Origin of the sequence: Pseudoalteromonas luteoviolacea (assembly GCF_001696455.1) — a bacterium.
GTDB lineage: Bacteria > Pseudomonadota > Gammaproteobacteria > Enterobacterales > Alteromonadaceae > Pseudoalteromonas > Pseudoalteromonas luteoviolacea_C.
Map to the genome: position 1 here is coordinate 288,358 of NZ_MAUJ01000002.1, position 57,671 is coordinate 346,028.

Sequence of the window (57,671 nt, forward strand, 5' to 3'; positions counted from 1 at the left end):
TTTTTCTTGCCATTCAAAAGGCACGCTGTCTTTTAGTGGTGAGTCTCCATACGTTAAGAGCGTGCCAATCATGCCATCCAAGTACTTCTCGTAAAATGCAAATGCTTCAGCGCACCGTCCATCAAAGTTAACATGAAAAGATACTGTCATTTCTCACTTCCTTGCATAATAAAAGCTCAGTTCCAACATCGCCCTTAAGCAAATCTAGTACTACTCAATCAAGATGCTTCTCTTTTGAAGCATCCTCCCCCTAAAAATTAGTGTGGTCTATACACCTGAACTATGCTTCACAGCTTAGCTTTTATTAACTCATCAACGATATCTATCCATTTATGTATCAAACTGTCGACCTTACGCTTCTGAGCTGGTGAGAGAGTTTCTCTCAAATTGATAAGTAGTTTAATTTGTTTTTGCACCCACTGCGACCGAATACGCTGCAAGTGAATCGGCGCATCGTCCATTGAGTTAAAGACAATGCGAGCCAATGATTGGCGTTCAGCTGGTGTCAGTGGCGTGTTCAAATTCAAGAGCGATTCAAGCCGCTTAAGCCTGCTCTGCGTATGTAAGCTCCACACCTCTCGATTGTACTCTGTATCATCAAAATATTCGGCGATTATGCCGCGCTGTTTTGACGAAAGATGGCCTAGAGTATCTTCAAAGCGCTCAATCGCGCGTTCTCGTCTATCGCTATTTTTTGCTCGGCTTTCGGCCCGTTCCTTGAGCGTATTGATTAATTGTTGTTTTTGTTGAACATCGAGCGCGAGTAATACTTCCATTGTTGGCTCATGTATACGCTGTGTAATCTCAGACCAGTGTGATTGAATTTCGTCAGAAAGCTTTGTGAGCTGCGACTCATTAAGCACTTGCCATTTGCTTTTTAACACTGCTAACCACTTTAAATATTCTGGCATGTACTCTTTTTGATGGGTTAACTGAAAAGCATTGAATGACATTAAAAAGTACTGCTCTTGCTCATCTGTTAGCTCAACAATATCTTCTAATCGGTTCAAAGCTATCAGATCTGCATTTTTATACATGGTTTCGTATAAGCACCCGCTCAAAGTGAGCAATGCGATAAAAACAATCAGGTATTTTCTCATCAAAATCTCAAATACAATTAATTATCATTTTCAGTTGACATCAAGAATAAAGTTATTGATAATCATTCTCAATGAAGCATAAAGGACTGGTTATACGCACTTCGCTTTTTGTTTCATGATAGTGGAATAGCTACTCGACCCAGTTATTTCACGTACTCATTTACTTGCTACATTACATTGCTCATATCGGTGACGGTTGATATGAAACGAAAAAGCCCTAATAGGGCTTTTTTTATTTCCCTTCAAAAGCTTATAATCTAAACTGGTAAATTGCACTAGGTGCATTAAACTAAATTTATCCCCCCTGTGCTATAAGGAGAAACGCCATGTGGCAAAAAATAACTCGAACCTTTGTGTTAACGGGGCTTATTACCTGCTCAGCCCCTTCCTTTGCGACCTTAGAAGAAGGCATTGCAGCTGCCAATATGGGTAAGTTCGATGTCGCACTGAAGGAATTTAGATACCTTGTTGATATGGGTTATGCGCCCGGTATGTACGAACTCGCCAAAATGTATGACGGCGGCTATGGTGTACCAAAAGATCCCAGAAAAGCAGCCGAATTGCTAAGACGCGCAGTAAAACTGGGCAGCTCTGATGCTATGTTTGCGTTGGCGGTTATGTATGAAGAAGGCAGAGGCGTTAAACTAGACAAACAAAAAGCGGTCGATTTGTTTTCTCAGGCTGCCAAGAAAAACTTACCTGCCGCCCAATATAATTTAGGTGTTATGCATGCCAATGGTGATGGTGTAACCCAGGATTACCTCCAAGCGCGGTTTTGGTATGAAAGAGCAGCGGCAAACAATTACACTTTAGCAATGTATAATTTGGCCTTGCTTTATTACCAAGGTTTGGGTGTTCAAAAAAATATCGAGCGCTCTTATATTTGGAATACGTTAGCAGAATTTAATGGATATCAGCCTGCAACAGAAAGTAGACAACTAGACGAGCAAAGCATGTCTAGATCTCAAATTGAAAGAGGTCAAAAAATAGCGAACGATATTTATCATAAGATCCAATCAGGTACATATATAGCTGGAAGTGGATTTATGGAGTAGCCACGCAATCACTTAAGGTATAGCCATGTCAGTATTTTCCCAATGATGTGGCTATATCTATCAAACAACCTACTACGCCATGCTTTGTCGCTAGAGTGAAAAACGCCTTTACTGTGGCTAAACGTCTTAAAACCCTCAACGGAATGATACTGACCGATCCCTGAACTACCCACACCACCAAATGGCAAATCTGCAACTGCGACGTGTAGCAGCATGTCATTGATGCTCAAAGACCCACACCCCAATCGATATTTAACATCATTTTGCGCACACTTATCGCTTGTATATAAATAACATGCTAATGGTACTTCTGTGCTTCTAATAATGCTTTGGGCGTGCTCGAGATCCCGCACTTTATAAACACTCAATACAGGACCAAAGACTTCTTCTTGCATTACTTGCAAGCCTCTGGGAGGTTCAAAAACGAGGTGTACGCCAAAATCATCTGCAACAACAGTTTCCATAGGCTTAGAGTGCCACACAGACACCCCTTTGGATTTAGCCTGTTCTAACATTGCAAGCAGCCTGATCTTATGACGCTCATTTAACAGTCCAGTGCGCTCGTTATTATTAGGTACACTTTCGAACTTTTCTTTGAGTTTACTGACAAAAGTGTCATAGATTTCCTGATGCACTAAAATATAATCCGGTGCAACACATATTTGCCCACCGTTCATACGCTTTGCGAAAGCTAAATCTAAAATTGCTTTCTCGATATTGGCATCACTCAAAACAATGACGGGAGACTTTCCGCCTAATTCTAACGTGACAGGGACCAAATTACTGGCGCCTGCTTGATACACTTTTTTACCTATTTGGGTCGAGCCAGTAAAAAACAAATGATCAAAAGGCAGTTCACTGAATTCACCCGCCGTGTTCCCGTCACCTTCTATGACTATGCATTCATTTGATAAGGAAGACAAAATAGACTTGATGACCTTATTTACATTGGGCGTATGCTCGCTGAGCTTTAACATAACTTTATTGCCTGCCCCTATTGCCGTCGCCAAAGGGACAAGTGCAAGTTGTATGGGATAATTCCAAGGCGCGATAATGCCAACAACACCTTTTGGAACATATTCTACATATGCTCGCGAAGGCACAAACTCTAAACCTGGATTACGCTTATCTGGCTTCATCCATTGTTTAAGGTTGCGACAAATATATTCAATATGATTCACAGTTGGAATCATATCTGCCATAACAGTATCTAACTCTGCTCTTTGACTAAAGTCCTTCCGAGCTGCGCCTACGAGCTCAGACTTATAATTAACAATTGCGGATTTCAACACTTTTAGCTTTTCAATTCGCAATGCACTTGACGTGTATGGCTCTGCTAGAAAAGAAGTTTTCAAACTAAATAACTGTTGCTCTAGTTCTGAGTCTCGTTCAGATTTCACAGGCGCTTCCTCTATTTTCTAGTTGTCCAGCTGAGTTGATGGTTGCCTTAATTCACTATTGTGCCTTTAAATACGCCAGCAAAAGTGCATCGGTTAATATCAGCACTTTATCGGCATGCTATGAAAGATAGTACCAAAGAAATTTATGAGCCACTAGTTTGTAAATAGTCTGTAAAAAGTAGGGGTGGTGAGAAATATATCGCTATGAAAGGCAGAAACTTGGAGCTACCCTTTTGCAGCTCCAATAACTGAAAAGATCAGAAAACAAATACCCATTTGGCGACAGTTAATGTCAACAGGCTGATCATGGTAATCGCGATTAAGTTCAATACAAACCCTGCCTTTACCATATCCCTGATCCGAATTTCACCTGAGCCAAAAACTATCGCGTTTGGTGGCGTGGCAACAGGCATCATAAACGCACAACTTGCAGCCATGGCGGCAGGAATGATCCAAATGAGAGGAGTGCCTGTTACTTGCTCTGCTACAGGACCAAGCAGAGGTAAGAACCCAGCTGCGGTTGCAGTATTACTAGTTAACTCTGTTAAAAAAGTAATTAAAGCGGCTACAGCAATAACACCAAGAACAATGGGGATAGCACTCGCACCAGCCAGTAGATTTGCGATATATGCCGCGAGCCCAGAGCCTTTTATTTGGCTTGCGAGAGTTAGCCCACCACCGAATAGCAATAATATCCCCCACGGGACATCTTTGGCAGCAGCCCAATCCATGACCTTTTGTCCTTCTTTATTAGCTGGCAGAACAAACAACAATATAGAGGCTGCAATCGCAATCCCTGTATCTGTTATGTCTAACCCCGTCCATGTTTGCAAATAGGGCCTTAAGAGCCAACCAAATACAGCGAACAAAAATACAAACAACACATTCTTTTGCGCCAATGACATTTTCCCAAGCTCAGAAAGTTGTGACGAAAACACATCGGTTAATGCCGCGCTGTCGTCCTGTGGAGTCAATTTAAATGCAAACTTTGTCAACCACACCCAACACAACAAGATCATGCCAAAAGTAAAGGGCACAGCAACAATCATCCATTGTGCGAATCCAATTTTAATCTGATAGTTGTCCCATAGATATGCAACCATCAAGGCATTGGGCGCAGTACCAATTATAGTCCCAACGCCACCTAAACTCGCACTGTAAGCAATTGCTAATAGTAACGCCTTGGCATAATTATCACAGCCATTGCCATTACTTTGTAGTACATGGATCACCGAAAGTGCGATCGGTAATAACATCAAGGTCGTAGCGGTGTTATTTATCCACATTGATAAAAATCCACTTACTAGCATCATCGCAAGGATTTGATACTTAGGATTGGTACCGCTCTTAAGCATAGTTTTTAGTGCGATCCGCTTGTGCAATTGCGACTTTTCCATTGCGATTGAAATGAGAAACCCACCCAGAAACAGAAAGATCAATGGATGAGAATAAGCAGAAGATGTACTTTTAATATCGTTGATACCTGCAAGCGGCACCGCCAATAGAGGAACTAAAGACGTTACCGGAATTGGGACTGCTTCACTTACCCACCAAACGGCAAGCCACATTGCCAAACCTGCGGTTCTCCAACCTTGCTCTGATAAACCTTCAGGGCTATTCGTAAAACATGTCAGTAAGAAAAGAAAGGGGCCCAAAAACAGCCATAATTTATTTAAATGCGCACTGCCTTTATTCATTGTTTCTGTCATTTTTGTGTTTTTTATAATTATGCGTTGTAAATAAGGAGGCAGTATGAATGACATCAAGCGTGACCACAAGGCAGACCAGACTCTAAACCGCGAAAGTCATCGCTATTTAAACAGTGTCTTTGTTCACATTTAGCTGTAAATAGCTGGTTGAATTTCTCTTTTACATCAAAGTGCTAAAGAAACTCACCAGCTATTATGCGTATCGTGCTACTTTGCACTGTAAGTCAAAGACACACCAGAAGACGTTGAATAGCCTCTGATATCCAAGTACCAAGTACCAGCCTCAGGCGCAGAGAAAGTACAGCTTTCACTATTTCCATACAAATAAGGTCTGCACCGATAACTCGATGTCGAAGACGCCGAGCCAAAATTGACATATAGATCGGCATCTCCAGTGCCACCAGAGATAGAAACCTTTAGTTCTTGATAACCTGCGCTAAGTGCCAAACTATAACGTTTCCATTGACCTGACCCAACGTTAATTCCACTAATGACTTCATGAATGGGTGTAGGATCAGTTGGTGGAGGCGGAGGCGTACTTCCCGCAGTTTTGGCAAGCTCGGCGACATATGCAGCTGCTAACTTAGCGAAATTAATAGAGTGACTGGCATCAAATCCGGTGTCATTAGAGGTATGAATACTGCGATTCGCTTCCCTCATCCTTGATTCAAATGGAAAAGAGGCTGCAAAACCCTGCTGATACCATGAAGCATGATCAGAGCATCCATAGCCACAACGATCAAACCCATAATTCAGATTTGGTAAATACGCATCGAGCAATTGACTCATAAATGTATTTTGAGCACTGTTGGTGTAGTCTGTGATAAATACAATGTCATAGCTTCCTCCTTTATTGCCTGACATATCGAACTGCGCCATACCAACTACATTTTTCCCCTGTGCTTTGTAATCAGCAGCAATGGCTTTAGAGCCTCGCAAGCCGACCTCTTCAGCAGCATACCCCATTATTTGTATGGTTCTCTTTGGCTTAAATCCTGAGTCAGATATTGCCTTTAATACTTCACTCAGTACCGCGATTCCTGAAGCATTATCATCTGCACCTGGTGCCCGACCATTGCTTGAATTGGCACTATTGATTGAATCCAGGTGACCGCCAATAATCACGATTTCATCCGCTTTTTCACTCCCCGGTATCGTAGCAATCACTGAAGGCTGAGCCCAATCGTGACCATACTGCTCTACCGTTATATCCGCTCTATTCTTTGCGATATCTGCCCAGTGTTGTTTGACCCAGTTGGACGCATCAACACCTGATTGTTGCGTATAATAGCGATTGTAAAATGCCATCAAAGAATTAACTGTACTATCAAGCCCTGTTGTCGACACGCGTGAAATAAGATCTTGAACAGTTTGTCCATTATCAATGCTATAAGTTTGGCTCGGCTGTACTAGGTGTGCTTGAGCAAGTTGCGACAAATATTGCTGCGCCTCAAGCTCGCTTTCATGAGCAACAAAACCACCGCATCGATGGTAATGGTCATGCATAAAATGACTGAGTTGGAAATGCTCTTTTTCATCAACCAACAGAACATCTACGTCTGGAGAATTTGATATCGCACTATGGTAGGCTGTGCCTTTTACTGCATTTTCGAGTTGATAGTGATGACTTGCTTGAGACTCTATTGTAATCCATTTGGGTGCGGTGTGTGTGTTTGCTATAGCAGGCAAGGCAATGCACGCTGCCATGGTTAATAAGGCTTTGGTACACATAATTGTTCCTTTATACAAATGTATAATTGAGGCGGTAGAACACCGCCTCTAAGAGAAAAGTGATTAGTTGGCTTTGATATTTAAGGTTACCCCAGTGGCGCTGCTATAGCCTCGAAGGTCAATGTGCCAAGTACCACTTTGAGGGTTAGTGAACGAACATGACTCACTGTTGCCGTTTTTGTAAGGTCTACATTGGTAAGTCGATGTTGAAGAAGCTGATCCAAAGTTGACATACAGATCCGCGTCGCCCGAACCACCTGAAATCGTCACCTCTAAGCTAGAATAACCTGCACCAAGCTGCTGTGTATATCTCGCCCACTGTCCTGAACTTACCGAAATATTACTCTCTGTTCTATCAATAGGTTGATTGCCATTGCCGCCTGAAGAATAAGTACCCGTTAAAGACACACCTGATATTTGGTTCCATGCTTCAACCATCACGTAATAAGTACCTGCTTGGATATTGGTAATCGAGCAAGTTTCGTTGCTTGATGAAGTCGTGCTTTTGCAGTCGTATGTTTGCAACGAAGGACGACTACCAAACTTAACATAAAGATCGGCATCGCCTGATCCACCTGAAGTTTCAAACTTTAAGCTGGAAGCATCCGCTGGCACATTTAGCACAAAGAATTGCTGCGCTTTAGAAGCACCACTTATTCCAGTGCGAGCAACACCATTGGTCAACTCTTCATCTGTTGGAGGTGTACCACAATTACTACCTGAACTCAGTTGTGAGTTGACTCCAACTTGTGCCAATGCTGCTTTTACGTCATCTGGGTTATAACCCAAATCACATGCGGCATCCATTACACCGTTACCGGCAAGATCCCAGTCAGTACTAGCAGTCCAGTACATCTGATTCGCTTTAGCCATAACAATAAAGGCTTTTTTAGTATCCCACCCTGTTGTTGTCGCAAGGTTATAGAACGCTTTATTGAACACACCTGACGAGTGGTGAACATCCATACTTGAGGTGTAATTAGACTGATGGTCAATTGAACGGCCGTCTTTAGTCGGGTCATTCATATATCTAAGCGCACCACTTCCTTTAAAGATGTCTTGACCTACTAGCCAGTCATTAGTGCCTTTCATATAAAACTCAGCAGCTTCACCAGCCATATCAGAAAAAGCTTCGTTTAAACCACCCGATTTATATCTGTATACCAGGCCTGAGTTTTGTTCGGTGAACCCATGACTCACTTCGTGAGCAGAAACGTCAAGGCTCACAAGCGGGTAAAATCGATCTTTACCATCGCCAAACGTCATTGAGCGGCCATCCCAAAATGCATTTTCATAATTGTTGCTGTAATGCACCCGCATTTGTAATTGGAAGCTCAGTGGCGCAGTGCCTAACCAATCGTTGTACATATTAAATACAACGTTGCCAAAGTAATGCGCATCATTTAACGGAGAGTAGGCGCCGTTAATCGTTTTTACAGTATTTTCTGGGCACGTAAAACTATGGGCAGAAGACCCACTTGAGCCATGGTTAAGGTTAATCGTCTTTACGTTCGCATTGTTCATTGTACAAGTATTACCGGACTGACTAACATCTAAATGACCATAGTCTGTACCATAGTCATAACGCCCGGTTTTTGTGTTTCCACCTGGACCTGTCGCATTTGCATGCTGAATATTATTATAATTTACAAGGACTTCACCTGAGTTCGCATCCACTATCATATAAGGCCGAGCGGGCTCATGACCATACGTTACATACGTCATCTCATAGACCAAACGAGCAGTTCCTGACTCATCTAGCCAAACACCCAGTCGACTTTCTTCGTTGTGTTTTTGAATATGCTCACTTGTCGACAGCATTTGAGATTGCACTGCTTTTACAGCGTTTTCTAACTTTAAGCTCGGTGTAACAGACGCTAAATCGGACTCAATGCCGTACACAGCAGCGCCGTGGGCATGTTTGAGCGCACCTTGGTCGTTGAAAGTGAGACTTACCGTGTCCCCAATGACCGGTAAACCTTGATACATCTGTTGATAGCGGTGTGTAATTGAGCCATTTTTGTGTTTAAAAGACTTTAATACTTTTAATTGGCTCTGATTGCTAAGTCCAATCATCTGCGCAGCAGGCGCAGAAAGGACAGCAGGTGCGGCCCCCTGCAGCATCATGCTTAAATTTGTCTCGTTATTTAAGTATTGTTTTTGCGCAGCAATCGCGCTCCCTGACATTACAGCCAATGCAGATAACGTCACTGTTGTTATCGTAGATAGTTTCACTTTTATGCTCCTTGATTGTGTGTTTTTTATCTCAAACAAAGCCGAGATAGCATGCTCGATACGCACGCTTGATTGAGACTAGACAATCACAACAAAAAACACACTTATTTTTAACATTTGTTGCATTTTTAAAGAGGCATATATTTAAGTAAAGACTTCATTAGCTTAGCTTTTTTCTATCAAATAAATAAAGCTAAGCCCCTCAAAATTGTAAATTTTATGATACAAAAATAGTAATAATACTAAGACAGAGAAAGTGTAGGTTAATTTAATTGACACAATTTATAGACGGTTTTATCAGGCGATTATGGGCGTTATTTAGTCATATCGCCCATAAGAAAAGGTAGATATGAGCCCGGCTACTGATCCTTACATGCAACTTCTGAAGCGAAAGAGTTATTGACTATCATCCACCCGATATCGGAAGACTTTAGCGCATCTAGGGGGGATGACTCACTCGAAAAACACTTGAATGTCTCGCTGGGGTATAAAATTAAGGTTGTTATTGCATACGCCAAATCATCATCATTAGCGTCGGATTTAAACTCAATTTTACGCAGTGCAAATCGCTCTGCTTTTGGGAAGTTTACAGCAACACTCTTTACGATTGTAGTCTGGTTTTGTACTAAAGAATCGCTTAAAGCACGTTCAATATCGCGCCCTATTCCTTCATCAATCGCAATCCCAACGGCAATGCCCATAGGCCCCATAGCGCCCATTAACATTGGACCCGCAGAAGTACCCCGTCCAACATAAGATACTTCTGGAAACTCGGCGTCCATCTGCAACTGTTTAAGCGGCACACTACACCCAGATACCAGAAAACCGCTCAGACACAAGAGCACCAGTTTCAAATTAAACAACTTCATATGTTTTTAATAATTAAATTGAGTTAGCAATAGTTTTATATATATTAGTTATTTACACAAGCTAAAACTTATAGGTGTAGCGCATTCTAAGTTGCCGCCCCCTTTGTGGTACCCGGCCATCATATCGCCTCGGATCAAAGGCGTCGGTTTCTTTATCAAATAAGTTTTGTACTTGAAGTGCGACACCCTGAGTGTCGTCTATTTGCCAACTCACAGTTGCACCAAATAACCAATGACTTGCTTGTCTATACGGCGAAAACTCAGGGTCATCAGGTAATTCGAATGGGATAACGGTGATGCCATCTCGCCATAACCCGTTAACCGAATATTGGAACTGCCCAGATTTGAAATTAAAGACCAAAGAGCCAAACTTTTTATAGCTAGGGTTAAATGGTAAATCAATATACTGCGTAAATGTGCTGCTTAACCATGCATTGTCTGAAATATGCAAAGTCCCATTAAACTCGATTCCTTGCATACTAGTTTCGAATACGTTGTCAAAAGTAAAACGTGTTTGCTCCTCATCCACTGGGATTAAGTTGATAAAGTCCTCTAACTCATTATCAAACACAACTAAATCAACTTGCCAGTTTTGATCTTGAATATGCCAAACCAACTCCGTCGTTTTAACATATTCAGCTTTTAGGTTGGGGTTGCCCTGAGTTACCTCGTCATTTGAGTTAAGCTCATTGCTGACGGGCACTCTAAACGACTCTCCGTACTGTAATTTAAATGTGTGTGTCGGATTAAACTGATAAATCACAGCCAATCTTGGTGAGAGCTTCTTGTCGATATCCAAAACATCATCAAACCTCGCCCCTGCAAAGATAGTAACGTCTTCATTCAAAATATACTTTGCCTGTAAGTACGCTGCGTAAGAGTCAAAGTCTTGCTTAAGGGAGGTGAACGGCGCGTAGTTATTTATTACCTCTAGGCCACCAAGGAAAAATTCTTCGGCCGGAATAACTTCTTGACGTACGGGGTCATAATAATTGGTATAAACGTCTGCGCGTGATTGTTCTTCCCAAGAATACTCACCACCCACAATGACATTTAGGGACTCACTGTGGTCATAACTAAACTCGCTATTTAGGGTTAAATCTCTCGATTGCCATCTAGGCCCGACAAATAAGCCGTGTTCTAGCCCCAGCTGCTCAGCCGTTGCTATCTGGCCACTGCTTTTAATGTCGTGTTTAATGAATTCTAATTTCGTTTTATTACTTAAAGAATCACTAATTCTGCTTTCAACCTCTAGCTGCATGCCGAGATTACGGCTCGTATATTCGTTCTCTTTTGATTCACCTGACAAATTTATAAACTCATCCAATCGCGTTTCTGTATTGTGAACAGCAAGCCGCCAGTTCTGCCACTTTAACTCTATTTCCAGAAACCGACCATCAACAGGATCCTTCACTCCTGCGTCAAAATACGTGTCTCCATCATCACGGTACAAAGATGCGTTGGCATTCAGAGTGATGCCATTTTTAAACTCTTGATGCATGCTCATCGCACCTTGATACATGCCTCGATCCCCTACCGCAACCATTAAGACATCGTCACTTTTTCGAGTAACAATATTCATAACGCCCAAAAACGCATTACTCCCGTATAATGCAGAGCCCGGCCCCCTTATAAACTCAACTCTTTCTACCACCTCTACGGGAATAAATGGTGCGTATACAGATGCCTTCCCAAAAGAAGATTCATTTAGCCTTTGGCCATTTAACATGACGAGTACATTACCACTGTCTAAATAAATACCACGTGCGTGCTCTTTTGGAACCGCCCCCACCCAATCTCCACGGGTTGATTGCATGCCTGGCACAAAATTCATGAGCTCATAGACATTGGCAACACCTAATAGTTGGATATGTTGCTGATTAAAGACCGTAATACTAGATGGCACAGAAGTAGACGTTTCTTCGGTTTTAGTTGCTAAAGTAATATTAACATCAAGCAGCTCTTCAAAACTGAGCTCAAATATATCTTCTTGAGAAGCTACGCTATTTGCGCTTATGAGTGTGGCGAGAATTAGAGGGACTGTTTTTTTCATATTGAGCCTGACTACTTACACCATAGCAAGCTCATGTTTAAAAGAAGAAAAACTTCATTTAAAGTTGGCTTACACAGTTACCTTCCATACAGCTTAATAATACGCATGATATGCAACTGTGCAAGTTTTTGCTTATGTTTTTACGCCGTTTGTAGTTTCTTAGCTTTGAAATATTTATAAAGGCCGATAAGCGACGCGGCTATCCAGAATAGTTCAATAACGAAACTTGCAAGGTTAAAGTTATAACATAAGCTTATGAGCAACAAGATTGCTCCAGATAGGTTCATGAGGTTATATTTGAGGCCGTCTGGTGCGACTTTTTCAAGCTGCAGTAAGAAAAATGCTCCAACAACAAGAAAAGTGCCGGTCATACCAATAACGTCAAATAAGATATCAATCATGTTTTTGTCCATAAATTTTGTGGATACTCACCCAAACACGCTGGCCCTAATCCGTGGGAAGGGTGACTTTCAATCGTTGAAACAGCACAAACTTTGAAAGTATCTCTGTTTTTAATTGTGTACTACAGGATAAATGTCCGCCTTGATATCACTTAAATGTCACTTTTTTGCCGACTATTTTCAGTGCGGGTGTCCCTCTTATGAGCGTTCTTCTTGAAAACTCTTGCTCGCAGTTAGGGCAATGAGTTTGATTGTCAGTATGATCAACTGTAATTCTTTCAACAAAGCACTTGATCAAATTGCCCTTGCCTCCTTTCCTATATTTAAACAGCTGGGTTTTGCATTTAGCACAATAAATATCAACTGTCCTTGTAGGCCCTTTTTTATTAGGCTTTGCCACTTAATTAAGACTCCCAATTACGAAACCGATTAATGTAAATTGCAACGTGTGGTACCCCGCATTAACCAAAAACAGCTTTAATGGTCGTTGTTCAAATAGGTAACTAACACCAAAAGATGTGCTTACAAACACGATACCAATCCCCATACCATATAACATCGCATCTAAAGCGGATGGAGACTTGCCAACGGTTAATGCCACCCCTATGGAGGCGAGCAAACAAAATGCAAATGCGCCTAGAAAAATCAATTTATGATTCGCACTTTTTAAATCCAGCTCTGTAAGCCCAGCTCCCTCAAGCCATGCTTGTTGAAACATAAGAGGAGAATACCACATGCCACCCAACACAAAAGAACCTATCGCGCTTAGCAATACGGCAAATATGTTCACTTCAAATACGTACATTGATACTTGCCCCACTATCTCATTAATTTCAATTTAGTTAATAACTGAGAAATGAGCAATGTATACGAGTATCTCGATCTTACTTAGAAACCGGACGTTTTTGTAACTTGCGTTGCAATGTCCTTCTATGCATGTTTAACTGTCTGGCAGTTTCGGAAACGTTACCACCATTCGCCTGCAACGTTTGTTGAATATGCTCCCACTCCAATCTTTCGGGGGACATCGTAGAGTCGAAGCTATTTTCGACCTCAATTGTTTCTCCTAACAATTTTTTAGCAATGAGTTTTGTATCGGCCGGTTTTGTCAAATAATCATCAGCCCCCAATTTAATCGCTTCTACAGCAGTTGCTATGCTTGCAAATCCAGTCAATAAGACCAATTTACAAGTCGGTAAGGTCGCTCTAATATCAGCAATATAGTGCAGCCCAGATGAATGCTCTAATTTCATATCCAGCAATACATACTGTGGCAAAAACATCTCGCATTTGTCGATTATTTCAGATTCAGTATTAACACATAAGCATTCAAAGCCCAACTTGGCCATCCGTCTCGCTAACGTATTTGAGAATGCAATATCATCTTCAATGATCAGTAACTTCATCATGCGCCCACAATAGGTAATTTAGCAGTGGATAATACACCACCTTCCGTCATATTCTCTAGTTTTAGCTCGCCTTTGACGCGTTCTAGTGTCGCATGAGTGAGCAATAGTGCCATACCAAAACCACTGTCGCTTTCAACAACCGATTTACCAATCGAGTCTAACTTTTGTTGCGTATCCCCTTACCTTGATCCTGAATAGTCAGGTACCAATATCCCTCTTTTGTGTATGCATTTAAGGATATATGAGTTTTGCCAGCGCGTTCATTCGCCTTTGCGGCATTGACAACTAAATTTAATAACGACGGAATGAGCATTGGGTCGCCCTGAATAAACACAGCAGATGTCTTTTCGACAACATCAATAGCCTGTTTTGGGTATTGCAAGGCCATTAGCTCTTCGAGCTGCTCTAGTACAAACGCGGTTGATTGTGCCTTGGCTTCCCCCTTCAGCTTGAGCAACTCCGTTTGATCTCGAAAGCCTTCTAACTGTGTACAACACTGAGATATCGGGCTGCTCATTTCCTTAACGGCGGGATGATCAGGAAAGTCTTCTCGCAGCTCTTCTAATAACAAATTTAAGTGGGCTATGGGGGTTGCTAATTGGTGTGTCACCTGCGCAGCGGCGCTTCCCAGTGCCAATAACTGCTCTTGTTGAAGCTGTTTTTCCCGTGTTTTAGCAAGCAAAGCTTCGCGCTCACGAATGCGTTTCACAAGCAGTGCTACAACACCCACAGTTACAACAACCATAAAAACGAAATTCACAAACATACCGAGCAAATGCTCACCCATATGCATCCCGTGATGATGCATAGGCATGGTGACTGCAATGTACAAATAGCCGTAAGCTATGAGGGCACTCGCAGAAACGAAGAGCACGTATCCAATTGATACTGTGACCGCAGCAATAATGCAAGGTAATAGTAATAAAGAAACAAAAGCGTTACTGGCTCCACCGAGAAAAGAAAGTAACACTGACAAAAATAAAATATCCGCAACGAGTTGCAAAGTCATTGCTTTTTCTGAGATCTCTCTTGTTCTTCGATATATAAAAATACTCAAAAGTTGAAACGCTGACTCCAACGCGATAATAGTAAATACGGGCTTATGAGGAATATTCTTATCGAGCAGTAAAATGGAGACGAGCACCAGAACGAGTTGCAAAACAATCGCAATTGAACGCAGCAATAACAATTGCCCTAATGCCGACTGAGGAGAAAACGCAATAACCATTTCAAAAAGCCAAAATCAAATGATGGCGTACTTTACATCAATGCTCAGACAAATCCCAGCACCACTATAATGTCGCTTTTAATCGTAATTCAAAACAAATTCAGGACTTGGTGTGCCTTGATGAAAAAGTAGCTGCCAACCGCAATTGTTCTTGCGCCAAATAGACATCCTCAATGAAAATTGTAAATTACTATATGCATTTCGGCGATACGCCGCGTGATAAGTCAACTGAGCGATATTATCTGCCAACATCTGTCCCCTAAAATCTTGATTATAAAATTGAGGTACTTTTTCGCTTGGCAGCCGAGACAAAACATGACGTTTATCAAACAGTAAACCATTTGCAGATATTTCGTAAAAATCATCGTCTAACATAATAGACAAACGCGCTTTGGATTCACGGACGCTCGGATCAAGGAGTTGACGTTCAAGTGCAATCAGTTCGTCTAGTAATTCTTGTGTGATTTTTTGAGTCATAAAGTGCTGAAATTTAGTCAGTTTCAGATTTAATTTTAGACAAATGTAGCAATTCAACAAGGTTATCTTTGTGTAGATTTCCATTGTTTGTTATAACTGTCAGATTAACCAGGTAGTCAGGTTCGACAAAGAGGCAATATGCTATACGCGAAAATTACAGGTTGGGGTAAAGCCATACCGCCAGCCTCTATAAGCAACGATGAAATTAGTGTTGTTGTTGATACCAATGACGAATGGATCGCAGCCCGAACTGGCATACGCGCTCGAAGAGTCAGCCACGTCAGCACTGCGGAATTAGCAACCATTGCAAGCAAACACGCAATTGCCTGTGCGGGTTTAGAAGGCCATGATATAGACCTCGTTTTATTGGCAACGTGTACTCCTTCTACAATTGTGGCTAACACAGCATCTCTTGTACAAAAAAATATCGGCGCAACCGGCGCAGCTGCCTGCGATGTCAATGCAGCATGTTCGGGGTTTTTGTACGCACTACAAAATGCGACGGCTCAGATACAAGCAGGTATGATTAAACGTGCTGTGGTTGTTGCCGCTGAACGCATGACTTGGTATGTGAACTGGGCCAAACGTGACAGTGCCGTACTTTTTGGCGACGGAGCCGGCGCAGTTGTGTTAGAAGCAAGCTCAGAACCAAGTGGCCTGATGGCAACTAAAACGGGTTGTGATACAGAAGATAGAGACATTTTACACATCTCGAATTATGGCTCAGACCAAGATAAATATCAGCCTGTTGGACCGTCAGATATACAGTTTGAAGGAAGGGAGATTTTCAAGCGCGCAGTGACAGGAATGAGTATCGCTTGTGACGACGTAATGCAAAAAGCGAGCTTAAGCTTGGATGACATTGATGTCTTGATCCCACACCAAGCCAATTTAAGGATCATACAAGCAATTCAGAAAAAGTTGGCAATTAGTGACGATAAAGTCATGGTTAATATTGATCAATATGGGAACACGTCCGCAGCGACTGTCGCCATTGCACTTTGCGAGGCTGTAGAGCAAGGCTTAATTAAACCTCATGCAAACATTATGTCTGCTGCTTTTGGAGCGGGACTGACATGGGCTGCAAGTTATATTCGTTGGGGTGAGCGCACAGCGCCCATTAAAACATGCGACTACAGCTTTCCACCTTGTCAGAAGTCTGGTTTAGAACTGATCAACGATGCGGTACAAGCCTGCAAATCTGCTGATTAATCCTTCTTTTTGCGAGCAGTTAGAGAAGCATGGCTGCTCGCTATCACACCTAATAGGTGCTAAAATCTGAGGCGTTTGATACAAATTAACAACGCTGGCTCTGTATCAAAATGCTTTATGTCTTTACTTCACTCACCAAGTGTATTTTACTCAGGCAAAATCGTCATAGAGGGATAACTTACTCTGTAGTGATCCGCGTCATGTATATTCAATATGATATGACAAGCTACTAAATGATAAGTGGTAAAGACCAGCAATGGAGTTTGGCGATACTCACCTGACTACGTAGGTGTGTATTCAATTTTATGACAACAAATTAGAATCGTATTAGGGGAATAAGGTGTTTAAACCACACTCAGAGATAAGCAATCTAGAGCCACAAATTGTATGGCAGTTTTTCGACCAAATATGTTCAATCCCTCACCCTTCAAAGCATGAAGAAGCGCTTGCTCAATTTATTGTTGACTGGGCGAGCTCTCAACATCTAGCCGTACGTAGAGACAAAACGGGCAATGTATTTATTAAAAAGCCAGCGACTAGTGGCATGGAAGACAGAAAGCCAGTAGTGCTTCAAGCCCATATCGACATGGTTCCACAAAAAAATGATGACACGGACCATGACTTTGTTACAGACCCTATCAGACCTTATGTAGATGGTGATTGGGTTACAGCAGATGGTACGACGCTAGGTGCGGACAACGGAATTGGTATGGCTTCTTGTTTAGCTGTGCTTGCCTCTGATGATATTGCGCACGGACCATTAGAAGTGATCCTGACCATTGACGAAGAAGCTGGCATGACTGGCGCATTTGGCTTGGAAGCGGGCTGGCTTGAAGGTGAAATTCTCCTAAACACAGACTCTGAACAAGAAGGCGAGATTTACATGGGCTGTGCTGGTGGTATTGATGCGAGCCTTAAGCTCAATATCGATAGACAACCGAAGCAAGACGACCAAGTGTTTATTCAAATTGCACTGAAAGGCTTAAAAGGCGGACATTCTGGTGTTGATATTCACACAGGAAGAGCAAATGCGAACAAGCTACTTGCCCGCACCTTAAAGCATCACTTTCAAGATATCGAGTTTCAAATTGTTGAATTTAAAGGCGGTTCACTGAGAAACGCAATTCCTCGTGAAGCATACGCCACAATTGCTGTTAAAGATTGTGATGTAAATAAAATCAATGAGCACATTAAGCGTGTAGAGCAATTAATGCAACAAGAGCTTCAAGCTATCGAAACTGGCCTGAGTTTTAATACGCAACAAGTTGAACACACATGTTCACCGCTTTCAACTGACAGTACAGCTAAACTATTAGCCATTTTAAACGCATGTCCAAATGGCGTGGTCAGAATGAGTGATGACATAAAAGGCGTTGTAGAGACCTCCCTTAATTTAGGTGTGATCACTTCAGCGGAAGATTCGATCGAAATCTTGTGCTTGATCAGATCTCTGATCGACTCTGGCAGAAAAGATGTTGAAGGAACGCTTTCTTCACTAGCAGAATTGGCTGGCGCAGAGATAGAATTTTCTGGTGCATATCCGGGCTGGAAGCCAGAACCAGACTCCGAACTCGTACATATTTTCCGAGATATGTATGAAGGTATATACGGTAACAAACCAGACATTATGGTGATCCATGCAGGTTTGGAGTGCGGGCTATTTAAAGAACCATATCCAGACATGGACATGATATCTTTTGGGCCGACGATTAAATTCCCTCACTCACCAGATGAGAAAGTGCATATAGGCTCAGTCGGATTATACTGGCAACAAATGCAAGCTTTATTAACCAACATCCCAGTGAAAAGTTAGTCAATAAAAGCAAAAAAACGGCTCCCTATGGAGCCGCTTTTTTACAAGGTAACGTTAATTGGCAAACCGCTTTTGTAAATAGGCGAGTGTTGCTCTGAGACCAAGCCCTTCACCACCAACTGGTCTACCTGGTAAATGACGCACATTCCACGCCATTACATCAAAGTGAAGCCAAGGCGTAGTTTGAGGGTCTACAAACTCTTTAAGGTAAAGCGCCGCAGTAATTGAGCCGCCAAATGGCGTTGAGCCACAATTCGAAATATCTGCAATATCGCTCTTAAATAAACCTTTATACTGGTCAAACAGTGGTAATTGCCATACCGGATCTTGATGGGCTAAGCCCTGCTCAATGATGTCGTTTGCAATTGCCTGATCTGTACTATAAAACCCTGGTAACTCGGTTCCCAATGCAATACGACATGCTCCCGTCAACGTAGCAAAATCGATCAAAAGCTCAGGTGATTCGCTTTGCGCTTCTGCCAACGCATCGCATAGCACCAAACGCCCCTCGGCATCAGTATTGTCTATTTCAACAGTGATGCCCTTACGGGTTTTAATTACATCGCCAGGTCGAAAAGCATTTTTAGAAACCGCATTTTCAACTGCTGGAACAAGTACACGCAATCGAACGGGTAAATTGGCAGCCATAATCATATGAGCTAAACCGAGCACGTGTGCTGCACCACCCATGTCTTTTTTCATGTTACGCATGCCCGAAGCAGGTTTTAAATCCAACCCCCCCGAGTCGAAACATACACCTTTACCGACCAACGTAAGTTTCGGCGCGTCAGCATCACCCCATGTCAAGTCCAATAATCTTGGCTTGTTATCGCTGGCTCTACCGACCATATGAATAGTTGGGTAATTATGCTCGAGTAATTCATCACCTATCAGTTGGTTAAACTCACCACCAAACTGCTCTGCCAACTCAATGAATGTTTCAGCAAGGTGCTGAGGCATCATGTCAGCCGCAGGCGTGTTAACAAGATCACGAACCAAATAAATGCCAGTGACAACCTGCTTCACTCGATTAAACTGAGATTCTTCAGCTAACGCCAGTTTAGCTTGTATAGGCGCTGATTTTTTATAAGCATTATATTGATAAGCACCTAATGCATAACTGGTTGCCGCTCTTTCAATAAGCTCTTGAGTGCCTGTAAATTGATACGTTCCTTTTGGCAATTGCTTGGCAAGATCTCCTGCAATCCATTGATCTTCTAAGGACTCCACAATACAAACAACACATTCAAGCTCACCACTATTCAAATTAGGAACCAGTAAAACATTTTGTCCTTCTTGTCGAGAAGCCAACACGAAACTCTGTGCAGCTTGCGCATGCTCAGAAAGCCAACTATCTAGTTGAGACTCTGTGGTGAAATGAATCGGAGTACCTTTATTGGAGTGAATGAGTAAAGTGCTCATACGTGCCTCTTATTGTAAGTTGTATTATTTTAAGGATACCAATTCGCGACTCACAATTCACTGGTATAAGGGTAAGTTTTTTCTATATTTATATAATGAAGATAAAAAGCTTTTGGGGAGCTATCCCACAGATACTAGATCCCAAAAACACTTTATAGGTAGGAAACCAACAAAATTAAAGTATGCGAACTATTTGGTTTTGGAATCTTTCTGAATCGAGAATGAGCTTGGCAATACATCAACGCCTAACTTGCTGCCTAATTTGATGATAATCGGTATAGTAATGGGTGCAAACGGTAAAATGGCAAACACCCCTAAACCAAGCCCTTTTAATACATCTACAAATTGTTTATTTGCAACTTTCAATTCGTCTTTCGATGCCTGACCTTGGGTGTAACGTTTATAAATATCGAGCATCTCTTCAGTTTCTTGTTTTTCTTGTTCAAGCGCACCTTTCAACGCAATCAAAGAGCGTTTTAATTTCAGTTTTTGCCTGTTCTTACTTATTCGAACAACTCTTATAGGCGCCTTGTGCGCAACTTTTATTAACCTCATTGATACTCAACGTGGGGGGCTTTTACTTGATTCTAGCAAAGTTTACCTCAAAAATCGTGTAGATATTTGGTCCAAATAGTTTCTATATACCTCAGCCGCGTGATTGTTAGGTAATCATTAATCACTTCCATTCAGAGAGTGAATATTCACGATTACCAAATGAAATAAGCACAATATTTAACCACTCAACATTTTTTCATAACTAGTTAAATATAATAGAAAAACTATTATTTTTGGAAGAATATTCAGTCTATTACTGTCTTAATTTAGTTAAAAATCTCAAATTACACACGTTATTGCAACATGTTCAGTTCCTAAATAGTTAACATATTAATTATTATATTTTTGGCTTCATCACTTATAAAAAATTCTCTATTAAAGATAAAAAGCAATTAAATCAATCAAAAAGTTGAAGTTGAAAAATTCAATGCTACTTTTATTAATGTGTTAACTAATTGATTGACAGTATAGGCAAAAACCGTTTGTAATGTTATCTTAATGTTAATAATGTTAAGCTGAAAATCAGCAATAAAAAGTTAAAACTGGGGAAACAGGATGAAACTACAGAGATGCAAACTTAGAAGTGCGATTAAATTTGCCATTTCAACTACAGCCGCTATTACCACATTAGCGTCGTTTAATACTTTGGCAGATGCCAGAGAAGATGGAGCAAACAAAGACATAGAAAAGATAGCCGTAGTCGGCTCAAGGGCTGCACCCAGATCTGTGGGTGAATCACCAGTACCAATCGATATCATTGGTGGTGATGAATTAAGCAAAGCAGGTGGCGACGATATGCTTGAGTTGCTTAAAGGCTCAGTCCCCTCTCTTAATGTACATGCAAACCCAATAAGTGATGCAGCAAGTCTTGTACGACCTGCTAATTTACGTGGCTTGCCAGCTGATTCAACATTAATTTTATTAAATGGTAAGCGCAGACACCGCTCGTCTGTAATCGCGTTTTTAGGTGGCGGTATCAACGACGGTGCACAAGGTCCAGACATCTCTGTCATTCCAAGCATCGCATTAAAACAAGTTGAAGTACTGCGTGATGGCGCCGCTGCACAATATGGTTCGGATGCCATCGCGGGGGTATTAAACTTTGTGTTAAAAGATGCTTCTGAAGGCGGTAGCTTCTCGGTTAAGCAAGGTGAATACTACGAGGGTGACGGTGATACGACCACTATCGAAGGTAATATTGGTTTGCCTTTTACCGACCAAGGCTTTGCCAATTTAAGCTTCCAGTATAAAGAAGCTGATGCAACAAGCCGCAGTGTACAAAGACCTGATGCGCAGAAATTTATCGATGCAAATGTAGAAGGTGTTAGAGATCCAGCGCAAATCTGGGGTGCTCCCGAAATAAAAGATGATATAACAATTTTCGGTAACGTTGGGTTAGAGCTGAGCAACAGTTCTGAATTTTATATGTTTGGTAACTATTCTGAGCGTGACGTGAAAGGCGGGTTTTATTATCGTAACCCGCAAACTCGCCCACAAGTATACTCAAATGACGGTGGTGCGACGTTACTCGTAGGTGACTTAGATGGGTTGAACAATGGTATTGAATGCCCTACCGTCAGTTTGCGCGACAGCGACAATAACCAAATCTACAACGTAGCTACCATTGCTGCATATCAACAAATTGCTGCAGACACTGAGTTAGGCAGAAACTGTTTCGCATTTAACGAAATCTTACCTGGTGGTTTTACACCAAACTTTGGCGGTAACATAACCGATACTTCATTAACCATTGGTACCAAAGGCGAGTTTACTGAAGGTTTTATGGAAGGCGGATTTTATGACTTGAGCGGCTCTGTTGGCCGAAATGAATCTCGCTACTTTATTACCAATACTGTCAATGCGTCGCTCGGTCCTGAAACGCCTATGGAGTTTAGCCCTGGTAAATACATTCAGTTAGAGAAGAATTTCAACTTGGATGTGTCTAAGGGCTTTGACTTTGACCTTGCATATGAAGTAAACGTGGCTGCGGGCCTCGAATGGCACGAAGAAACATTTGAAGTAATTGCTGGTGATGAAGCATCCTTCATCGCTGGTCCATTAACACAACAAGGTTTTGGTATCGGCTCCAATGGTTTCCCAGGATTCCAACCTTCAGCGGCAGGCGAATTCTCACGCAGAAACTATGCGGCTTATATTGATATTGAAACGCCTTTCACAGACGACTTTTTAATGGGTTGGGCACTTAGATTCGAAGACTATGATTCATTTGGGTCTACCACCAACTTTAAAGTAATGGGCCAATACCAACTAACTGATGACCTTTCAATGCGCGGTTCAATCAGTACCGGCTTCCGTGCACCGACCGTTGGTCAAGCGAACGTAAGTAACGTCCAAACCAACTTAAGCAGTGGTGTATTGGTTGACTCCGCACTATTACCACCTACAAACCCGGTGTCTGAGATTTTAGGTGGTACAGAGTTACAACCGGAAGAGTCAGAGAGTTATACACTTGGTTTTGTATATCAAACGGGTGATTTGTTCTTGACTATTGATTACTACAATATTCAAGTTGAAGATCGCTTAAGTCAGTCAGACAAAATTGACTTAACACCGGCTCAAAAAGAAGCTTTGAAAGCTGATGGTGTGCCAAACGTAGACAGCATTGCACAGGTATCATTCTTTACCAATGACTTTGATACTACGACGCAAGGTGTTGATGTAGTTGCAAACTACTCTATGGACCTGCTCGGCGGCTTTGCAACGTTCAGCATGGCTTATAACTGGAATGAAACCACGGTTGATAAGTTTTCTGCTATTACAGGTGCTTTCAAAGTAAAACGCCTTGAGGAAGACTTACCACAACACCGTGCGACCTATACTTGGACGCAACAGTGGGAGGATTTCTCTGGTTTCATCCGATACAACTACTTCGGCGAATACCAAGGTGTACATGTTGACTATGACGCCACTGCTATCATGGCTGACCCAACATTTACCTTCGATGCTGAGTTAACCTATTACGCGACTGAAAACCTCAGTTTGACCGTTGGTGCAAACAACATCTTTGATCAAGATGCAGAGGAAATTATTGATTTCTACGAAGGTGACAACACTGAAACAACACCTAAAAACAATTGGGGTGGTATCTACTATGAAACATCACCATTTGGCATAAATGGCGGTTATTACTATGTCAAAGCAACGTATACGTTCTAAACTTTATCTGTAACCCAGAAGCAAAAGAGGAATTAGCGATGGCTATTTCCTCTTTTTATTTTTATTATTTAGTTAAAAATAAAAAGCTTACGATTTATGCTACTTTTAGACCGCGCCACAGAACTACTACTTGAAAACCGACTCCGAGAGGCGGAGTTCATGTTCAAGCAAGTCCTAAAACAAAACCCCAAAAACGGAAAAGCACTGTTTGGTTTAGGTAGGATTTGTATGCGCTTAGAACAATATGATAATGCAATTTACTACCTTAAACGGGCATGTGAACATTTACCTAAAATGCTCGACCCACTCTATGCCCTTGCAGATGCATTTATTGCAGTTGGCTCCCCTGTTGACGCCAAGACAGTGTTAGAGTACGCCCTAAGTGTTGCGAGACACAATGCACAAATTCACTATCACCTTGGTCAATTTTACCTCGATCATGGGTTTATTGATAACGCGAAACAGGTCTTTGAAAAAGGTCTAGAGTGCCCTCCCTCCGGCGTATCTATTTTTATGATATTTGAACTCATGCAGCTCCAATCAGCCGCAGAAATACCCGCTTTAATGCAACGAATAACCGAGCTTGAGGGAAGCTATGAGCACCCTACATTTCATATTGTTGCCTATCACGCAATGGCAACAGGACATCAAGCCTTAGGAGAAAATGAGAAAGCATTCGAATTTTATCAAAAGGCGAACGACCTGCAGCTATCTCAATGCAAATTTAAAACGGCTGACATGCTGCCATTTTTCAATCGAGTCTTAAATACATTTAATCAAGACTATTTTGGTAAACCCACAGACAAAGTACAGTCGACGTTTACGCCTGTGTTTATTGTCGGATTGCCGCGTACAGGCTCTACACTTCTAGAACAAATTCTGACACAGCATAGTCAGGTTGGTAGCATGGGCGAAAGTGTGATCATCAGTGATAAAATTGTTCCTTACCTTGAGATGAGAACGGAGCGGGCTTTTCCAGAGTGTGCACTGGAACTAAGCACATCTATGCTAGATTACTGTCGTAACGTATACGTGGACGAGATAAAAAAACACCGGGTACAAGAGGAAGTTGTGATAAACAAGCTCCCAGCCAACTTTCAAAATATTGGACTCATCTACAAAATATTCCCACAGGCTAAAATCATACACTTAACCCGAGATTTTATGGCTAATGCTTGGTCTGTATACAGCAATCACTTTGCAGAAGATGAACCTTATTTCTGTTCACTGACTGAATTTCAACATTACGCGGCGATAGAAGCGCAAGTTATGGAGCACTTCAAGCCACTTTTAAAGCGCAGTATATACACAGTAAGCTACGAAAAACTCATAGAAGAGCCTGAAAGAACAGTGCAAAAAATACTTAACTTTACGTACCTCAAGTACGAACCTGAGTGTATGGAGTTTTACAAAAGCCGTAGCAAAGTAGAGACATTGAGTAAAACACAGGTAAGGCAACCTTTACACGAACGCTCGCTCTCGAGATGGAAAACATTCGAAAGCGCAATGGAAAAAGCGTTAAACAATGAAAAAGGCTAGAGTTAGCTAGCCTTTTACTTTTATTTTCTGTGCAACTCAAACCATTTTAGTAAGTCTTTGAATTGCTCATCTTGCGCTTTGGGGTGGGTTAACATATCTATGTGGCCATAGTTATGCGCATGTCCATATCGCTTACCATAAATATTGAGCGACTGGATACCAACACCAGACTCCTTCATAAACATTTTGATATCTATCGGCTGAGCAAGCGCCTTATCATTTACACCTGCAATATGCAGCGTTGGCGGCAACGCTTTCGACTCTAGCGCCTTTGCATAGTCAAAATTATCGTCACTATCTATCCATGGCTGCTTTTTGGCCCATTGTGCACTTTGCCAATGAGACTTAACAGTTTCATTGTCAGAGCCCCATTTCAGCTTACGGGCAGGTAAATACCCATGCTTTTTTGAATAGTAGTTTGCTAACCAATACCACATTAAGTTGGCTTTAAGCAGCTTTTCAGGGTGGTTATTATAAAGACTCCGCTTTGAGCCGAAATAAGCACACGCATCAACAAATTGAATCTCGTGAGGGAATCGAGCAAAAACACTGTTCATGATCACACCTCCCCAAGAGTGTGCCACCCAAAACTGGGGCTTCTTTCCTGTATTTTGCTCTATAAACTGGAGCGCAGCTGGCACATCTTCAAGAATGGATTCGGTCTGTCCATAGTCGTGACCGGCATCTATTAAAGGTAAACTCCCTCCTCTACCTCGTAAATCTAGCACAAAGCAATTGAAGCCATTTAGCGCCATATATGGCGCAAGACCTTTGTTGCTCTCAGTGTAAAAAATTTTGCCATTTTCAATTGCACCATGCAGAAACAAAACAACAGGGCCTGCCTTTTGTTCATGATAAATATGCCGTAAGTGCAAAGATACCCCCTTAGCTAAGGGTACCGATAGAGATTCTTGTATGATCATGACTATTTAAAATTATTTTTTACTCATCGTACCAGTTAAGATGACCGAAAGTAAACCTCGTAGTTGCAGTGATGAAATTAAGATATAATACGTTTATCATTTAGCGCCAATATTTTTATATGCACCCAAGAAACAAACATCTGTCCGGATATGACTTCCCTTTACTGCTTACTTATGTGCCAGAATTAGAAAAGCACTTAATCACCAAAGAGAATGGTGAAAGCACATTGAATTTTGCAGATAAGACAGCAGTACTTTTGCTCAATAAAGCACTGCTGTTCGCGTTCTACGACATTAAGTTTTGGGATTTACCTGAACAGTTCCTTTGCCCGCCAGTTCCTGGCAGAGCAGATTACATACATGCTCTGGCCGATCTTTTAGCGAGTGATAATGGTGGAGAGATCCCAACTGGTAAATCGATTCGCTGCCTAGACATAGGGACTGGAGCAAATTTGATCTACCCGATATTGGGCCGCGCTTTATATAAATGGCGATTTGTCGGATCAGATATCAACGAAATTGCAGTGAAAATAGCCCAAAATATCTCGCAAGCCAACAGACTGGATATCAAAATCAAGCACCAAAAACAGGCTAATGCGATTTTTTCTAGCATCATTGGGAAATCAGACTATTTTGACATAACAATGTGTAATCCACCGTTTCATGCTAGTGAAAAAGAAGCCCAACAAGGAACCCAAAGAAAGTGGAAAAACCTAGGAATTGACAAGTCTGAAGGTAAAAATACATTAAATTTTGGAGGGCATGCCCCTGAACTTTGGTGTGAAGGTGGTGAACTCGGCTTTGTGAAAAACATGATTTGTGAAAGTGCGAACTTTAAAGAGCAAGTAGGATGGTTCACATGCTTAATTTCCAAAAAGGATAATATCCCGCTACTCACCAAAGCTTTGCAGCAGCAAAAAGTGGCCAATTTCAAAACAGTAAAAATGGTGCAAGGAAATAAGCAAAGTCGATTTCTTGCATGGCGTTACTGACCTTGTGCTACGCGATAGAGCAAACGTTGGTTTTGCTCTATTCTACTTTTGGAATGTAAACTTCGAAACAACTCCCTACACCCAAGTTAGACTCTACTTTAATTTCTCCATTATGGTGTTTAGTCAGCACAAGTGCGATAGTGAGCCCTAAGCCCAAATTCTGACCAACTGGTTTTGTCGTGAAAAACGGATCAAATATACGGTTGAGACTCGCCTTTTCGATGCCATCCCCGTTGTCCCGCATCAATACCCTAATGCCACGTCTACTAGACCCTACTTCAATTGTAATCCCCTGCTCACAGCTACCAGCCTCAACAGCATTTACATACAAAACATTTATTATTTGGATAATTTGACCCGGATAACATACTACTTCCCAGTCACAACCCTCTTCTAGGTCAAAGTTAATTGGCTGTGATAGTTTTAATTCTGATGTATATTCTTCTACTAAGCTCTTTAGATTAACTTGAATGCTTTTTTCACCTGATAAACCGTTAAAAATAGACAATGCTTTTACTATCTTTTCAATACGGCTTAAATCACCCCGTGTATCATCCAATATTTCTGTGATTTCTACTAAATCCATATCAAAATCAGATGTTTTTAGCTTAGCTAAGCTTGTTTTAAAACTGCCAATATAATCATTCAGTACATCAAAATTACACTTCATAGCGCCTAAAGGGTTGTTTATTTCATGTGCGACCCCTGCAGCCAACTGGCCTATTGACGCCATTTTTTCTGATTGAAGTAACGATTGTTGTTGAGAAATAATTTGTTGCTTAGCCTGCACTAGTTCCAAATTTGCCAGCTGCAATTCAGAGGTCCGCTCTGCGACTCGCTCTTCTAAGTTATCATTCAAGTCTTTGAGCGCTGAAATAAGTTCGGCCTTGCGCTGAATATCTTCATATGCACGCAATGCACTTGTCATAACGATGTATAAACGGGACTTAGTTAAATCCACCTTGTTTTTATAATCATTAATATCGTACTTGAGCATGACTTCGTGTTCTGGAATGGTGCTTGGTTGGCCAGTTCTTAGGATTATTCGCACATCTTTGTTGTTTAATGTGTGTCGTATTTCTTTCACACAATCTAGTCCGGCAGTATCAGTTTCCATTATCACGTCAAGCAAGATGACGCTTATCCCGTCTATTTCTTGCATCACCTCTAATGCTTGCGCTTTAGAGTATGCATGAAGGAACTCTAAAGACCTATTTTCATAAGTAAAACGAGACAATGCCATTTTAGTTACTTGATGTATTTCTGGCTCATCATCAACAAGTAATACTTTCCATGGTGGTTTTTTGGGGCTATCCGCAATTTGCCCAGATTCACTGGCGAGAAATGAAAAGGAAGAGTTAGACATGGCTACCAATTTTTTTGACTGATAGCCTAAGCATGGTCAAAAACCACAGAATTACAACTTATTAAGCTCTGATTTATAGTGTTTTCTACATACAGAAACGTACCTATCGTTTCCGCCTATCTCAACTTGATTTCCACCAGAAATAGCATTCCCCTGCTCATCCAAACGCAGAACATGATTTGCTTTTCGGCCACAATGGCAAACTGTTTTTAGCTCAATAAGTTTATCTGCCCAAGCAAGAAGATACTGGGCGCCTTCGAATAACTCACCCATAAAGTCCGTTCTAAGCCCATAACATAGTACTGGTACACCTAAACTATCCACAACATCTGTTAATTGAGATACTTGCTCTTTGCTTAGGAATTGGCTTTCGTCGACTAAAATACAGTCTAGCTTTTGCTCATGATGGTGCTTACTTACTAACTCGAACACATTCGACTTAGGCTCAAAGGTATGCGCATCTGCCTCCAAACCAATTCTTGAAGCTACTTTACCAACTCCAGAGCGGTTATCTATTGCAGCGGTCAAAATAAATGGCGTCATTCCCCTTTCGCGATAATTGAACGCTGATTGTAAGAGTGTGGTGGATTTGCCAGCATTCATCGCTGAATAGTAAAAATAAAGTTGTGCCATAGTAGACTCACAGAGTGTAACAGTGCGCGATAGTCTACATAAAGATAACTTACATGACCACAATCAATATCTTGGCAACTTGTGATTTATTGGGTTGTTTACATAGTCCAGATAATACTGGTGTAGAGGCATACTCCCTAATTTGTCCCAAAGCGCTTGTGCGACCAGGGGGTTTTGCGCCATAAAATCTTTTGAAAGCGCCAAGTATCCGTAGCTTATATCTATCGGTGGGAATATCGCTTGTAGTTTGTCACTATGAGGGAACCCAGCGACTTGTTCATCATATACTTTGCATAATCCGAGAGAGCCATCAACGAGGCTCTTTAACACCAGTTGATAAGCATCTTCTTGCGAGTCAGTTAATATCACCTTATACAAGTCTTGTTGAAGGGTGCTTAGCACTGCATACCCTCTTGGTACGGCCAAGCTCAGTGGAAAGTTTCTATTTGCCACATCAGTAGCCAGCCCTTGCTGACCAACCAGACATGTGCCTAACATGCTAATTGCGAGAGATAAGTTAATACTGCCATCAAGATTTCTAGGAAAGCGCAAGAACTCACTGCGCTCTGAGCGGTACGATGCTATGACCGCATCCACTTTGTTATTTTTAATATTCTTTAAACAGCGTTGCCAAGGCTTGCGTACAAATACGAAACGAACAGTTGAAACTTGCTTTTCTAAACTCTTGAGTATTTCAATCGTAGCACCCGGTCTTTGTTCAGGTACATCAAAGCCACTTCCCAGAAAAAATGGCGGTGCGTTTTTATCTTCGTAGCATACGGTTACAAAAGTAGTAGCCGAAGCGAACGAAGAAAATACAACAAAACAAAAGGTGGCGATTAGGCGCATACTATCCACGTCAAGAGATTAAATTTAGCATTTCGCTACAAAAACTTAAATGCCAATGACTATCTTATACTATAGCGCAGAGTTTTAATCACGTCTCTTACAACAGTTCAATATTTATCGGATAACGGCGCTGAGTATTTAGCAAAAGAAGGGCGTTACGGACAAAGCACTGCATAACTTATGCTACACAGTGCTTGAAGTTATGATATTAGCTCGCTAGCGCTGCTTGATAACGCTTTTCAACTTCTACCCAGTTGATTACATTATAAAATGCGGCGATGTACTCAGGTCTGCGGTTTTGATATTTTAAGTAGTATGCATGTTCCCATACATCTAATCCTAGAATAGGTGTTTGGTTGTCCATTAATGGGCTATCTTGGTTAAGTGAACTAGTCACTTTTAGCGCACCATTAGCATCAACTACAAGCCATGCCCAGCCACTGCCAAATCGGCTAACCGCAGCAGCTGTGAACAATTCTTTAAACTGGTCAAAGCTGCCAAATGTATCATTGATAGCCGAAGCTAGTTGGCCTTCATGTAAAGTACCGCCATCTGAAGACATAATAGTCCAAAACAGACTATGGTTATGATGACCACCAACATGGTCACGAACGGCACCTTTAAGGTTTTCTGGTAAGCTGTCGATGTTTCTCAATAAATCCTCAAGATCGCGGTTTGCGTGCTCAGAGCCTTCTAACGCTGCATTCGCTTTGCTCACGTACGTCTGGTGATGCAAAGTATGGTGAATTTCCATCGTTCTGGTATCAATATGTGGTTCCAAAGCATCATACGCGTACGGTAGCTGTGGCAATGTAAAAGCCATGATTTTTCCTCATTTACTTTAGTGGACTATATGTGGACGGTTAAAGCCCCCATCCATTGCTGCATTGACTTTCTCAATTAGCTCTGGAAGATGGGGATGACAAGAAGCAAAGTTAATCAATTCTTGTCTTGTTCTATGTAAGTGGTGACAAGCAATCTCTACAATTTCTACTGAGGCATTTTGGACTAAATTAAGCATCACGGAGTGTACTTCTATCAATTGCTCACAGGCCCTTTCAGGGTTTGACAAAGCAATAAAGCAATCAGCTAAATTATGAGCAGCCACCACTAATGCTGGGCAACAATGCTCTATGGCAACCAACTGTTCGTCACAAGCTTCGCTATTAACAAACCGTTCTAACAAGTGACCTGCGAGATTTAATGCACTTTGATATCGGTCTCTTGCAGAATTGAACTCACCATGCTGAAAAGCTTGGTTTCCAGATTTAATCGCGTATTGCCATGGCGCAAGCGCATACTCCAATGGCGTCTCAACAGAAGTTTCGATTTGCTCAATTAGGGCCATTATGCTCCCCTTAGATTGCTTTACACTGGACAACTATAAACAAAACCAACACCTTAATGCAAATTGTTTTTATTTGCATTATTGGGATCATTTGTATTTCACCACATATCCGACCGCTAGATTTGCCAGCTATACCTCGCACACAATAGCTAATAGAATAAATGACAACGAAAATGAGAATAAGAATCAATTGATAAACCATTGATTTATAAGGATTTTATTGACTTTGAAATCAATCCATATAATATAGCCACAACAGTCAGAGTTTGAGGAAAGACCTATGAAAGGTAAACAAAAGATCATTGATGCATTTAATGCGCTACTGGCAAACGAGTTGGCAGCTATAGACCAGTATTTCATCCATTCTAGAATGTATGAGGATTTTGGGCTTAATAAGCTATATGAACGCCTAAATCATGAAATGGAAGAAGAAACTACCCATGCAGATTGGTTAATCAAGCGTATATTGTTTTTAGAAGGTGTGCCAAACATGACTAAGCGTCGTGACCTTCTTATCGGGCATGATGTTAAATCAATGATGGAAAATGACCTCACTCTTGAGCTAGAAGTTGTGGCTTGCGTGAAAGACGCCATAAAAGCATGTGAAGAAGAGCAAGATTATCAATCACGTGCGGTGTTAGAAAAACTGCTGTTCGATACTGAAGAAGATCACGTTTATTGGCTAGAACAACAACTTGGCCTGATTGAAAAGGTTGGTATTCAAAACTATCTACAGTCTCAGCTAGGTTAAGGAGCAAACTCGATGAAAGGCGAAAGAGAAGTTATTGTAGCGCTAAACAAAGTACTCGCTAATGAGCTTGTTGGTATCAACCAATATTTTTTACATGCTCGCATGTTTAAAGATTTTGGCTTTACTAAGTTAGACAAGGCTGACTATAAAGTATCGATTCAAAAAATGAAGAATGCTGATAGATTAATCGAGCGCATTCTTTTCCTAGAAGGGCTACCAAATTTGCAAGACTTAGGTCGCCTTAACATTGGTGAGAACGTACCTGAAATGATCAATGCAAATATGCAATTTGAAGAAGCCTCTCTTGTAGATCTACAGAATGCAATTGCGTTATGTGAAGAAAAACAAGATTATATTAGCAGAGAAGCATTAGACAATATTCAAAACGAGCAAGAAGAACAAATTGACTGGTTGGAGACACAGCTTCAACTGCTCAAAACTACTGGCACTGAGAATTATCTACAATCTCAAATGTAAGCTTTAGATAATAAAAAAGGGCCTTGAGGCCCTTTTTTATTATCTAATCTTTTTTACGCGACTTGTTCAGTCACATCTACAATCTCAATAAGTTTTTCATTCAATATCTTTTTAGTACAATTACAGCACTTACCACACTGAGTGCCTACTCCAAGATCTTTACTTAGATCTCTCATAGATCTCGCGCCCTCATCAATTGCTTGTGCGATTTTATTGTCAGTAACTCCGTGACAAATACAAATATACATGAATGAAAACCAATCTCAATTACATCAACTGAGACTAAGTTTAATCTAAACAAAAATAGTTATCAACAAGCATAAGCATAAAAATGAGAATAATTACTAATAGCATTGATCAATAAGGAGTTTTAATTGGCCTAAAACGAATAATCACTTTTGATTTGCGCAATTAATCAACACTACTTTTCGTCACTTTCGTTTTTATCTATGCTGTTCCAACTTTTCAGACAAGAGTATAAAGTAATCGACTCTATTGGCTTTGCAACAAAGTCATCCATACCAGCTTGCAGACATTTTTCTTTGTCTTCTGCAAATGCATTTGCTGTTATCGCAATAATATAAGGGCAACCATACGTGCTCGGGCTTTGACGAATAGTGCGAGTACATTCAAAGCCATCCATATTAGGCATTTGACAATCCATTAAAATAATGTCGAACCGCTGCTCTTCTAGGGCTTTGAGTGCTTCAATACCATCCATTGCTTTTGAGATAAAACACCCTGTTTTTTCTAAAAATTGAGTCGCGACAATCTGGTTAATCGGATTATCCTCAACAAGTAATATTTTCACATTTTCAAGGTTTGGAATGTCCGCACTTACCGATTTCAGTTTTGGCTGTTCACCCAATTCGGCAGGGATCTCAACGGTAAACTCGCTACCCACATTTTCGGTAGACTGAAACCGCAGTTGCCCCCCCATTAGTGCGACTAAACGTTTGCAAATAGTCAACCCTAACCCGGTACCACCGTATTTTCTTGTCGTAGACAAGTCCGCTTGCGTAAACTCATCGAATAAATCCTTTTGCGCACTTTTAGCAATACCAATGCCTGTATCTTTTACTTTAAGTCTCAGAGAGCCTTGGTAGTAATCCACTGTAAAGTCTATTTGTCCATGCTCCGTAAATTTCCCCGCATTACTAAGTAAGTTATTAATAACCTGACTTAATCGAAGATCATCAAATATTAAGACCTTGGGCACTTGCTCATCCAATGTATGATTAAACTCAACATTAGGCTTAGACAAAGACTTCTCAAACGCAGTAGAAATGGCAACAACAAAATCGGATACGTCCGTGTTGTGCATAGAAAGCTCCAATGCACCCGCCTCTATTTTTGAATAGTCCAAAATATCATTAAGAATTAATAACAGTTTATGTGCAGATTGGTGAATAATATCTAATTGCGCTTTGGATTCAGCATCAAATTCATTATTTATCAATTCGTCTGACATCCCTATGATGCCATTGAGAGGAGTACGAATTTCATGACTCATATTTGCTAAGAACTGGCTTTTGGCCGAGCTGGCTTTGTTAGCTTGCTCTAACGCTTTAATGAGCTCTTCGGTTTTTTCACTGACTTCTTGCTCTAAATGTTTATTAAAGTCTTTTAATTTTCGATTGAGCTGTTCGTTTTCCTCATTTGCACTATTTAACTTAGCGAAACTCGTCGACAACTTAAACGCCAACTGGGAAAATTGCTGCTGCAAGGTAATGACCTCTATACAGCTCCCTTCAGCCGTGTTACTTACCTCTGACATTTTTTCATTGGGATCGAACGAGTTAATACTGTGGCTCAAATCAACAATTGGCTTAGTAAATACCCTTGTCATCCGATTCACCAAAAAACTACTAATTGCGATAATGAACAAGGCTAAAACAAAGGATTGAATCCAGGCGGAAGCAACTGCCAAATTTACGTGCTTGCGCTCGATTAGACTTATCACCCGCCAATTAAAAATGTCAGACTGCACACTTTGGCGATAATACACATCTCGGTTATTACTAATGAAAACTTGGTCGGTGGACTCAGTGAGTGCGATTAGCTGCTCATTAGCAACGTTATCTAGTATGTTAAAATCAGATTTCAAAGAGCTAAAAACAATATTATTTTCATGATCAACAATTAACAGATGCCCTTTTTGAGCGAGCACTTTAGGGATAAATTGCTCAAATGACTCAAAAAATAGTGAACTCTCTACTATTCCCTGAAACTCACCATCTTCATACAAAGGTGCCGAGACCGCTACTACGGGATCATTGCCAAACCCCCTACCTTGAAATATGCCCGACACATAACCATTAGGGTAATAAGGTGCTTGAATAAAGTATTCTCTATCAGCTACTGAAGGCACCTCTCCAACGAGGCTTGTTTTCAAAGCGTCGGGGTAAAAATGGGTCACAAATGCACTTTGGTCTGCGACTATTGCAGTCCTAAAATTAGGATAAGTATCGACGAGTCGGTTAATTACCTGTTGTTTATCTACACCTGACTGTATATCTTGCGCAGCAATATTGATTGCCCTGCGATAGCTTTCTAGATAATCGTCAATTTGTTTCAATGCACTCACTGACGCATCATGGAGCTGCGCAGTCACTTCAAATTCGATGCGTTTGTAATGGCTATTTGTCAGAACGATTGTGGTGATAAGAACAACTAGGATTATCAGGTGACTAATCATATAGTTTAAGATCTGGTACAAAGACTTTGCTTGCCAAACCCGTTTAAATAGAAAAAGCGATGTGAGATCGACAATCGCCAAATACACCGCAGCATTTATCATATATTTTGCAAGAGCGGTGAAAATAACTAACAGGGTCAGCCCTAAAACAAACTTGCCCATTATAAATAAGATGGGAATGCCGAAGAGCACCCAAAACCCTAACCCTCTTATGAACAGGGGTTTATTGGCCCGAACACAAAAAACTTGCAACCACAAAATTTCGATGAGAAATACGACTGAAGGTAAACAGTGCCCCCAACGGTACAGCAAAAACATTGCACCAATCCCAACGGCGAGAACGGCATATTGCCAACCTAATGCTAATAAGCAAAGGATGACAAATAGCTGCCCAAACAGGAACTCTGAGCTATCTAAAAACCAAATTGGTAAAAGGTTAGCAATACCACCTAAAACGCCCAAAAAGAGCGCAATAACCAACTTTGGCAACTTTGAAATGTGATTTAGCAATACCAGCTCCTTTTATATTCTATTAAAAAATAAAGGAAAGCTGGGTATTTGCCAAGTTTAATGGTGGGGACAATCGTGACTTTCTATTTGTAAAACACACTTTTCAACTGAAAATAGCTGTTTTAATCGCGCTTCTACTTGATATCTGCATGCGTCGTCGTGCTTTTCTATTGTGCAATGATGCTTCAAAACAATATGCGCACCAACCATTAAAGCGCTGTCTGAATTTGAAACTGTAACATTGTGCACACTTTCAACATGTTCAGTATCAACAATAGCTTGCTCAACACGTTCAACGGCAGGCAATGTGGTACCTTTATCAAGTAGACCAGAAATGCATGTCTTAATTACCTTCAAACCAGTAAACAATACAAAGCAAGATATCAACATGCTAGACAGCACATCGATGATGTTCCACCCCGTCAAATGGATTAGAATACCTGCGATAAAAGTCGACACCGTTGACAATAAGTCAAAAAATGAATGCAGAAAAACGGCGTATACATTAATGCTGTCTTTGCGGCCTTTGTACAAAACCCACGCAGCTAAACCATGGAATAAGAAGCCGACACCAGCCACTGTAGACATTACAAAAGTATTAACTTCATGTACATGCCCTTGTGAATGAAGTTCAATTCGCTCTGTCGCTTCAAGGAGAATGATGATTGCAATGGACAAATACAGGACACCGTTTAACAGGCCACCTGTAAATTCTGCTTTTTTATACCCTTCATTAAAGTTTTTTGCCAGCTTTACAGCAACCGTTGACGCAATTAATGCAATGAATAAAGAGCTGTTGTGCACAAATAAGTGCCCAGCATCCGCTAAAACAGCCAGTGAATTAGCATAATGTGCTGCCACCACTTGTATTAGCATGAATGTACATGTTATGGCGAGCGCGATTAGTAAGCGCTTACGAGAAGCCTCATGAGTTGTAAGATCGGTCATTCGAGCTTGAGAAACCTTTGTAACTAGTAATTAGAGGGTGATAATGGTAAAGGACATCAATTGTAACCCTATTTTCTATCAGACGCATCAAAAATCATAATATTTAGCAAATAAATACGTAATTTATACTGACGTCCCAAGCCTATGAATTACTTACCAACTGAGCGTTTGTATTAAGTCTGCTTTCTGCCGAATAAAGGCGCTGTTCAAAATACCTAAGCTGTTCATAACTAAACATGAACTGGGTATAACGCATAATCTCTAACGGGGCTTCTTTGCTTGTAAAGCAATTGAACGGTTTACCAGGAAAAAATTCAGTTCCCTCATCAAATACAACAAGGTACCTCACACCACTTTCAACACCAATACATTTTGCCAAATTTGCCACACGAATTTTCGCTGCATTAACTGGGTTCAAAAAGAAATTAGACGACCCTTCTTCAATCACATTCCACATTTCGCCCTGAATATCTGCTTCAATCACACCTGACTGAGGACAGAAAACCATCACAAACACACCAAATGGAGAGAGTACCACGCCGTCTATATCTAGCTCTTCAAGCATAGGACTCATGCTGCGATAAAGAACAATATACTTTTTGTTGTCTAGCTTACTTGTTAATGTTTTATAGGTTTCTTTAAATGTGCGCTTGCGTGTGTTGTGTGTTACTTCTTTTCCACGGAGCAAGAACTTCAACAACTCAATAGATACATATCCGACAATAAATATACTGAGCCACATAGTAAAACGGTCATAATGACCCTTCTCGGGCTCTTCATACAATACTATCGGTACGTGGTCTTCTTGCGTCTCCGATATTGAGTGAGTAGGAAGGGTCGTAGCTTCCTCTTGAAAAGGCTCTATCGCCTCCCCCTCAATGCCAATCTGGCGTTCATATTTCATAGAACGCTTTTTCTGCGCAACGTCTTTTTGAAGCCGAAGCTCAAAAGCCTCTCGCTGCGCAGCGACTTGTTCGGCGCACTTTACCGCACTCGCAAAATCTTGCGCTCCATGGTGACAGATCATGGGCTTGTGAAAAAATGCCTGCCATTTTTTGCGAGTTGCGTCATCTTTGAATGAAGAGATCCCAAAGGAACGGCTTACTTCCTTATCTGGTTCAAGCGAATTTGAAATGTTTACCCTAGGAGACTGACAATATGTTTGCAAACGTTCAAGTAGTCTTCTTAATCGTGCGTCTTCGCCTTCTTTTAGGACATTATTTTGACGCAAAAACTGGAGCTCAGCGGCAAACCGTTTGCACTGTCTTTGGTCAAGCTGCTCTATATCTGCAGCGACGCAGCTTGAAAATATGATAAAAAACAAAATCCATCTGTTCATCGTCTCTAAACCTAATTGTAAGTTGGTACTTAATTTTGGGGTTAACCCAACACAAATACCGCGCTATGCTTATTTAGTTGCAAGCATATTTAATGCCCACTCCTCCAACAATCCATCACTGCTGAGTGTTACAAGCTTTTCTCGACTTGGTGCATACATATCCACTATCGTTGCACCGGCATTGAGCGTATTAATTTGCCATGTCCCTAGCTCGTTTCCGCTTTTAGTGTCCCATATTGTAAGATGTGATTTTGAAGAGGAAGTCGCTAAATAAGCACTCTGTTCAATGAACAGCGCTTTGCGAAAAACTTTAAACCGAGCCATGTATTTTAGCTCACTTTTATCTGCCCCATCTAAAAGCGATGCGATTACCTGATTATCTAGGGCGTCAGATACAAAGAATTCAGAAAAATCTTGTCTTACAGCAAGACTGGTAACACGGTGATTAAACTCTTTGGTAAACAACGGTTCTGGAGAGCCAAATTGCCAAAGCGCCAACTTGCCATCTTGCGCAGCTGTCATTACCATTTCGCCTTTGTCATCCCACTGTACATGCATTACTGGTCGTGAATGCGGTGCAAACTGATTGTTGACTTGGGTGTGCAAATTCGCCATATTCACGGTGCCATCAGACATTGCCACAACAATTTTATCCATCGTTGGTGCCAGTGCAACAGAAGTGATGTGTGCATAACCTGAAACACCACTAAAGCTCACTTTGGTTACCAATTTTTGCTTCGGTAACGACCAAAATTGAAGTTGATTATCACCCACCACAATCAGCATGGTATTGTCCTGAGAGAGTACGACCTCACGGACTAACTCAGGCATTTTGTCTTGGGGGACGGTAAATTCAGACGTACGTGTTTGAGTACCCCAAACATGTAGCAAATTAGTACTGTCCACAGTGACCATTTTGCTCCCGTCAGCTGAGAAATGCCCTATCAGGACACCATTATCCCCCAACTTATCAAGTGTCCCTTTACTCAATGCAACGTCTTCGTCGCACCCAGCCAGTAACACAGAGGCAATTATTACAAACAGTCTAAACAACATGGCTTTCGTCACTCTAAATCTGCGGCAAGATCAACCGTGCTGGTGATAGTATAGTCTTTTATACAATTGTACAGATGAATCTTGCAATTTGTTCGCGCTTGATTTGACAACACACGACAGGTTAGCTGGAACAGCAAAGTTCAGGCCACTAATTTAGTGAGCTAGCTAACGTATTGATATCCCAAAACTCCACGATTCCGTCGCTACTTAAAGTCGTCAGAATGTTATCTTTACTAAAGTGCATATCTAAAATCATGGCGGTAGATGTTGCCGACTCGATTGCAAAAGCGTCAATTTCTCGGCCGTTCTTTGCATCCCATAGCGTCCACCAATATTTGCTTGAACCTGTTGCTAAATAGTCACCACTTGGGCTCAAGGCCGCAGCTCGAAACCAACGAAACCGCTCGTGATAAACTAACTTAATGGGTTCGCGAGTGTTTGAAAATGGCCTAAGCAAGAGCTGCTCATTTAATGCATCTGATACGAATAAAGTTTCATTTTTTAGCCCAGTAGCAGCACTGGTAACACGCTTAGGTAAGGTGTAGCTGAATTTAGACTTCAGAGAATCTATGTGAGACAACTTAACTTGCCCATCATGCCCTGCGGTCATGATTAGTTGCCTGTGCTCTCCCAATTCGAGGTGACTGATCCGTGCTTCATGTAGCTTAGCCTGTTTTGTAAGGCTATTTTCAAAGTCAATTAAATTCAGCGTCCCGTCAGTCATGCCAACCAGCACAAGCACTGGATTAGCATAAATAGCGACTTTAGATATCTTGGCGAACTCCGAGAGGCCCGCGACAGTAAATTGGCCTAATAGAAGGCTGCTCTTTAAATCCCATACATTCAATGTATTTTCAAAGCCCACAAGAAGCAGATTATTGTCTTGAGAAAGCGAGATGCCAGTGACTTTTTTATACTTGTTTAACTGAAACTGATTTTTTATTTTAGTCGTATTAATGTCCGACACTGTGACTAAGCTGCCACTCAAGAACGCAACTGCCGCTGCATCGTTTGAGATAACCCCTAGGTCAATAGGTGCTTCTGTTAAGTAATTAAATTCATTCTGCGGGTCCTTCTTAGCCTCTGAACAGCCCAAAAGTACCAAGCACAACATGGATACGACAGCATATATTATTTGCTTACTCACCGATTTCACTTTGCACCTGCTTCAATGCTCTGCATCACTTTACGTTTAGATCAAAAAACTTGCTTTTAGTTCACTAACACATAACTAATCTTGGCCACAATGCCGCTAATTAGGCAAATTTTTAGCCTCGCTACACGGACAACCTAAGTTAAAAGTACTATAATAGTAGTAATCCAGCTTAAAAGATTTTTCAATTAAGAATCAATGTATTGTCAAATTGAAAATGTAGATCTTATGTAAAGCCAGTGGTAAGAGGTAGGTATGTGCAGTGCTCCACGAGTTAGGCAGCCCTCTAGAGGTAAGCCTTTAGATTATCAAAGCTCAATGAATGAAACGTTAAGCGCTGAAAAACGCACAGCTTTTGCTAAAAAAGCAAATGCAGCATACGAGCGGCGCCACCCAGATGAGGAATATGAAGTGCCACATAGAAAGAATAAAACCGAGAAAAAAACCAAAGCCATCGTGCACCGTATTGAACTCATACTGTTAGTGGTCGTCATTGCTGCGATTGGTATACGAGTGCTATTTATGACCGATTAACTTTAAGAATTGCTCCCCTTCCACTAATTGCAAATAAATCGTGCACATCCTTCCAATACCTATCACAACATAATTAAGTATCGTTTCTCATTTTAATACAAACAACGGCACTATTTTGCAATATCCCCCTTGCACGCTAGCAACGTTATAGTATAACATAATCACAATTGTTACTTTATAACATCTCTAAAGCAGTCGTATTGTAAGGAAACGCGCAAACCTGCTGAACATTACTCTAATAATTGAAAGTAAAAATGAAACACACATATAAATTACTCTCTGTTGCAGTAGCAACGGCTCTACTTACAGCTTGTGGTGACACTAAAACAACGATTATTGAACATGAACCAGTCGTTGAAGAAGTTAAGAAAGATGAAGGTAAAGACCATAATCATGATCACGATCATGGCTCAGAAAATGCCGCTGGCCGTCTTTTAGTAACTTCTCCAGATTCAAATTCGATTCATATCCTAGATATCGAGCATAAGGAAGTCGCCGAAGAGCTAACATCATCACACTATCCTAAATATGTTTATACAACAGCAAGCAGTCGCTATGCTGTGCTTGTTCAATATGACAATAGCCGCGTTGAGTTTGTGGATGGTGGGATCTGGGAAGAAGACCATGGCGATCATATGCACCCATATGAGGAAACACCAAAACTGAGCAGCGTGTCATTTGATAATGTAAAGCCTGCGCATGTAACAAGCGGAGAAAGCAATACAGCCATATTCTTTGATGGTGAGGCGGGTCAAACCAACGCACAAGTTGCAGTTTTCTCAGAAGCTTACCTTGCAGGTGACGCATCAGCATTAGCAGAAATCGAATACGACACAAATATGCACGGTGCTGCTCAAGCACGAGGTGATTATACTCTGAGCACAATTCGTGAAGCAGATACTCACCCTGTATTGCCAAACAAAATTGCACTGTTCCACAAACACGATGATCATTTCGAGCAAGAAAAAGTATTCGAAGCAGAATGCCCTGTTTTGCACGGTAGTGCGCAAAACCACGAGCACGTGAGCTTTGCGTGTGGAGACGGTGTTGTTGTTATTACTGAAGAAAACGGTGAATTCACTGCATCTAAAATTGCAAACCCTGAAAGCTTTGCTGAAGGTCAACGTATTGGCACATTAAGAGGCCATGAAGATAGCCACCAGTTTATTGGTATTGCAGGCACAGACTTAGTCGTCATCGATCCTGAACATAACGAAATTGAAAAAGTAGAATGGACAATCACTGAAGGACACAGCATTGCTGGTGGTGATTTCAACTTCGATGGCTCCCATGCTGCCGTTTTAGATACCGCTGGCGTGCTTAGCATTTTTGAACAACACACAGAAAATGACGAGCACCATTGGGAAGTTTCTCATACGGTAAAAGTACATGAGCATGAATTAGACGCTTTACCTGAAGGCGCGGCTTTCAGAATGACGTTCTCGCAGGCTGAAAATATGGTATTTGTCATCGATTCAGCAGCAAAACATGTTTTAGGTTATGACCTTGAAAGCGCAGAATTAAAAGTAGAAATTGAACTAGATTTCACACCAGACAGAGCTGTTTGGTTAGGTATTGAAAAAGGAGGCGAGCACGCGCACTAATACTCCCGAGTATCACGTGTATGTCTCTTGATTGTGAGCCAAAGTGCCTTTTTTAAGGCACTTTTTTCGTTTATAGAACCGGTGTTTATTTTTAAAAACTAAGATTAAGCGAGTTGCAACAGTTTATAAAAGCGACTAACGACACCATTTGTCCACCCAAACCCTTGCTGTACCAAGTACTCGCCGCCTTTCGCTATTTTGCTTGGGTCAACAACATTGTACTTTTCGAGCAAACACCCGGTATGCGAAAACGTATTCTCTACCGTATTTACCCACTTTTGCGCCACTTTATTCGCTTCATCGTGATAGCCATAATTCAGCAGTCCTTTTACGCCAAACCATTGCAGAGGCGCCCAGCCATTTGGACTATCCCACTGTTGTGCAGTACTGCATAACGTTGTCACCAACCCACCCGACTTCAAAAACTCCGACATTAGGCGTGCGGTCATGTCTTTCGCGTTACTGATGTCAGCCAGTTCAAAAAACATTGGGGTAAACCCTGCCATTGATTCAACGGTTGTCTGGCGTTGCTTTTCAAAATTGTAATCGAAGTACCAACTAGAATTAGGCTGCCACATATATTGTTCAATTAATTTGGCCCTACGCTTCGCTTTGTTTTGGAAAGAATCTCTTAATGTAGTGACGCCAAGCGCGTCGTAGCAATGGGATAACTGACACTCCATAAAGTACATTAAACAGTTGAGATCTACAGGCACAATCGCAGTCGTCATGATTGAATTTAAATCATCAGCATTTTCAAGCCAGCGGCTACTGAAATCCCACCCCGACTCGCAAGCAGCCCGGATATGTCGATAAAAACTAAACTTTTGCTCTTCATCAGCTAGCTCTGCCGCATCCGAGGTATCCTCTTTGTAAGATTCGGGCCTTGCAACAGCCTCATCATCCCAGTAACGATTAAGTACGCCGCCACACGGCATTCTAACAACTCGACGATGCGATTCTAACTCACGCGAAAGTGAATCCTTATCTGACATCCAAAATTCGTATTCGCTCACAAGCGCTTTGGTCACAGTGTTTAGCCATTCGTGATCCGACTTATTTGACTCCCATAACAAGTCAATCATCAAAGCGGTTACTGGAGGCTGAGACCGAGTCCCGTAGTAGCTCCTGTTACCATTAGGTACATGCCCTAACTCATTTATGAGAAAGCAGAAATTAGTCAACATATTCTGGACGAGATCGTCGCGACCACAATCCATCAACCCTAATGCAGTAAAATAGCTATCCCAATAGTATATTTCGTTAAAACGTCCTCCGGGTACAATATACCGCTCAGGTAAGGCAAGCAAAGAGCTCGAGTCTTGTTGTTCTGGTTCTCTTAGTAAGCGATGCCATAAAAGATTTATATACTCTGGGACACTGTTTAAATCTGGTAAAGCTTCAAGTTCAGGTTGAGGCCTAAACTTGAAATGCGATTGAACAAAAGCTTCCAGATCTTGTGGCTGTTCAAGGTCGTACAGCTCACACACTTCTTGCCAACTATGCAGAGGTATGGCATCCGCAAATGTCTTACTATCGGCAAAGATACCGCTTAATTGCACCTCTTTGAAAAGTCGGCTGTGCTCAAACTTCATGATGTTTCCTCGACTATACTGCTGACGAGCACGCTACTTGTTGAGCACGCTTTTTAAATAAAAATAGGGTTAGGGTAATGATACCCATAGGAATTAAGGACATATAAAATGCATGTTGACCGCTCATATATTCAAACACGAAACCCGTAATAAGCGATCCCGTTGTCCCGCCAAGCGCTGAAAAAACCACAATCAAGCCTGTCATCGCTGCGTGTCTATGTTTTTCTAAGCTACTTAACATAATTGAATTAATAACCGGATAAATCGGTGCCATCAGCAACCCAATTAAAGGCATGAGGTATGCGGCAAGTGGCGCATCAAATACGCTAGTAACAGGTACTGTCGGTAAGTTTTTAGTCATTGGCAGAGTCAGTAGCACCAGCGTCGCCATACCCGCAATACATATATTGAGAAAAATATACCAATCAACCTTTTTAAGGATCTGCCCAGCCAGCAGTCGCCCTAAAGCGAGACTTGCGGCAAAGATACTACTGAGCTGTACACTTACATCGACAGGTAAATTAAGTACTTGATTGTTAAACGTGGGTAACCATGTCCCTACTCCCTGCTCTATCAACACATATAAAAACGCACTAATAACGAAAACCAAAACAAGCGGTTGATACGTCAAGCGCAACATATCGATAAAGTCATTTTTTGGACTGTGTTCAGCATTGAGTTTTGGCTTTTCAATCTGAGCGCTGAAAACCAGTAAGAATGTGAGCAATGACAGGCCTGCTAACAGGTAGTATACATTCAACCAATTGTTAGAGGCTACATCATCACTTAAAAATGCAGCGAACACCCAGTAGCCACTGAGTACCCCAACCATGAAAACACCTTCGATGGTGTTTAATAAACTGGAATGCGACTTTGCAGAGTCAGTTACTTGACCAATTAACGCATAAACAGAAACTTTTACAATCGCGAATGCACACCCAACAGCTGCAAACAGCGCTTTCAGTGCCCAAAAACTACCTGCGATAGGTGTGACTAAACACATCACGATAACCAATGAAAGCGCGGCCAGTAGTGCGACCTTGTAGCCTATCCGAGGAATAAACGACGCGACAAGAAAAGACACAATAGCAATAGGGATATCCTTAAATCCCTCTAAGCTTGCCGCTTGCGCTTTGGTTACACCAAACGTGTTAATAGCTTGCAAGATTACAGTGCCAACACTATTAAGCAATATTGCAAATAAGAAGTAACTGACCGCCATGGCCATAATGATTCGCATGTTCTGCATTACATGACTCATAAATACGCTAAGATTATCTCAGTCTAGCGCTCATAAAAGCACAATGCAAACGTTTGCAATTTTAATTTTATGTTAGGTACGTTTTAAAATACGTTGTAGAACGTGATTGTTCGTTAAGCGTAGACTCGCTGTAATCGATTAGCTTGATTGACGCTCAACCAATGAAATAGCCAACTGACTCGAAGTCACCGCCTCTCCAGCCAGTTGTGCCAGCAGCTTTTCAACCAGTAATTCTCCTGCTTTTTTCGTGTCCTGCTTAACGGTTGTCAAAGATGGAGAACTCACATCTGCCATGGCGATGTCATCAAATCCGACAATCAGCACGTCATTCGGAATACTAACATAACGCTCTTTAAGGGCTTTCAAGGCACCAAGCGCGACCATATCACTACATGCAAAAATACCATCAAAGTCAAGTCCATCGCTACGCAGCTTTCTATTGATGCTGTCGTAAGCAGCTTGACTTGTTATATCTATTTTTAAGAGCTGAGCTTGATCCGCTAAACCCGCGAGCTCTATGGCATTCCTAAAACCTTTGTAGCGTTCACCTAGCTCAGCATGCTCAGGCTCGCCTAAAAATAAGGGCTTTTTGCACCCTTTATCGAGAAGATGCTGAGTTGCCACTTTACCACCCAAAAAATTGTCACTTCCGACAATAACATAGTCAGCCTCTGTCTTTGGATCGCCCCAAACGACCAAAGGCATACCCGCTTCAGAAGCTCTTTCTATGAGCGCTTGCTGTTTGCCCTGACCGACCACTATCACACCATCGGCTCTTCGCCCGTCTATAAAGTATCCGTGCCAATCTTCTCCGGCCATAAATGAGTTTGATAACAATAGTTCGTAACCTTGACGATTAACCGCAAGGTTTATATCACTCACCACTTTTAGCAAAAATGGGTCATCAATTGATTGCTCTGTTTCAGCATCAAGATTAATTAAGACCGCTATTACCTTAGTCTTTTGTAATCTCAATCGGCTTGCAGCGGCATTCAAGCTAAAGTTATGGGTTTTAGCCAACTGCTGAATGCGTTCTCGCGTTTCCAGCTTGATAATCGGGTTATCATTAAGCGCCCGAGATGCAGTAGAAGTAGACACCCCTGCTAACTTTGCTAAATCGGCTAACTTTAATTTCTTTTGCGGCATGACACATCCATTACATCTTGAAAAAATTGGCTTGAAAATAAACGACTGTTTTTTGAGCCTAACGGTTTACTAGTCCGGATAACTGCACTTCTAACAGTTCATTTAGCGCGAGTTATTTTCTTATTATAATTCGGCCTCGTCTATCAGTTTCTTAACTCTTTGTTTTTAATATACCAAAGTTCTTAATCATAGGTAAAAAACCTAGAGGCCCTAACTAAATAAGGTAAATGCTAGGTAAAAAAATATCACCCCGCACTATTGCAAACGTTTGCATTAAGTTCTATTTTAGAATAACGCCCAGTGCAAACCAAACAAAATTTTACAAAGAGCGCGCATTATTAGCCCCTTTGTAGCGTGGCGGAAAGCAATGTTGACGTATAGTCAGCCATTATGACAACAAATGAAACAACCAAGGGAGCAGCTCCTGTGAACTTAGGCAAGAAGTATTCAGCACTGACAGCAGCGGTTTTATCCGCCCTCGCATTTTCAAATGCGGTAAGCGCTGAACAAAATAAAAAAACTGACGAAAAAGTAGAAACGATCATCATCTCTGGTACGCCAGGCGGTATGGGGATCCGTAAAGTTGATGCAGCTTACGCTGTTACCAATGTGGATGAGTCGCTCATAGAGCGCCTTGCGCCTAAAAGTACAGCTGACTTATTCAAAGCTATCCCAGGTGTTTGGGTCGAAAGTTCGGGTGGTGAATCTGGCGCGAACATCAATGTACGAGGGTTTACCTCTAGCGGCGATGCTCCTTTTTTGACTGTTAGCCTAGATGGTTCACCTGTATACCCTGCCCCTACACTTTCATTTTTAGAAAATTCATCCATTTTCCGTATTGATGAAACCATCTCAATGATGGAAGGCTTACGTGGCGGCCCTAACCCAGTTTTATCCAATGGCCAACCGGGTTTAACAACAAACTTTCGCCTAAAGCGTGGCCAAGAAGATACCGAAGGGACTTTTAAATACACCACTTCAGATTATGGCTTACAACGTGTAGACGGTGTGCTCAGTGGCGAGCTAAGCGACGACCTATATTATATGGTCGGTGGCTACATTAAACGCTCTTCTGGGATCCGCGATGCCGGCTTTACCTCTGAAAGAGGCCATCAATTTACAATCAAGCTTACAAAAGAGTTAGAAAACGGTGAAATTAACGTTTACACCCGTCAAACTGACGACACCGGTGCTTGGTACTTACCAACCCCTTTGAACGAGCAAGGTGTTGACGCCGAATTCACACAACTGGGGTCACTCAATCGACAAGCGACAATTTACGCTGGCAATGGCAAAGCTGACATCGATTTAGGTGAAGGCCGTGGTTGGAAAGGTCATGTGTCTGGCGGGAGTATCTCGTTTGAATTGGGCAACGACTGGCACTTTATTGATAGATTCAGTCTAACTCAAGGCGATGCAAATACATATGGTTTAGTACCAGGTGGAAATGTCGTTAACCTATCTGATGTAGCGGACAACGGCGAAACTGCAACTGGCGCTGTTACTGGCACGGTATACGACGCAAACACGCGTGTGCAAGATTACGGCCGTTGGGTTGTACTTAAGGATATTGAGGCATTTACCAATGATCTTGCCTTTAGTAAAGACTTTGGAAAAATCAGCAGTGCTTACGGTATGTATACAGCGACAACCTCAGCAAAAGACTGGTGGAGTTTAGGTAACTCTGCTTACCACGTGCTTGCGCAAGGTGGCGAAATGCTCACTGGTATTGCATGCAATGACTCAACCGAAGGGTGTGGTTTTAATTACGATATAAATAGTACTGGTGATGCGACAACAGTGGCTTTTTATACAACACAAAGTTACAAAGCGACAGATGCACTCACATTAGATCTCGGACTGCGTAGCGAACGCCATGAAGTCGACTACTCTGTCGACGAAGGCTTAGACGGAAAAATCACGAAGTCAGTCGATTACAGTGCGAGGAAAACATCTTGGACAGTCGGTGCAGATTATAAACTCAACGACATCAGTGGTGTCTTTGTTCGCTTTAATAAAGGCTTCAAGATGCCTTACTTTGATGACTTCAGAGATAACTTTGACACCTACACCAGTGGTGACCAATTAATTAAAGAAGTATCTCAAAGTGAGATTGGCTACAAGTACATGGGTGAAAACATGGACTTCTTTGCCACTTTCTTTGCAAATGAAGTCAAAGGAGAATCATTCTCTACACGTCCAGATCTGCCTGCACAACGCTTCACGACAGAAGCTCACGGAATAGAGTTAGACTTTAACTACAACCATGACTCAGGTTTCAGCGTCAATCTAAACGGTACGCTACAAAATAGTGAAATTGCAGAAAGCCCAGATAGTACACTGACAGGTAATAAGTCTCAGCGTATTCCGGATTGGCAGTTACGTATCACGCCAAGCTATGAGTTTGAATTAGGTGATATGTTCGCAACCGTTTACGGCACAATTTCAGCAGTAGACTCTCGTTATAGCGATATCCAAAATACACCAAGTGCTGTACTGGATGGCTATGAAAAAATCGATATTGGCCTAACTCTTGAGCCTATGGAACAGGTTCAGCTACAGTTAGCGATTGACAATTTGACCGATGAGCAAGGCCTTACAGAGGGCGATCCTCGTAACCCTGCCGCTGCTAATGGACGATATATCTTACCTCGCAGTATTAAATTTAGTGTCGCTTATAGCTTCTAAACGACCCAATATTTCACGAAGTATGCTTCGTAATACCAGATAACTAACACCAAAGCCCAGCAGGATCACCTTATTACTGGGCTTTTTTCTTTCTGACTTCTACACTTTAGTTTTAATACCTCTGCACGAAATTAACGTATCTCGGCATCTTGCTCATAACACATAATATGCTCAAAATATGTCGAAAATTTGGGAGTTTCACTATGAATATTGAAGAGATCCGCAAAGGCGAATGGCTTGAGTATCACGAGCATCCTGTTGAAGTCTTATCAGTCGACAAGCAACACAGCATGGTCACTGTTTGGGATGAGAAAAACCAAAGTAAAGTTGATTTACATGTTGATGAATTAACCGCTGACCCACAATGTCACTGTGACTCGTATTTGTACTATTAATCTGAAATTGAAAAGAAAACCCAAAGTGCCAGCAGCACTCTGGGTTACCCTATTTTAGAATGACTTCAATTGCCATTGCGCATTGGTGTTGTGTGCTTTTCCTGCACGAGTCAGGTGCACTTGACCCGACGAAGGGTCCGCCCAAACATATTGTTCCCAGTACGTATTTTTCAAGTTAACTGCATGACCTTGCTCTTGTAAATAAAAAGCAGCTTGATTTGGTGACGTCCACAGCTTTGCATCGCCGCTTGAAGTACTTTTATAACTCAAGAATAACTCGGCATTGTCTCTCGTACGGAAATATACCGTGTTTGGGCTAGTCTCGACTTTGATAAAAGCAAGCGGTGATCGGTCACTAATAAAGAGCTCCTGGTTTTTAACAGTGTGACCATTATCGCTAATTGCATGTCCATTTAGCATACTGGTCACGTGCACTACTTCGCCTGTATCTGCTTTAACTTGCTCTGGCTGCCAATCTGCTGGGGGCGTTTTCCATGTTAAAGAACGCCACTTCCAATTGTAAGGCATATTGATCAGAGGATCGTTGACGTCTGAATACCCTTCCTCAGCTTCAATATTGTATAAACAGTGTCTGCGCTCTTCTTCTAATTGCGCGACTCTGGCTAACTGATCTGTCGTACCAACATTCAACTCCTCCATGCATTGAATGAGCGTTTTACCCTTTCCAGACTCACCAGATGCAAGTACATAAGTATGATCTCGCTTGGATTCATCTGCATACCAAGCTAGCATGGCTTGTTCGTCAAAAGATAACCAGTTATTCACTAATTGCTGCGCTTCAACTTGCGCCTTTTCGCGACGCTCTTCTTTAGGAAGTGCCATGGTACGAATAAATGCAGCCCAAAGGTCCTTACTCGCCTCTAATGAAACAAGCGCAACCGGCTTAATGTTGCTCGGTTTGTAGGCTTGCCACCCAGTTTCTCCGCGAGACTCTGGCTTCCAGATAACATCGCCACTTTGATAATTCAGTGCTTCTTTAGTGTCATGAGTATGTTGTTCAGCACCTTCCGAGCAAAGGTACGCTTTAACTTGCCAAATCTTTTCATAGTTGTCGGCAGGTAACCTTACTGTATGCTCTGGGCTGAAAGAGTCTTGGAATAAGTGGACTGCACGTCCAAATAGAAAATAGTTGTGATCAACTTCTACCGCTTGTGCGTAACCGCCCCCATCCCAAACTTTGATTTTTTTGGATTCGGCTGTCGCAGCGTTTATGAAATGATTAATAAATCGAGCTTGCGCTCTTTTTGCTGCGTTAACACCACCTATACCACCGATGTCGTCATATCGACGCATAAAGTGATCTTGCTGAAGATCGGCTGGTTCTTGCGCCACGGCATTAAAACAATTTGGGCCTGTAGGATCTGTACTCGCATTGGTGACGTTAAACCCTGCGATATCGACCCACCTTTCGCCAACTATTGCAGCAAAAATCGCGTCGTACTCAGACCAATATGTCCCATCTTCATTTTTGTTAGATAGGATTTTGCTCACTTCTGCCTGCGCTACGTTTAATTCGATAGCTTTAGCAAGGCCACTACTCCAACCCAGTCTAGGATCGCTGCTATCTGATACTTTGGTATCTTGTCCCATGACTTCAAGAGCAGAGGTACGCGTTAACCACTCATGACCTATTGGCATAATTCCTGCGCCACCCAGTTGTGTAAATGCGGTAGCCGAAGAGCTGATAGTCATTGTCGCTAAAATGCTGCATAGATATTTGATTTTCATAATTACTCCTTTTAAAACGGAGCAATTCTTACATAAAAATTAATAAAGATCACATTTTAATGAATTATTTATTGCACCAATGTTACTTAATCACATTTATAAACCACAAAACACCCAAAATTAAAAATACTAAGACACTGAAACTATTTACGCTAAAGACAGTTCAACAGCTTTTTCGGCATGGACCTCAGTAGTATCATAAAGCGGCAGAGTTGTATCACCGTTATTAACAAGTAAGGCAATTTCAGTGCATCCCAAAATCACAGCTTGGGCACCTTGTACTTTAAGTCGGGTAATAATGTCTATGTAGGCTTGTTTTGACTTTGGAAGTGTTTCACCAACACATAACTCATTGTAAATAACGTCGTGAACAGTGTCTTGATCTGAAGGTGCTGGCACTAACACATCTATATCAAATAAATCTTTAAGTCTTTTTTTATAGAAAGGTTTTTGCATAGTGAACTTAGTGCCGAGTAACCCCACTTTAGTGATGCCATCTCGTTGCAACTGCTGTGCAACTGCATCGGCAATATGTACAAGGGGTACTTTGACATGAGCAGCAACTTCGTCAAATACCAAGTGCATCGTATTGGTGCCAATGAGAATAAAATCAGCGCCTGCGCGCTCTAAATCCTGCGCTTCCTCTCCCAGCATACATGCCATTTTTTGCCAATCGCCAAGCGCTTGTAGCTCTGCTATGGGTGCAAAATCGACACTCTTTATTGCAACTTTAGCTGAATGAAGGCCTCCTAATCGCTTCTTCACTCCCTCATTTATATAACGATAGTAATTTGCCGTTGACTCCCAGCTCATTCCACCTATCAGACCAATTGTTTTCATATATTTCTCCTTTCTAGTTCATTCTTGTCTTAACTAGTTCAGCGCACTGCCCAATTACAGCTATAAAGACATTATGAAAAACTCAATTAAAATGGAATAGCCAAAAATTGTAAAAGTATTCGTTTTGGCGATAAGGAAGAGGGGCAGACTAACTTTTTGGGTTATTTTGTAATAACCCAAAAAGTCCAGAAGGTACTAAATGACAATTTGAATAGGCACACTGACAAAGTGTTAGAAAGAATATCTATACATTAGTGCAGATTGATCAAAATCCTTTCCTTTAAAATATTCCAAGCTGACACTTGAAGCACCAAAATGGGCTTTGAGTCCGCCACCAACTCGAGCGCCACTGCGTTTTGACACGTCCGTCGCATCGTAATTCTCATAACCAAGTTGCGCAAAAGCAGAAATGTACTTGCTAAAACTATGCTCGTATTCGGTATAAAACCTTGCCAGATCAAACTCAGTTGTGCGGTTATCTATCTTGATATCCATCTTGCCTAAATTCGCTCCAATGGCGAATCGACCATTTTGAGTTTCATGCACAAGGTAACCAACTTCAAATATATTCTCATCAAATTCAACATCCGTCTCTGTTAGAAAAATGCTTAATGTATCTTTTTGCCTTTTATAGTTAAAACCAACAAAAATACCATTCTCAAACTCGTAACCAGCACCAGCTTTATAACCATTAGCATCGTAGTCCGCGTCATCTAAATCTGTTTGAGAGTACCCAATCTCTAAATAGGTTTTATTCAAATTTGCCGCTTGAACATTAAAACCCAACGTTGCACATAGTGCGAGTAACCATCTTTTCTTCATAATTTATCTCCACATAATTTATGGAGAAAATCTTAATCTTTTCGCATCGTTGAGTCCGTAATAAAGCATTAACTCTAACATCAAATTTTGGCCAAAATTATTTAAAACTCGGACAAGTCATTTACTTTCTTTTACATAGAAATGAAAATGTAGACATAGAAAGGTTCTGTGCGATTAAAAATATATCGATAAAATTCAGATAGATAAAAGACAATCTAAAGTGCAGCAGTATAAAAATTTACTCTTGTAGTACATAGCTAATAAAAGCAAATGCACATGGTTAATGACCGATACAAATATTCATTCGGAACTTTAATAACTGCTGAGCTAATAACAACACAAAACTATGATATGGAGTAAAACATACTCCAGCCTTTGACTGAAAGCACGATGAAACAAGGCGCACTATAGTGCGCCAAACGGTAAGTTATAAACCGATACTATGTTTTAGTGTAACCTCACATGGGTCACCATCACGACCAAATGCAGATTGTATGAATAGCTCATCACCTTGCTTTAAACTAGTCAAAATGGCTTTCGTTGTATCATAACGACGTTTAGCAACTTGATCATTGAAATTAGTGGAGTTGTCTTTATTTACATCGTAGTAAATATTACACCCACCTGTTGCACCGGTGTTTGTTGTCCACTTCAAATTAACTGAGTAGTTAGACACACTGTAATTAAACTTGGCGTTTTGATTTTGCGAATATACGTCGTCAACTTTAACGGTCGTCCAACGTGCTTGAGGCACACCCGGTCTAGGTTGCTCGGTAATACTAACACCGAGTGCTGCAGCTTGAGCCGCTGAGGTAAGAGTAAGAGCGGCAAATAGAACCGACGTTTTTAAAATTCTCATCACTAATTTCCTTTTAATTCATATTCTTTACCTCGGACACGATGTCGCGAGGCAGTACCCATATTAGATAACTCTCACAAGAATGTAAAATTAAAGTTTATTTACGTTAATAAAGTGACAAAAATGACCAGTCAGAGACTTCAAAAGTCGATTAAAATGACCACTAAATAAATATGATAGAGACATAATACATACGACTTATCTTTCTTTAGCTGTGACACATCGCGTACGCGTAAATATGAAAAAATTCCAGCAAAGACTATCGGTATTAAAACCAGTTTAATAGGGTTAAACACCCTGCCACTGCGTACATTTAAGACACAGTGGCAGTTGCATTAACACCATGTATTAGCTTTTAAAATAGTCTTTTGCCTTGTCGATGAACATATCAATGTCACTGCGGCAAACCCCTGAATGGGTCACTAACCGCATTCCCTGATAACCAGGTGTGATGTTAATACCTTGCTTAAACATCGCTTGAGCAAAATCATTTATATTAATGTCTTCACTTACATCAAGAAAAACTAAATTGGTTTGTACTTGGTAAGCACTACTATCAAACCCCGGTAATTCGTTCACTCTTTGTGCTAAGTATTGTGCATTAGCATGGTCTTCAGCTAAACGTTCAACATTATTCTTCAGTGCATACAATCCAGCTGCAGCTAAAATACCCGCTTGCCTCATACCACCGCCTAGCATTTTTCTGATCCTTCGCGCTTTGGCGATTAATTCCTCGTCACCTAACAGTAAAGACCCAACAGGAGCGCCTAGACCTTTGGATAAGCACACAGTCATTGAGTCGAAATGTTTGCTTATTTCTTTTATTTCCACACCCAAAGCAACTTTGGCGTTATAGACTCTTGCACCATCTAAATGAAGCTTAAGTCCATACTTTTTAGTAAAAGCACGAGCTGACTCCAAGTAACTTAGCTCAAGCACCTTTCCCCCAATCGTATTCTCCAAACTAAGCATTTTAGTTTTTGCAAAGTGACAGTCATTGGGTTTAATCGCTGCCCGAGCTTTCTCTAAGCAAATACGACCATCCATTTCATTGTCGATCGGTTGAGGTTGCACAGAGCCCAGCACAGCAGCTCCACCCGCTTCATATCGATAATTGTGCGCGCTCTGCCCACAAATATATTCGTCTCCCCTTTCACAGTGAGCCATAATCGCAAGTAGATTCGCCTGAGTTCCAGAAGTGACGAAAAGTGCTGCATCAAACCCATGTATCGTTGCACTATAATGTTCTAATTCATTCACGGTAGGGTCATCTCCATAAACATCGTCGCCTACCATTGCATTACTCATTAATCTACGCATATTTTTGCAAGGCTGTGTAACCGTATCAGAGCGTAAGTCGATCATAAAACTTCCTTAAGTTTCTTAGAGAACTTCATAATATGGCCAAACCAAACGAAATTAAACACCCTAAGAAAACGACCAAGGGTGGTGTGGTACTAAAGCAAAGGAGGCTTAATCTCTTCAATGCCGAATTGTTCGTTAAGCACCGGACACGCTAGTTGCTCGGTACGCTCATGCTTAAAGCGCTTAAGTGAATTTATCGGTGTGCCGTCCATTTTTATCATGTTTTCAATGCCTGATGGAGTGTACAAGATTAACATTTCCACATCGTTATCCGTGTTATTGCGAAAACCTCTAGAAGCACCTTCTGGACAAAATACAAAGGACCCTTCTGGTGCCAAAACCTCCTTTTGACCGTCATAAAAAGTAAGACTCCCCTTGGTTATATAAAAGGACTCTTGCTCATTTGAATGAGTATGGATCGGTCCGCCTTGACCAGGCTTTAAAATAGAGAAAATTAATGAGAATCGACTATTGGTTTGAGCCCCCGAAGCGATGATTCGATACAAATTGCCAGCTGAAAGGATGTATTGTGTATCAGTCGGCAAGTCTACTTTTATTGATTTAGCATTCATTATTCTCTCCTTTAAATTTCAAAACCAAGGCTCGTTAATATCAAAATTGATAAATATATCCCTATACCAAACATGATATGCGCGGTTACACTTTTAAGACGCGCAACATAAGGTGATGGAGTCTTAGAAGCTGCAATGCCAAAACCAAAGCTCGGTTGCATTATAAAAAAGGGAAAAGCCACAGTTATAAGGCCAAACATGACACTGGTTGCAAAACCTTCTGCACTGCCCCCCATAAGTTGACCCCAAAATAGAAATATGGCGCTAAATACCACACCAATTATATAGTGGCACACCCAGCCAACAGTGGTTTCGTGTCGCATTCTTGGGGATTGTACAATGTTGTCATGCCTCAATTGACGGTCTAAATACAATACCCACCTCCCGACCAATGCATAGTCTAAAGAGTGAACCTGAAACACCCGCTTTAAGGTATAGCTATAAAGATCCATAAACAGGGTTGCGCCAATGCCGATTGCGACCGCATAAGACATAAAAAAATTAAAATGAGAACTAAAGAGCATAGAGCTTTCCTTCAAGATTTATTGAATAAACTTCTAGATGGCTATATTGACTATGCCACTTAAAGTCGACTTGAGGTCAAGCATTTTCTTTTATAAAAACAACGTCTCTTTTTTGATTAAAAAGGCAGGCGACTATCGTAGTATTACACTTGTGCAAAAGACAAATACTTTGAAAGTGCAGTAATTAAACTCTCTAATTGAATTGGTTTGGTTATGTAGTCATCCATTCCGGCTTCCAAGCAAGCTTCTTTGTCCCCTTTCATTGCATTCGCGGTTAGTGCCAAAATAGGAATACCCAAATAAACGTCTCCCCCGACTCCCTTTCGGATCCGCTTAGTCGCTTCAAACCCATCCATCTCAGGCATTTGACAATCCATGAGTACCAGCGCGAAGCTATTCTCTGCGCTTTGCTCTACCAATACTTTAATTGCTTCTTTCCCGTTGCTGGCAAGCTCTGGTTTGAGTCCCAGAGAGTCCAACATTTTTTTAGCCACTAACTGATTAACTGGATTATCTTCTACCAGAAGCACCCGTTGCCCAGCAAATCTGTGCTCATTTATTGGGTTATCATGTTCGCCGCTTGGGAGTTTTCTTTGCCGACTTTCAATATATTTCTCAATATCTTGCTGAGTAAAGGGTTTAGTATATTTGCTTGAATATCCTAATTTTTTGAAATACTCACTATTGTCTTTATCACTGAGCATCGTCAACATAATGGCCTTGGTCGTCGGTTGTAATTCCCACTTTTTAAACCAGCTGTCTGTTTTTCTCCCACCAACTTTCCGACTGACAATAATCAAATCTATATCGTTTTCAAACAAATGGGTTTGTGCGCTTCTAAATGTACTTTTTACATCTACCTGAGCCGAATAACATTCGAGTAACGCTTTAAGCGCATTCGCTGACGCTTCATGGCTTTCAACAATTAACACACATCCAAATACAGGTCTTTTTTGTGGTGACTCTTTAACCGCTTTACAGAGCAAAATGTCAAAGCTAAATGTACTTCCTTTCCCTAAACTACTTTTTAGCGTCACTTTCCCCCCCATTAAGATCGACAATGTTTTAACAATAGCAAGACCAAGCCCAGTGCCACCAAAACGTCGTGTTGTTGTAGCGTCAACCTGAGAGAACGAGTCAAAAAGCTTGGTTTGTTTATCATCTTCGATACCTATTCCAGTATCTCTAACTACGCCTAAAAGCCTTACTTTATCTCCTTCTAATACTGTTTCAAGGGTAACGACCACCTCTCCTTCTTGTGTAAATTTGAGTGCGTTTCCGACAAGGTT

Annotated in this window: 51 protein-coding genes (2 of these 51 only partly in view); 12 read left to right on the plus strand and 39 right to left on the minus strand. The window is 41.3% G+C overall.

Annotated elements, in window-relative coordinates; translation table 11 throughout:
- Both A7985_RS09855 and A7985_RS09860 read right to left on the minus strand, forming a co-directional pair.
- Positions 1-150, minus strand: the start of a protein-coding gene (locus A7985_RS09855; protein WP_065790291.1) for a VOC family protein. Its footprint begins 255 nt before the window's first position; 150 of the gene's 405 nt are visible here — the first part of the coding sequence; it begins with the start codon at positions 148-150; the stop codon falls past the left edge of the window.
- 137 nt (positions 151-287) lie between these two features.
- Positions 288-1,100 (minus strand): DUF6279 family lipoprotein, encoded by an 813-nt coding sequence (locus tag A7985_RS09860; RefSeq protein WP_065790292.1) that lies wholly within the window; start codon positions 1,098-1,100, stop codon positions 288-290.
- A 326-nt stretch (positions 1,101-1,426) separates the two neighbouring features.
- Here A7985_RS09860 and A7985_RS09865 point away from each other — a divergent pair, with 326 nt between their 5' ends.
- Positions 1,427-2,155: a tetratricopeptide repeat protein gene (locus A7985_RS09865; protein WP_065790293.1), complete on the plus strand. Its 729-nt coding sequence runs from the start codon at positions 1,427-1,429 to the stop codon at positions 2,153-2,155.
- Between the two features lie 8 nt (positions 2,156-2,163).
- Here the strand turns inward: A7985_RS09865 and A7985_RS09870 are convergent, their stop codons facing one another.
- The 12 genes from A7985_RS09870 to A7985_RS09925 form a co-directional block, all read right to left on the minus strand.
- Positions 2,164-3,555: an aldehyde dehydrogenase family protein gene (locus A7985_RS09870; RefSeq protein ID WP_065790294.1), complete on the minus strand. Its 1,392-nt coding sequence runs from the start codon at positions 3,553-3,555 to the stop codon at positions 2,164-2,166.
- Between the two features lie 257 nt (positions 3,556-3,812).
- A complete protein-coding gene (locus A7985_RS09875; protein WP_065790494.1) occupies positions 3,813-5,264 on the minus strand; it encodes an SLC13 family permease in 1,452 nt (483 codons plus the stop codon).
- Positions 5,265-5,471: 207 nt separating this feature from the next.
- On the minus strand, positions 5,472-6,995 hold the full coding sequence (locus A7985_RS09880; protein WP_065790295.1) for a M20/M25/M40 family metallo-hydrolase: 1,524 nt from the start codon (positions 6,993-6,995) through the stop codon (positions 5,472-5,474).
- 63 nt (positions 6,996-7,058) lie between these two features.
- The gene (locus tag A7985_RS09885; RefSeq protein ID WP_065790296.1) at positions 7,059-9,230 is read right to left on the minus strand and encodes a M4 family metallopeptidase; all 2,172 of its coding nucleotides are present in this window, start codon (positions 9,228-9,230) and stop codon (positions 7,059-7,061) included.
- A 359-nt stretch (positions 9,231-9,589) separates the two neighbouring features.
- Positions 9,590-10,099: a hypothetical protein gene (locus A7985_RS09890; protein ID WP_141685314.1), complete on the minus strand. Its 510-nt coding sequence runs from the start codon at positions 10,097-10,099 to the stop codon at positions 9,590-9,592.
- A 61-nt stretch (positions 10,100-10,160) separates the two neighbouring features.
- Positions 10,161-12,152 carry a TonB-dependent receptor plug domain-containing protein gene (locus tag A7985_RS09895; protein ID WP_065790298.1) on the minus strand — a complete coding sequence of 664 codons (1,992 nt, stop codon included), beginning with the start codon at positions 12,150-12,152 and terminating at the stop codon, positions 10,161-10,163.
- Between the two features lie 140 nt (positions 12,153-12,292).
- Entirely contained in the window at positions 12,293-12,553 is a 261-nt protein-coding gene (locus A7985_RS09900; protein ID WP_063356173.1) for a CBU_0592 family membrane protein, read from the minus strand.
- A 148-nt stretch (positions 12,554-12,701) separates the two neighbouring features.
- Positions 12,702-12,953 carry a hypothetical protein gene (locus tag A7985_RS26890; protein WP_065790299.1) on the minus strand — a complete coding sequence of 84 codons (252 nt, stop codon included), beginning with the start codon at positions 12,951-12,953 and terminating at the stop codon, positions 12,702-12,704.
- Entirely contained in the window at positions 12,954-13,358 is a 405-nt protein-coding gene (locus A7985_RS09910) for a DUF1761 domain-containing protein (RefSeq protein ID WP_065790300.1), read from the minus strand.
- Positions 13,359-13,437: 79 nt separating this feature from the next.
- Positions 13,438-13,959 (minus strand): response regulator transcription factor, encoded by a 522-nt coding sequence (locus A7985_RS09915; RefSeq protein ID WP_065790495.1) that lies wholly within the window; start codon positions 13,957-13,959, stop codon positions 13,438-13,440.
- 160 nt (positions 13,960-14,119) lie between these two features.
- Complete coding sequence (locus tag A7985_RS09920) at positions 14,120-15,190, minus strand: sensor histidine kinase (RefSeq protein ID WP_256096704.1); 1,071 nt, start codon at positions 15,188-15,190, stop codon at positions 14,120-14,122.
- A gap of 78 nt (positions 15,191-15,268) precedes the next feature.
- Entirely contained in the window at positions 15,269-15,667 is a 399-nt protein-coding gene (locus A7985_RS09925; RefSeq protein ID WP_065790496.1) for a nuclear transport factor 2 family protein, read from the minus strand.
- A gap of 138 nt (positions 15,668-15,805) precedes the next feature.
- On the opposite strand from A7985_RS09925, the gene A7985_RS09930 reads away from it, so the two are divergent.
- On the plus strand, positions 15,806-16,879 hold the full coding sequence (locus A7985_RS09930) for a ketoacyl-ACP synthase III (protein WP_065790301.1): 1,074 nt from the start codon (positions 15,806-15,808) through the stop codon (positions 16,877-16,879).
- 340 nt (positions 16,880-17,219) lie between these two features.
- On the plus strand, positions 17,220-18,692 hold the full coding sequence (locus A7985_RS09935) for an aminoacyl-histidine dipeptidase (protein ID WP_065790302.1): 1,473 nt from the start codon (positions 17,220-17,222) through the stop codon (positions 18,690-18,692).
- 54 nt (positions 18,693-18,746) lie between these two features.
- Here the strand turns inward: A7985_RS09935 and A7985_RS09940 are convergent, their stop codons facing one another.
- On the minus strand, positions 18,747-20,114 hold the full coding sequence (locus A7985_RS09940) for a leucyl aminopeptidase family protein (protein WP_065790303.1): 1,368 nt from the start codon (positions 20,112-20,114) through the stop codon (positions 18,747-18,749).
- A 189-nt stretch (positions 20,115-20,303) separates the two neighbouring features.
- The gene (locus A7985_RS09945) at positions 20,304-20,669 is read right to left on the minus strand and encodes a hypothetical protein (protein WP_065790304.1); all 366 of its coding nucleotides are present in this window, start codon (positions 20,667-20,669) and stop codon (positions 20,304-20,306) included.
- Positions 20,670-21,224: 555 nt separating this feature from the next.
- Between A7985_RS09945 and A7985_RS09950 the strand changes: the two genes are divergently transcribed.
- Positions 21,225-23,846 (plus strand): TonB-dependent receptor plug domain-containing protein, encoded by a 2,622-nt coding sequence (locus tag A7985_RS09950; RefSeq protein ID WP_065790305.1) that lies wholly within the window; start codon positions 21,225-21,227, stop codon positions 23,844-23,846.
- Positions 23,847-23,942: 96 nt separating this feature from the next.
- The gene (locus A7985_RS09955; protein WP_065790306.1) at positions 23,943-25,385 is read left to right on the plus strand and encodes a tetratricopeptide repeat-containing sulfotransferase family protein; all 1,443 of its coding nucleotides are present in this window, start codon (positions 23,943-23,945) and stop codon (positions 25,383-25,385) included.
- A gap of 20 nt (positions 25,386-25,405) precedes the next feature.
- On the opposite strand, the gene A7985_RS09960 is transcribed toward A7985_RS09955, so the two are convergent.
- Positions 25,406-26,308: an alpha/beta fold hydrolase gene (locus tag A7985_RS09960; RefSeq protein ID WP_065790307.1), complete on the minus strand. Its 903-nt coding sequence runs from the start codon at positions 26,306-26,308 to the stop codon at positions 25,406-25,408.
- 119 nt (positions 26,309-26,427) lie between these two features.
- Here A7985_RS09960 and rlmF point away from each other — a divergent pair, with 119 nt between their 5' ends.
- Positions 26,428-27,300 carry a 23S rRNA (adenine(1618)-N(6))-methyltransferase RlmF gene (gene rlmF / locus A7985_RS09965; protein ID WP_065790308.1) on the plus strand — a complete coding sequence of 291 codons (873 nt, stop codon included), beginning with the start codon at positions 26,428-26,430 and terminating at the stop codon, positions 27,298-27,300.
- A gap of 37 nt (positions 27,301-27,337) precedes the next feature.
- Here rlmF and A7985_RS09970 read toward each other — a convergent pair whose 3' ends face one another.
- The 5 genes from A7985_RS09970 to A7985_RS09990 all read right to left on the minus strand — a co-directional run bounded on the left by A7985_RS09970 (position 27,338) and on the right by A7985_RS09990 (position 31,496).
- Positions 27,338-28,666, minus strand: coding sequence for an ATP-binding protein (locus A7985_RS09970; protein WP_065790309.1), 1,329 nt, complete (start codon positions 28,664-28,666; stop codon positions 27,338-27,340).
- 51 nt (positions 28,667-28,717) lie between these two features.
- Positions 28,718-29,299, minus strand: coding sequence for a thymidine kinase (locus A7985_RS09975; protein WP_065790310.1), 582 nt, complete (start codon positions 29,297-29,299; stop codon positions 28,718-28,720).
- A gap of 63 nt (positions 29,300-29,362) precedes the next feature.
- Positions 29,363-30,148 carry a transporter substrate-binding domain-containing protein gene (locus A7985_RS09980; protein WP_065790311.1) on the minus strand — a complete coding sequence of 262 codons (786 nt, stop codon included), beginning with the start codon at positions 30,146-30,148 and terminating at the stop codon, positions 29,363-29,365.
- A gap of 208 nt (positions 30,149-30,356) precedes the next feature.
- Positions 30,357-30,971: a superoxide dismutase gene (locus A7985_RS09985; protein WP_065790312.1), complete on the minus strand. Its 615-nt coding sequence runs from the start codon at positions 30,969-30,971 to the stop codon at positions 30,357-30,359.
- 18 nt (positions 30,972-30,989) lie between these two features.
- Complete coding sequence (locus tag A7985_RS09990; protein ID WP_065790313.1) at positions 30,990-31,496, minus strand: hypothetical protein; 507 nt, start codon at positions 31,494-31,496, stop codon at positions 30,990-30,992.
- A gap of 280 nt (positions 31,497-31,776) precedes the next feature.
- On the opposite strand from A7985_RS09990, the gene bfr (A7985_RS09995) reads away from it, so the two are divergent.
- Together bfr (A7985_RS09995) and bfr (A7985_RS10000) are read left to right on the plus strand one after the other, a co-directional pair.
- Positions 31,777-32,247 (plus strand): bacterioferritin, encoded by a 471-nt coding sequence (gene bfr, locus A7985_RS09995; protein ID WP_065790314.1) that lies wholly within the window; start codon positions 31,777-31,779, stop codon positions 32,245-32,247.
- 12 nt (positions 32,248-32,259) lie between these two features.
- A complete protein-coding gene (gene bfr, locus A7985_RS10000; protein WP_065790315.1) occupies positions 32,260-32,724 on the plus strand; it encodes a bacterioferritin in 465 nt (154 codons plus the stop codon).
- Between the two features lie 53 nt (positions 32,725-32,777).
- Here the strand turns inward: bfr (A7985_RS10000) and A7985_RS10005 are convergent, their stop codons facing one another.
- From A7985_RS10005 to A7985_RS10030, 6 genes are all read right to left on the minus strand, one after another.
- A complete protein-coding gene (locus A7985_RS10005) occupies positions 32,778-32,972 on the minus strand; it encodes a (2Fe-2S)-binding protein (RefSeq protein ID WP_065790316.1) in 195 nt (64 codons plus the stop codon).
- Positions 32,973-33,145: 173 nt separating this feature from the next.
- Entirely contained in the window at positions 33,146-35,932 is a 2,787-nt protein-coding gene (locus tag A7985_RS10010; protein WP_141685315.1) for a response regulator, read from the minus strand.
- A gap of 57 nt (positions 35,933-35,989) precedes the next feature.
- Positions 35,990-36,880, minus strand: a complete 891-nt coding sequence (locus A7985_RS10015) for a cation diffusion facilitator family transporter (RefSeq protein WP_065790317.1) — start codon at positions 36,878-36,880, stop codon at positions 35,990-35,992.
- Between the two features lie 142 nt (positions 36,881-37,022).
- Entirely contained in the window at positions 37,023-38,219 is a 1,197-nt protein-coding gene (locus A7985_RS10020; RefSeq protein WP_065790318.1) for an NERD domain-containing protein, read from the minus strand.
- Between the two features lie 69 nt (positions 38,220-38,288).
- The gene (locus A7985_RS10025; RefSeq protein ID WP_141685316.1) at positions 38,289-39,275 is read right to left on the minus strand and encodes a hypothetical protein; all 987 of its coding nucleotides are present in this window, start codon (positions 39,273-39,275) and stop codon (positions 38,289-38,291) included.
- Between the two features lie 148 nt (positions 39,276-39,423).
- On the minus strand, positions 39,424-40,422 hold the full coding sequence (locus tag A7985_RS10030) for a WD40 repeat domain-containing protein (protein WP_065790319.1): 999 nt from the start codon (positions 40,420-40,422) through the stop codon (positions 39,424-39,426).
- A 261-nt stretch (positions 40,423-40,683) separates the two neighbouring features.
- Here A7985_RS10030 and A7985_RS10035 point away from each other — a divergent pair, with 261 nt between their 5' ends.
- The gene (locus A7985_RS10035) at positions 40,684-40,962 is read left to right on the plus strand and encodes a hypothetical protein (protein WP_065790320.1); all 279 of its coding nucleotides are present in this window, start codon (positions 40,684-40,686) and stop codon (positions 40,960-40,962) included.
- 254 nt (positions 40,963-41,216) lie between these two features.
- On the plus strand, positions 41,217-42,566 hold the full coding sequence (locus A7985_RS10040; protein WP_065790321.1) for a hypothetical protein: 1,350 nt from the start codon (positions 41,217-41,219) through the stop codon (positions 42,564-42,566).
- Between the two features lie 104 nt (positions 42,567-42,670).
- On the opposite strand, the gene A7985_RS10045 is transcribed toward A7985_RS10040, so the two are convergent.
- The 3 genes from A7985_RS10045 to A7985_RS10055 form a co-directional block, all read right to left on the minus strand.
- Positions 42,671-44,161 carry a trehalase family glycosidase gene (locus tag A7985_RS10045; protein WP_065790322.1) on the minus strand — a complete coding sequence of 497 codons (1,491 nt, stop codon included), beginning with the start codon at positions 44,159-44,161 and terminating at the stop codon, positions 42,671-42,673.
- Positions 44,162-44,174: 13 nt separating this feature from the next.
- On the minus strand, positions 44,175-45,410 hold the full coding sequence (locus A7985_RS10050; protein WP_065790323.1) for an MFS transporter: 1,236 nt from the start codon (positions 45,408-45,410) through the stop codon (positions 44,175-44,177).
- A 150-nt stretch (positions 45,411-45,560) separates the two neighbouring features.
- Positions 45,561-46,568 carry a LacI family DNA-binding transcriptional regulator gene (locus tag A7985_RS10055; protein WP_065790324.1) on the minus strand — a complete coding sequence of 336 codons (1,008 nt, stop codon included), beginning with the start codon at positions 46,566-46,568 and terminating at the stop codon, positions 45,561-45,563.
- A 426-nt stretch (positions 46,569-46,994) separates the two neighbouring features.
- Between A7985_RS10055 and A7985_RS10060 the strand changes: the two genes are divergently transcribed.
- Positions 46,995-49,256, plus strand: a complete 2,262-nt coding sequence (locus A7985_RS10060; RefSeq protein WP_065790499.1) for a TonB-dependent receptor — start codon at positions 46,995-46,997, stop codon at positions 49,254-49,256.
- 203 nt (positions 49,257-49,459) lie between these two features.
- Positions 49,460-49,651 carry a hypothetical protein gene (locus tag A7985_RS10065; protein WP_065790325.1) on the plus strand — a complete coding sequence of 64 codons (192 nt, stop codon included), beginning with the start codon at positions 49,460-49,462 and terminating at the stop codon, positions 49,649-49,651.
- 54 nt (positions 49,652-49,705) lie between these two features.
- On the opposite strand, the gene A7985_RS10070 is transcribed toward A7985_RS10065, so the two are convergent.
- The 8 genes from A7985_RS10070 to A7985_RS10105 all read right to left on the minus strand — a co-directional run.
- Complete coding sequence (locus A7985_RS10070) at positions 49,706-51,400, minus strand: hemolysin D (RefSeq protein WP_065790326.1); 1,695 nt, start codon at positions 51,398-51,400, stop codon at positions 49,706-49,708.
- Positions 51,401-51,547: 147 nt separating this feature from the next.
- Positions 51,548-52,240, minus strand: a complete 693-nt coding sequence (locus tag A7985_RS10075) for an aspartate/glutamate racemase family protein (RefSeq protein WP_065790327.1) — start codon at positions 52,238-52,240, stop codon at positions 51,548-51,550.
- Positions 52,241-52,471: 231 nt separating this feature from the next.
- Positions 52,472-53,062 carry a hypothetical protein gene (locus A7985_RS10080; protein WP_065790328.1) on the minus strand — a complete coding sequence of 197 codons (591 nt, stop codon included), beginning with the start codon at positions 53,060-53,062 and terminating at the stop codon, positions 52,472-52,474.
- A 427-nt stretch (positions 53,063-53,489) separates the two neighbouring features.
- Positions 53,490-53,921 (minus strand): hypothetical protein, encoded by a 432-nt coding sequence (locus A7985_RS10085; protein WP_065790329.1) that lies wholly within the window; start codon positions 53,919-53,921, stop codon positions 53,490-53,492.
- A 348-nt stretch (positions 53,922-54,269) separates the two neighbouring features.
- Positions 54,270-55,286, minus strand: a complete 1,017-nt coding sequence (gene ltaE / locus A7985_RS10090; protein WP_065790330.1) for a low-specificity L-threonine aldolase — start codon at positions 55,284-55,286, stop codon at positions 54,270-54,272.
- 92 nt (positions 55,287-55,378) lie between these two features.
- Positions 55,379-55,858: a cupin domain-containing protein gene (locus tag A7985_RS10095; RefSeq protein WP_065790331.1), complete on the minus strand. Its 480-nt coding sequence runs from the start codon at positions 55,856-55,858 to the stop codon at positions 55,379-55,381.
- A gap of 11 nt (positions 55,859-55,869) precedes the next feature.
- Positions 55,870-56,382: a DUF2938 domain-containing protein gene (locus tag A7985_RS10100; RefSeq protein WP_256096710.1), complete on the minus strand. Its 513-nt coding sequence runs from the start codon at positions 56,380-56,382 to the stop codon at positions 55,870-55,872.
- Positions 56,383-56,525: 143 nt separating this feature from the next.
- Positions 56,526-57,671: the 3' portion of a response regulator gene (locus tag A7985_RS10105; protein WP_081310497.1), read on the minus strand. 1,104 nt of this gene lie beyond the right edge of the window; only the last 1,146 of its 2,250 coding nucleotides appear in the window; its start codon lies off the right edge, out of view; its stop codon occupies positions 56,526-56,528.

What these genes read in the sequence shown, in the direction of transcription:
- A7985_RS09860 (WP_065790292.1), bottom strand. Translation starts at nt 1,100, where the DNA reads ATGAGAAAATACCTGATTGTTTTTATCGCATTGCTCACTTTGAGCGGG.
- A7985_RS09865 (WP_065790293.1), top strand. Translation starts at nt 1,427, where the DNA reads ATGTGGCAAAAAATAACTCGAACCTTTGTGTTAACGGGGCTTATTACC.
- A7985_RS09875 (WP_065790494.1), bottom strand. Translation starts at nt 5,264, where the DNA reads ATGACAGAAACAATGAATAAAGGCAGTGCGCATTTAAATAAATTATGG.
- A7985_RS09880 (WP_065790295.1), bottom strand. Translation starts at nt 6,995, where the DNA reads ATGTGTACCAAAGCCTTATTAACCATGGCAGCGTGCATTGCCTTGCCT.
- A7985_RS09890 (WP_141685314.1), bottom strand. Translation starts at nt 10,099, where the DNA reads ATGAAGTTGTTTAATTTGAAACTGGTGCTCTTGTGTCTGAGCGGTTTT.
- A7985_RS09895 (WP_065790298.1), bottom strand. Translation starts at nt 12,152, where the DNA reads ATGAAAAAAACAGTCCCTCTAATTCTCGCCACACTCATAAGCGCAAAT.
- A7985_RS09900 (WP_063356173.1), bottom strand. Translation starts at nt 12,553, where the DNA reads ATGATTGATATCTTATTTGACGTTATTGGTATGACCGGCACTTTTCTT.
- A7985_RS09910 (WP_065790300.1), bottom strand. Translation starts at nt 13,358, where the DNA reads ATGTACGTATTTGAAGTGAACATATTTGCCGTATTGCTAAGCGCGATA.
- A7985_RS09915 (WP_065790495.1), bottom strand. Translation starts at nt 13,959, where the DNA reads ATGAAGTTACTGATCATTGAAGATGATATTGCATTCTCAAATACGTTA.
- A7985_RS09920 (WP_256096704.1), bottom strand. Translation starts at nt 15,190, where the DNA reads ATGGTTATTGCGTTTTCTCCTCAGTCGGCATTAGGGCAATTGTTATTG.
- A7985_RS09925 (WP_065790496.1), bottom strand. Translation starts at nt 15,667, where the DNA reads ATGACTCAAAAAATCACACAAGAATTACTAGACGAACTGATTGCACTT.
- A7985_RS09930 (WP_065790301.1), top strand. Translation starts at nt 15,806, where the DNA reads ATGCTATACGCGAAAATTACAGGTTGGGGTAAAGCCATACCGCCAGCC.
- A7985_RS09940 (WP_065790303.1), bottom strand. Translation starts at nt 20,114, where the DNA reads ATGAGCACTTTACTCATTCACTCCAATAAAGGTACTCCGATTCATTTC.
- A7985_RS09945 (WP_065790304.1), bottom strand. Translation starts at nt 20,669, where the DNA reads ATGAGGTTAATAAAAGTTGCGCACAAGGCGCCTATAAGAGTTGTTCGA.
- A7985_RS09950 (WP_065790305.1), top strand. Translation starts at nt 21,225, where the DNA reads ATGAAACTACAGAGATGCAAACTTAGAAGTGCGATTAAATTTGCCATT.
- A7985_RS09955 (WP_065790306.1), top strand. Translation starts at nt 23,943, where the DNA reads ATGCTACTTTTAGACCGCGCCACAGAACTACTACTTGAAAACCGACTC.
- A7985_RS09960 (WP_065790307.1), bottom strand. Translation starts at nt 26,308, where the DNA reads ATGATCATACAAGAATCTCTATCGGTACCCTTAGCTAAGGGGGTATCT.
- rlmF (WP_065790308.1), top strand. Translation starts at nt 26,428, where the DNA reads ATGCACCCAAGAAACAAACATCTGTCCGGATATGACTTCCCTTTACTG.
- A7985_RS09970 (WP_065790309.1), bottom strand. Translation starts at nt 28,666, where the DNA reads ATGTCTAACTCTTCCTTTTCATTTCTCGCCAGTGAATCTGGGCAAATT.
- A7985_RS09975 (WP_065790310.1), bottom strand. Translation starts at nt 29,299, where the DNA reads ATGGCACAACTTTATTTTTACTATTCAGCGATGAATGCTGGCAAATCC.
- A7985_RS09980 (WP_065790311.1), bottom strand. Translation starts at nt 30,148, where the DNA reads ATGCGCCTAATCGCCACCTTTTGTTTTGTTGTATTTTCTTCGTTCGCT.
- A7985_RS09985 (WP_065790312.1), bottom strand. Translation starts at nt 30,971, where the DNA reads ATGGCTTTTACATTGCCACAGCTACCGTACGCGTATGATGCTTTGGAA.
- A7985_RS09990 (WP_065790313.1), bottom strand. Translation starts at nt 31,496, where the DNA reads ATGGCCCTAATTGAGCAAATCGAAACTTCTGTTGAGACGCCATTGGAG.
- bfr (WP_065790314.1), top strand. Translation starts at nt 31,777, where the DNA reads ATGAAAGGTAAACAAAAGATCATTGATGCATTTAATGCGCTACTGGCA.
- bfr (WP_065790315.1), top strand. Translation starts at nt 32,260, where the DNA reads ATGAAAGGCGAAAGAGAAGTTATTGTAGCGCTAAACAAAGTACTCGCT.
- A7985_RS10005 (WP_065790316.1), bottom strand. Translation starts at nt 32,972, where the DNA reads ATGTATATTTGTATTTGTCACGGAGTTACTGACAATAAAATCGCACAA.
- A7985_RS10015 (WP_065790317.1), bottom strand. Translation starts at nt 36,880, where the DNA reads ATGACCGATCTTACAACTCATGAGGCTTCTCGTAAGCGCTTACTAATC.
- A7985_RS10020 (WP_065790318.1), bottom strand. Translation starts at nt 38,219, where the DNA reads ATGAACAGATGGATTTTGTTTTTTATCATATTTTCAAGCTGCGTCGCT.
- A7985_RS10025 (WP_141685316.1), bottom strand. Translation starts at nt 39,275, where the DNA reads ATGTTGTTTAGACTGTTTGTAATAATTGCCTCTGTGTTACTGGCTGGG.
- A7985_RS10035 (WP_065790320.1), top strand. Translation starts at nt 40,684, where the DNA reads ATGTGCAGTGCTCCACGAGTTAGGCAGCCCTCTAGAGGTAAGCCTTTA.
- A7985_RS10040 (WP_065790321.1), top strand. Translation starts at nt 41,217, where the DNA reads ATGAAACACACATATAAATTACTCTCTGTTGCAGTAGCAACGGCTCTA.
- A7985_RS10045 (WP_065790322.1), bottom strand. Translation starts at nt 44,161, where the DNA reads ATGAAGTTTGAGCACAGCCGACTTTTCAAAGAGGTGCAATTAAGCGGT.
- A7985_RS10050 (WP_065790323.1), bottom strand. Translation starts at nt 45,410, where the DNA reads ATGCAGAACATGCGAATCATTATGGCCATGGCGGTCAGTTACTTCTTA.
- A7985_RS10055 (WP_065790324.1), bottom strand. Translation starts at nt 46,568, where the DNA reads ATGCCGCAAAAGAAATTAAAGTTAGCCGATTTAGCAAAGTTAGCAGGG.
- A7985_RS10065 (WP_065790325.1), top strand. Translation starts at nt 49,460, where the DNA reads ATGAATATTGAAGAGATCCGCAAAGGCGAATGGCTTGAGTATCACGAG.
- A7985_RS10070 (WP_065790326.1), bottom strand. Translation starts at nt 51,400, where the DNA reads ATGAAAATCAAATATCTATGCAGCATTTTAGCGACAATGACTATCAGC.
- A7985_RS10075 (WP_065790327.1), bottom strand. Translation starts at nt 52,240, where the DNA reads ATGAAAACAATTGGTCTGATAGGTGGAATGAGCTGGGAGTCAACGGCA.
- A7985_RS10080 (WP_065790328.1), bottom strand. Translation starts at nt 53,062, where the DNA reads ATGAAGAAAAGATGGTTACTCGCACTATGTGCAACGTTGGGTTTTAAT.
- A7985_RS10085 (WP_065790329.1), bottom strand. Translation starts at nt 53,921, where the DNA reads ATGAGAATTTTAAAAACGTCGGTTCTATTTGCCGCTCTTACTCTTACC.
- ltaE (WP_065790330.1), bottom strand. Translation starts at nt 55,286, where the DNA reads ATGATCGACTTACGCTCTGATACGGTTACACAGCCTTGCAAAAATATG.
- A7985_RS10095 (WP_065790331.1), bottom strand. Translation starts at nt 55,858, where the DNA reads ATGAATGCTAAATCAATAAAAGTAGACTTGCCGACTGATACACAATAC.
- A7985_RS10100 (WP_256096710.1), bottom strand. Translation starts at nt 56,382, where the DNA reads ATGCTCTTTAGTTCTCATTTTAATTTTTTTATGTCTTATGCGGTCGCA.